Source organism: Klebsiella quasipneumoniae subsp. quasipneumoniae, from assembly GCF_020525925.1.
GTDB lineage: Bacteria > Pseudomonadota > Gammaproteobacteria > Enterobacterales > Enterobacteriaceae > Klebsiella > Klebsiella quasipneumoniae.
The window spans coordinates 4543284-4599780 of sequence record NZ_CP084876.1; the positions used below are offsets into that span (position 1 = coordinate 4543284).

The 56497-nt window shown below is 57.6% G+C and carries 57 protein-coding genes, 3 tRNA genes and 1 other annotated feature (2 of these 61 only partly in view); of the genes, 22 read left to right on the forward strand and 38 right to left on the reverse strand.

What is annotated here, in order from left to right; genetic code table 11:
* The 3 genes from LGM20_RS21825 to tal all read right to left on the reverse strand — a co-directional run.
* Positions 1–776 carry the 5' portion of an MFS transporter gene (locus LGM20_RS21825; protein WP_044525312.1) on the reverse strand. It extends 526 nt beyond the left edge of the window, so 776 of the gene's 1302 nt are visible here — the first part of the coding sequence; it begins with the start codon at positions 774–776; its stop codon lies beyond the left edge, outside the window.
* A gap of 119 nt (positions 777–895) precedes the next feature.
* Positions 896–1483, reverse strand: a complete 588-nt coding sequence (mog, locus tag LGM20_RS21830; RefSeq protein ID WP_004204229.1) for a molybdopterin adenylyltransferase — start codon at positions 1481–1483, stop codon at positions 896–898.
* A gap of 99 nt (positions 1484–1582) precedes the next feature.
* The gene (tal, locus tag LGM20_RS21835; RefSeq protein ID WP_004204228.1) at positions 1583–2536 is read right to left on the reverse strand and encodes a transaldolase; all 954 of its coding nucleotides are present in this window, start codon (positions 2534–2536) and stop codon (positions 1583–1585) included.
* Positions 2537–2738: 202 nt separating this feature from the next.
* Between tal and LGM20_RS21840 the strand changes: the two genes are divergently transcribed.
* A complete protein-coding gene (locus tag LGM20_RS21840; protein WP_044525311.1) occupies positions 2739–4169 on the forward strand; it encodes an alanine/glycine:cation symporter family protein in 1431 nt (476 codons plus the stop codon).
* A gap of 77 nt (positions 4170–4246) precedes the next feature.
* Positions 4247–5020: a peroxide stress protein YaaA gene (gene yaaA / locus LGM20_RS21845; RefSeq protein WP_032452393.1), complete on the forward strand. Its 774-nt coding sequence runs from the start codon at positions 4247–4249 to the stop codon at positions 5018–5020.
* Positions 5021–5069: 49 nt separating this feature from the next.
* Here the strand turns inward: yaaA and thrC are convergent, their stop codons facing one another.
* The 6 genes from thrC to yjjY form a co-directional block, all read right to left on the reverse strand.
* Complete coding sequence (gene thrC / locus LGM20_RS21850; RefSeq protein ID WP_002887863.1) at positions 5070–6350, reverse strand: threonine synthase; 1281 nt, start codon at positions 6348–6350, stop codon at positions 5070–5072.
* Positions 6351–6353: 3 nt separating this feature from the next.
* Positions 6354–7283, reverse strand: a complete 930-nt coding sequence (thrB, locus tag LGM20_RS21855; protein ID WP_002887853.1) for a homoserine kinase — start codon at positions 7281–7283, stop codon at positions 6354–6356.
* Between the two features lies 1 nt (position 7284).
* Positions 7285–9747 (reverse strand): bifunctional aspartate kinase/homoserine dehydrogenase I, encoded by a 2463-nt coding sequence (gene thrA, locus LGM20_RS21860; protein WP_044525310.1) that lies wholly within the window; start codon positions 9745–9747, stop codon positions 7285–7287.
* A gap of 25 nt (positions 9748–9772) precedes the next feature.
* Positions 9773–9890: a sequence feature (Thr leader region), on the reverse strand.
* Positions 9829–9897 carry a thr operon leader peptide gene (gene thrL, locus LGM20_RS21865; RefSeq protein ID WP_004222578.1) on the reverse strand — a complete coding sequence of 23 codons (69 nt, stop codon included), beginning with the start codon at positions 9895–9897 and terminating at the stop codon, positions 9829–9831. (Overlaps the previous feature by 62 nt.)
* Positions 9898–10108: 211 nt before the next feature.
* Positions 10109–10795, reverse strand: coding sequence for a tRNA/rRNA methyltransferase (locus LGM20_RS21870; protein ID WP_044525309.1), 687 nt, complete (start codon positions 10793–10795; stop codon positions 10109–10111).
* Between the two features lie 396 nt (positions 10796–11191).
* On the reverse strand, positions 11192–11332 hold the full coding sequence (gene yjjY / locus LGM20_RS21875) for a YjjY family protein (RefSeq protein ID WP_004146984.1): 141 nt from the start codon (positions 11330–11332) through the stop codon (positions 11192–11194).
* Between the two features lie 95 nt (positions 11333–11427).
* On the opposite strand from yjjY, the gene arcA reads away from it, so the two are divergent.
* Positions 11428–12144 carry a two-component system response regulator ArcA gene (gene arcA / locus LGM20_RS21880; protein ID WP_002887843.1) on the forward strand — a complete coding sequence of 239 codons (717 nt, stop codon included), beginning with the start codon at positions 11428–11430 and terminating at the stop codon, positions 12142–12144.
* Positions 12145–12207: 63 nt separating this feature from the next.
* On the opposite strand, the gene creD is transcribed toward arcA, so the two are convergent.
* From creD to creA, 4 genes are read right to left on the reverse strand one after another with little or no spacing between them, the layout of a single operon-like run.
* Positions 12208–13566, reverse strand: coding sequence for a cell envelope integrity protein CreD (gene creD / locus LGM20_RS21885; protein ID WP_044525308.1), 1359 nt, complete (start codon positions 13564–13566; stop codon positions 12208–12210).
* A 59-nt stretch (positions 13567–13625) separates the two neighbouring features.
* Positions 13626–15050: a two-component system sensor histidine kinase CreC gene (gene creC / locus LGM20_RS21890; RefSeq protein WP_044525307.1), complete on the reverse strand. Its 1425-nt coding sequence runs from the start codon at positions 15048–15050 to the stop codon at positions 13626–13628.
* Entirely contained in the window at positions 15050–15739 is a 690-nt protein-coding gene (gene creB, locus LGM20_RS21895) for a two-component system response regulator CreB (RefSeq protein WP_023291904.1), read from the reverse strand. Before creB ends, creC begins: the two co-directional genes overlap by 1 nt.
* A 12-nt stretch (positions 15740–15751) precedes the next feature.
* Positions 15752–16225, reverse strand: coding sequence for a protein CreA (creA, locus tag LGM20_RS21900; protein WP_044525306.1), 474 nt, complete (start codon positions 16223–16225; stop codon positions 15752–15754).
* 209 nt (positions 16226–16434) lie between these two features.
* Between creA and robA the strand changes: the two genes are divergently transcribed.
* Positions 16435–17304, forward strand: coding sequence for an MDR efflux pump AcrAB transcriptional activator RobA (gene robA, locus LGM20_RS21905; RefSeq protein WP_004204217.1), 870 nt, complete (start codon positions 16435–16437; stop codon positions 17302–17304).
* On the opposite strand, the gene gpmB is transcribed toward robA, so the two are convergent.
* A complete protein-coding gene (gene gpmB / locus LGM20_RS21910; RefSeq protein ID WP_004204216.1) occupies positions 17301–17948 on the reverse strand; it encodes a 2,3-diphosphoglycerate-dependent phosphoglycerate mutase GpmB in 648 nt (215 codons plus the stop codon). The two genes, robA and gpmB, sit on opposite strands and share 4 nt — an antisense overlap.
* Positions 17949–18061: 113 nt before the next feature.
* Between gpmB and yjjX the strand changes: the two genes are divergently transcribed.
* Positions 18062–18577, forward strand: a complete 516-nt coding sequence (yjjX, locus tag LGM20_RS21915; RefSeq protein ID WP_032452387.1) for an inosine/xanthosine triphosphatase — start codon at positions 18062–18064, stop codon at positions 18575–18577.
* Here yjjX and trpR read toward each other — a convergent pair.
* Both trpR and sltY read right to left on the reverse strand, forming a co-directional pair.
* The gene (gene trpR, locus LGM20_RS21920; RefSeq protein ID WP_004204213.1) at positions 18564–18893 is read right to left on the reverse strand and encodes a trp operon repressor; all 330 of its coding nucleotides are present in this window, start codon (positions 18891–18893) and stop codon (positions 18564–18566) included. The two genes, yjjX and trpR, sit on opposite strands and share 14 nt — an antisense overlap.
* An 88-nt stretch (positions 18894–18981) precedes the next feature.
* Positions 18982–20919 carry a murein transglycosylase gene (sltY, locus tag LGM20_RS21925; protein WP_044525328.1) on the reverse strand — a complete coding sequence of 646 codons (1938 nt, stop codon included), beginning with the start codon at positions 20917–20919 and terminating at the stop codon, positions 18982–18984.
* Positions 20920–21147: 228 nt separating this feature from the next.
* Here sltY and ettA point away from each other — a divergent pair, with 228 nt between their 5' ends.
* The gene (ettA, locus tag LGM20_RS21930) at positions 21148–22815 is read left to right on the forward strand and encodes an energy-dependent translational throttle protein EttA (RefSeq protein ID WP_023291900.1); all 1668 of its coding nucleotides are present in this window, start codon (positions 21148–21150) and stop codon (positions 22813–22815) included.
* 93 nt (positions 22816–22908) lie between these two features.
* On the opposite strand, the gene nadR is transcribed toward ettA, so the two are convergent.
* Genes nadR through serB form a run of 3 tightly spaced genes read right to left on the reverse strand, consistent with a single transcriptional unit; the run spans position 22909 to position 26526 of the window.
* A complete protein-coding gene (gene nadR / locus LGM20_RS21935; RefSeq protein ID WP_004886547.1) occupies positions 22909–24141 on the reverse strand; it encodes a multifunctional transcriptional regulator/nicotinamide-nucleotide adenylyltransferase/ribosylnicotinamide kinase NadR in 1233 nt (410 codons plus the stop codon).
* Between the two features lie 21 nt (positions 24142–24162).
* Positions 24163–25545 (reverse strand): DNA repair protein RadA, encoded by a 1383-nt coding sequence (gene radA, locus LGM20_RS21940; protein WP_023291899.1) that lies wholly within the window; start codon positions 25543–25545, stop codon positions 24163–24165.
* Positions 25546–25554: 9 nt separating this feature from the next.
* On the reverse strand, positions 25555–26526 hold the full coding sequence (serB, locus tag LGM20_RS21945) for a phosphoserine phosphatase (RefSeq protein WP_044525305.1): 972 nt from the start codon (positions 26524–26526) through the stop codon (positions 25555–25557).
* A 104-nt stretch (positions 26527–26630) separates the two neighbouring features.
* On the opposite strand from serB, the gene LGM20_RS21950 reads away from it, so the two are divergent.
* Together LGM20_RS21950 and lplA are read left to right on the forward strand one after the other, a co-directional pair.
* Positions 26631–27278, forward strand: a complete 648-nt coding sequence (locus LGM20_RS21950; RefSeq protein WP_023291897.1) for a YtjB family periplasmic protein — start codon at positions 26631–26633, stop codon at positions 27276–27278.
* Complete coding sequence (gene lplA, locus LGM20_RS21955; RefSeq protein WP_023291896.1) at positions 27278–28294, forward strand: lipoate--protein ligase LplA; 1017 nt, start codon at positions 27278–27280, stop codon at positions 28292–28294. Before LGM20_RS21950 ends, lplA begins: the two co-directional genes overlap by 1 nt.
* An 83-nt stretch (positions 28295–28377) precedes the next feature.
* Here lplA and deoD read toward each other — a convergent pair whose 3' ends face one another.
* From deoD to LGM20_RS22020, 13 genes are all read right to left on the reverse strand, one after another.
* Positions 28378–29097, reverse strand: coding sequence for a purine-nucleoside phosphorylase (gene deoD / locus LGM20_RS21960; protein ID WP_002887789.1), 720 nt, complete (start codon positions 29095–29097; stop codon positions 28378–28380).
* Positions 29098–29200: 103 nt separating this feature from the next.
* Positions 29201–30424: a phosphopentomutase gene (gene deoB / locus LGM20_RS21965; RefSeq protein WP_023291895.1), complete on the reverse strand. Its 1224-nt coding sequence runs from the start codon at positions 30422–30424 to the stop codon at positions 29201–29203.
* Between the two features lie 52 nt (positions 30425–30476).
* Complete coding sequence (deoA, locus tag LGM20_RS21970) at positions 30477–31799, reverse strand: thymidine phosphorylase (protein ID WP_032429093.1); 1323 nt, start codon at positions 31797–31799, stop codon at positions 30477–30479.
* Positions 31800–31908: 109 nt separating this feature from the next.
* On the reverse strand, positions 31909–32688 hold the full coding sequence (gene deoC, locus LGM20_RS21975) for a deoxyribose-phosphate aldolase (RefSeq protein WP_004886530.1): 780 nt from the start codon (positions 32686–32688) through the stop codon (positions 31909–31911).
* Between the two features lie 415 nt (positions 32689–33103).
* Positions 33104–34381 (reverse strand): NupC/NupG family nucleoside CNT transporter, encoded by a 1278-nt coding sequence (locus LGM20_RS21980; protein WP_023291892.1) that lies wholly within the window; start codon positions 34379–34381, stop codon positions 33104–33106.
* Between the two features lie 129 nt (positions 34382–34510).
* On the reverse strand, positions 34511–35305 hold the full coding sequence (locus LGM20_RS21985) for a metal-dependent hydrolase (protein ID WP_044525304.1): 795 nt from the start codon (positions 35303–35305) through the stop codon (positions 34511–34513).
* A complete protein-coding gene (locus LGM20_RS21990; RefSeq protein ID WP_023291890.1) occupies positions 35302–36375 on the reverse strand; it encodes a patatin-like phospholipase family protein in 1074 nt (357 codons plus the stop codon). Before LGM20_RS21990 ends, LGM20_RS21985 begins: the two co-directional genes overlap by 4 nt.
* A 153-nt stretch (positions 36376–36528) precedes the next feature.
* The gene (locus LGM20_RS21995; RefSeq protein ID WP_002887716.1) at positions 36529–36690 is read right to left on the reverse strand and encodes a DUF1328 domain-containing protein; all 162 of its coding nucleotides are present in this window, start codon (positions 36688–36690) and stop codon (positions 36529–36531) included.
* A gap of 129 nt (positions 36691–36819) precedes the next feature.
* On the reverse strand, positions 36820–37440 hold the full coding sequence (osmY, locus tag LGM20_RS22000; RefSeq protein ID WP_017901234.1) for a molecular chaperone OsmY: 621 nt from the start codon (positions 37438–37440) through the stop codon (positions 36820–36822).
* Positions 37441–37659: 219 nt separating this feature from the next.
* Positions 37660–39249 carry a peptide chain release factor 3 gene (prfC, locus tag LGM20_RS22005; protein WP_002887711.1) on the reverse strand — a complete coding sequence of 530 codons (1590 nt, stop codon included), beginning with the start codon at positions 39247–39249 and terminating at the stop codon, positions 37660–37662.
* Between the two features lie 90 nt (positions 39250–39339).
* Complete coding sequence (gene yjjG / locus LGM20_RS22010) at positions 39340–40017, reverse strand: pyrimidine 5'-nucleotidase (RefSeq protein WP_044525303.1); 678 nt, start codon at positions 40015–40017, stop codon at positions 39340–39342.
* A gap of 14 nt (positions 40018–40031) precedes the next feature.
* Positions 40032–40478: a ribosomal protein S18-alanine N-acetyltransferase gene (gene rimI / locus LGM20_RS22015; RefSeq protein ID WP_044525302.1), complete on the reverse strand. Its 447-nt coding sequence runs from the start codon at positions 40476–40478 to the stop codon at positions 40032–40034.
* The gene (locus LGM20_RS22020; protein ID WP_044525301.1) at positions 40447–40860 is read right to left on the reverse strand and encodes a DNA polymerase III subunit psi; all 414 of its coding nucleotides are present in this window, start codon (positions 40858–40860) and stop codon (positions 40447–40449) included. Before LGM20_RS22020 ends, rimI begins: the two co-directional genes overlap by 32 nt.
* A 102-nt stretch (positions 40861–40962) precedes the next feature.
* On the opposite strand from LGM20_RS22020, the gene rsmC reads away from it, so the two are divergent.
* The 4 genes from rsmC (at position 40963) to LGM20_RS22040 (ending at position 42481) form a co-directional block, all read left to right on the forward strand.
* Complete coding sequence (rsmC, locus tag LGM20_RS22025) at positions 40963–41991, forward strand: 16S rRNA (guanine(1207)-N(2))-methyltransferase RsmC (protein ID WP_023291885.1); 1029 nt, start codon at positions 40963–40965, stop codon at positions 41989–41991.
* Positions 41992–42162: 171 nt separating this feature from the next.
* Positions 42163–42249, forward strand: a tRNA-Leu gene (locus tag LGM20_RS22030).
* A 28-nt stretch (positions 42250–42277) separates the two neighbouring features.
* Positions 42278–42364, forward strand: a tRNA-Leu gene (locus LGM20_RS22035).
* A gap of 30 nt (positions 42365–42394) precedes the next feature.
* Positions 42395–42481: transfer RNA gene (locus tag LGM20_RS22040), tRNA-Leu, on the forward strand.
* Between the two features lie 21 nt (positions 42482–42502).
* Here LGM20_RS22040 and LGM20_RS22045 read toward each other — a convergent pair.
* A complete protein-coding gene (locus LGM20_RS22045; protein ID WP_023291884.1) occupies positions 42503–42742 on the reverse strand; it encodes a DUF1435 domain-containing protein in 240 nt (79 codons plus the stop codon).
* Between the two features lie 70 nt (positions 42743–42812).
* Here LGM20_RS22045 and LGM20_RS22050 point away from each other — a divergent pair, with 70 nt between their 5' ends.
* The 3 genes from LGM20_RS22050 (at position 42813) to fhuF (ending at position 44948) form a co-directional block, all read left to right on the forward strand.
* Positions 42813–42983 (forward strand): hypothetical protein, encoded by a 171-nt coding sequence (locus LGM20_RS22050; RefSeq protein ID WP_072096669.1) that lies wholly within the window; start codon positions 42813–42815, stop codon positions 42981–42983.
* 23 nt (positions 42984–43006) lie between these two features.
* Positions 43007–44053 (forward strand): GGDEF domain-containing protein, encoded by a 1047-nt coding sequence (locus LGM20_RS22055; protein WP_044525300.1) that lies wholly within the window; start codon positions 43007–43009, stop codon positions 44051–44053.
* A gap of 106 nt (positions 44054–44159) precedes the next feature.
* Entirely contained in the window at positions 44160–44948 is a 789-nt protein-coding gene (fhuF, locus tag LGM20_RS22060; RefSeq protein WP_023291882.1) for a siderophore-iron reductase FhuF, read from the forward strand.
* A gap of 50 nt (positions 44949–44998) precedes the next feature.
* Here the strand turns inward: fhuF and LGM20_RS22065 are convergent, their stop codons facing one another.
* Positions 44999–46342 carry a PTS cellobiose transporter subunit IIC gene (locus LGM20_RS22065; protein ID WP_002887650.1) on the reverse strand — a complete coding sequence of 448 codons (1344 nt, stop codon included), beginning with the start codon at positions 46340–46342 and terminating at the stop codon, positions 44999–45001.
* Positions 46343–46675: 333 nt separating this feature from the next.
* Here LGM20_RS22065 and LGM20_RS22070 point away from each other — a divergent pair, with 333 nt between their 5' ends.
* On the forward strand, positions 46676–47134 hold the full coding sequence (locus tag LGM20_RS22070; protein ID WP_023291881.1) for a YbaK/EbsC family protein: 459 nt from the start codon (positions 46676–46678) through the stop codon (positions 47132–47134).
* A gap of 5 nt (positions 47135–47139) precedes the next feature.
* Here the strand turns inward: LGM20_RS22070 and bglJ are convergent, their stop codons facing one another.
* The 4 genes from bglJ to pobA form a co-directional block, all read right to left on the reverse strand.
* Positions 47140–47814: a DNA-binding transcriptional activator BglJ gene (bglJ, locus tag LGM20_RS22075; protein ID WP_044525299.1), complete on the reverse strand. Its 675-nt coding sequence runs from the start codon at positions 47812–47814 to the stop codon at positions 47140–47142.
* Positions 47775–48497 carry a helix-turn-helix transcriptional regulator gene (locus tag LGM20_RS22080; RefSeq protein ID WP_044525327.1) on the reverse strand — a complete coding sequence of 241 codons (723 nt, stop codon included), beginning with the start codon at positions 48495–48497 and terminating at the stop codon, positions 47775–47777. The genes bglJ and LGM20_RS22080 overlap by 40 nt, the downstream gene beginning before the upstream one ends.
* A gap of 263 nt (positions 48498–48760) precedes the next feature.
* Entirely contained in the window at positions 48761–49642 is an 882-nt protein-coding gene (locus tag LGM20_RS22085) for a helix-turn-helix domain-containing protein (RefSeq protein WP_044525298.1), read from the reverse strand.
* A gap of 16 nt (positions 49643–49658) precedes the next feature.
* Positions 49659–50843 (reverse strand): 4-hydroxybenzoate 3-monooxygenase, encoded by a 1185-nt coding sequence (pobA, locus tag LGM20_RS22090; protein ID WP_023291877.1) that lies wholly within the window; start codon positions 50841–50843, stop codon positions 49659–49661.
* 280 nt (positions 50844–51123) lie between these two features.
* Here pobA and LGM20_RS22095 point away from each other — a divergent pair, with 280 nt between their 5' ends.
* The 6 genes from LGM20_RS22095 to opgB all read left to right on the forward strand — a co-directional run.
* Positions 51124–51900, forward strand: coding sequence for a threonine/serine exporter family protein (locus LGM20_RS22095; RefSeq protein WP_004886474.1), 777 nt, complete (start codon positions 51124–51126; stop codon positions 51898–51900).
* Complete coding sequence (locus tag LGM20_RS22100) at positions 51891–52364, forward strand: threonine/serine exporter (protein ID WP_004886472.1); 474 nt, start codon at positions 51891–51893, stop codon at positions 52362–52364. Before LGM20_RS22095 ends, LGM20_RS22100 begins: the two co-directional genes overlap by 10 nt.
* A gap of 102 nt (positions 52365–52466) precedes the next feature.
* On the forward strand, positions 52467–53006 hold the full coding sequence (gene dnaT / locus LGM20_RS22105; protein ID WP_032454787.1) for a primosomal protein DnaT: 540 nt from the start codon (positions 52467–52469) through the stop codon (positions 53004–53006).
* Between the two features lie 2 nt (positions 53007–53008).
* Positions 53009–53746, forward strand: a complete 738-nt coding sequence (gene dnaC, locus LGM20_RS22110) for a DNA replication protein DnaC (RefSeq protein ID WP_025999144.1) — start codon at positions 53009–53011, stop codon at positions 53744–53746.
* Between the two features lie 65 nt (positions 53747–53811).
* Positions 53812–54306 (forward strand): YjjA family protein, encoded by a 495-nt coding sequence (locus LGM20_RS22115; RefSeq protein ID WP_023291874.1) that lies wholly within the window; start codon positions 53812–53814, stop codon positions 54304–54306.
* 257 nt (positions 54307–54563) lie between these two features.
* Positions 54564–56497 carry the 5' portion of a phosphatidylglycerol--membrane-oligosaccharide glycerophosphotransferase gene (gene opgB / locus LGM20_RS22120; protein ID WP_023291873.1) on the forward strand. Its footprint extends 358 nt past the window's final position, so 1934 of the gene's 2292 nt are visible here — the first part of the coding sequence; its start codon is at positions 54564–54566; the stop codon falls past the right edge of the window.

Consider the following 56497-nt stretch of genomic DNA (forward strand, 5'->3'; position numbering starts at 1 on the left):
ACCACCACGCCTGCCGACAGCAGCCAGGTCAGCAGCATAGAGACCGCCACCGCCTTCTGGTGCTTGAGGACGACCGCTTTTACCGGCAGCTCCTGCGCCAGCGCTTTGCGCTGCTGCATCTCAAGAAAAATCGGCGTCTCCTGCAGCCAGCGGCGCAGATACATCGCCACCAGACCAAATACGCCTCCCAGCAGGAAGGGGATCCGCCAGCCGCCGTCGTGGATCCCCTGCGGCGTCAGGCTGGTGTTGATAAGCGTCGCTACCACCGATCCCAGCAGGATGCCTACGGTCAGGCCGGCCGTCAGCGTGCCGCAGGCGATACCAATGCGTTTTTCCGGAACATGCTCGGCGACAAACACCCAGGCGCCAGGCACCTCGCCGCCGATCGCCGCCCCCTGCAGAATACGCATCAACAGCAACAGCAGCGGCGCGACGATGCCCACCGAGCTGTAGGTCGGCAACAGACCAATCGCCAGGGTCGGCAGCGCCATCAGCAGGATGCTGAGGGTAAACATTCTCTTGCGGCCAACCAGATCGCCAAAATGGGCCATGATGATCCCCCCCAGCGGACGCGCCAGGTAACCGGCGGCGAAAATGCCAAAGGTCTGTACCTGGCGAAGCCATTCCGGAATATCCGCGGGGAAGAAGAGCTCGCCGACGACGGCGGCGAAGAAAACGAAGATGATAAAGTCATAAAACTCCAGCGCGCCGCCAAGGGCGGCCAGCGTCAGCGTTTTATAATCCTGGCGGTTGAGCGGTCGGTTTGCATATGACATAACGCGATTTCATCCTGAGGCGTGCAGCGTATTTTATAGTGTGTAAAGTAAACAGCACTATATCGTAAATAAAACGGCACACCATCAGCGATGCATGTTATGTCACAAATGCATCAAATTCAGGATAAAGTTTCGCGTCGGGCACTTTTGGGACGAAATGCTTCTACCACACGGCCATCGGTTTCCACATAAGGCCCCTCCAGCAACTGTACACAATAAGGTACACTTGCGAAAATACCGTGCACCAGCACGTTGCCGTCAGCATCTTTCACCCCTTCCAGGGTCTCCTGAATCGCTTTCGGTTGTCCGGGAAGATTGAGGATCAGCGCCTGCTTGCGGATCACCCCGACCTGCCGGGAAAGGATCGCCGTCGGCACAAAGTGTAGGCTAACCTGGCGCATTTGCTCGCCGAAGCCCGGCATCTCGCGATCGGCAATCGCCAGCGTGGCGTCGGGCGTCACATCGCGACGCGCCGGGCCGGTGCCGCCGGTGGTCAGCACCAGATGGCACCCCATCTCGTCAACCAGTTCGCACAGCGTTTGCTCAATAATGACCTGCTCATCCGGGATCAGGCGAGTCTGCAGTTCAAAAGGGGTGGTAAGGGCACGCGCCAGCCACTCTTCCAGTGCCGGGATGCCTTTGTCCTGATAGACGCCGCTGGAGGCGCGATCGGAAATGGAAACTAAGCCGATTCGTAAGGTATTCATGGTTATTCCGTTCAAACTGTGGCGTTAAACGAAATGATACACTGCTGCTGGCGGGACAGACAGTGTAATGTGGCCGACGGGCGTCGGCCACCTGCGGGATTACAGCAGTTCGCCGATCATTTTTTCCAGTTTTTCCTGGTCGATCGCAAACTTACGGATACCTTCCGCCAGTTTGTCTACCGCCATCGGATCCTGGTTATGCTGCCACAGGAACTCAGATTCGGTAATACGCTCCGGACGCGCTTTCACTTCACCGGTATATACCAGTTTACGCTCAACGGCGCCTTCGCTTTCGGACAGCTCTTTCAGCAGTGCCGGGGCGATGGTCAGGCGGTCACAGCCAGCCAGTTCCAGAATTTCGCCAACGTTACGGAAGCTGGCGCCCATCACCACGGTTTCATAACCGTGCTGCTTGTAGTACTCGTAGATTTCGCTGACGGAAACCACGCCCGGATCTTCTGCCGGCGCGTACTCTTTCTTATCGGTGTTGGCTTTGTACCAGTCGAGGATACGGCCAACGAACGGCGAAATCAGGAAGACGCCCGCTTCGGCGCAAGCGCGAGCCTGAGCGAAGGAGAACAGCAGCGTCAGGTTGCAGTTGATGCCCTCTTTTTCCAGCTGTTCAGCGGCGCGAATGCCCTGCCAGGTGGAAGCCAGCTTGATCAGAATACGATCGTTGCTGATGCCCGCGTCGTTATACAGCTTGATGATGCGCTTGGCTTTAGCGATAGACGCTTCGGTGTCGTAGGAGAGACGCGCATCCACTTCGGTGGAGATACGGCCCGGGATCAGTTTCAGAATTTCGAGACCGATGTTCACCGCCAGCTTGTCGGAAGCATCGAGGATCTGCTGCGCGCGATCGCTGCTCTGGCTACGAGCCCAGGCCACAGCGTCGTCAATCAGCTTACGGTACTCAGGGATCTGAGCCGCGCCGAGGATCAGGGAAGGGTTGGTGGTGGCATCCTGAGGCTGATACAGCTTCATTGCCGCAATATCTCCGGTGTCAGCGACGACAGTGGTGTACTGACGCAGAGAAGTTAATTTATCCGTCATGATATATTTCTCTTAAACAGCAGTTAAGGGGATGTAACCGGTCTGCCCAGATGATAACACGCTGCCGGGTCAGCGCAACCGCCGACGAGAGAAGAGCGCAGAGTGTGATAAACTATGCAGATTAATTTGCTGAAAGCGCAAGGATTGTCACTTAATTGGTAACGCTTACACTGGCGTGCCGGCATGGACAAGAGGATGTTTAATGCCTGATTTTCTCTCATTTATCAATGAAATACTCTGGGGCTCAGTGATGATTTATCTGCTACTGGGCGCCGGTATCTGGTTTAGCTGGCAAACCCGGGGTATTCAGTTCCGCTACGTGCGCAAATTTGGCCGCAGCCTGAAAAAAAGCCTGCACCCGCAGCCGGGCGGTTTAACCTCCTTTCAGGCGCTCTGTACCAGCCTTGCTGCGCGAGTCGGCAGCGGCAATCTTGCCGGCGTCACGCTGGCTATCGCCGCCGGCGGGCCCGGAGCCGTATTCTGGATGTGGGTCTCCGCCCTGCTCGGCATGGCCAGCAGCTTCGCCGAATGTTCCCTTGCCCAGCTGTATAAAGAGCGCGATAGCCGCGGGCAGTTTCGCGGCGGTCCGGCCTGGTATATGGCGCGCGGGCTCGGCATGCGCTGGATGGGCGTTCTGTTTTCGATCCTCCTGCTGCTGGCCTATGGCTTTATCTTCAATACCGTACAGGCCAACTCCGTGGCCCATGCCCTGCGCTATGCGTTCGATCTGCCGGCGGCAGTCAGCGGCGGCGTGCTGGCCGTTGTCGTTCTGCTGGCCATCCGCCGTGGTTTACGCGGCGTGGCGCGCCTGATGCAGTGGATCGTCCCCATCATGGCGCTGCTGTGGATCGCCACCAGCCTGCTTATCGGCCTGTGGCATATCACCGCCCTGCCGACGATTTTCGCCACCATCTTTCGCTGCGCCTTCGGCTGGCAGGAAGCCGCCGCCGGCGCGGTGGGCTACACCATCAGCCAGGCGCTGACCAGCGGCTTTCAGCGCGGCATGTTCTCCAATGAAGCCGGAATGGGCTCTTCGCCTAACGCCGCCGCAGCCGCCGCCTCCTGGCCGCCGCACCCGGCGGCGCAGGGTATCGTGCAGATGATTGGCGTGTTTATCGATACCATCGTCATCTGTACCGCCAGCGCGATTATCGTCATGCTGGCGCCTCACCCCGACAATGAGTATACGCTCAACGGCATCCAGGCCCTGCAGCACGCGATGAGCATGCTGGTCGGGGGCTGGGGGTCGGGTTTTATCGCTTTCATCGTGCTGCTGTTCGCCTTTAGCTCTATCGTCGCCAACTACCTGTACGCGGAAAATAATCTGGTCTTTCTGCGTCTGGATAAGCCGCGCTATATCTGGGCGCTGCGGATACTTACCGTCCTGATGGTGCTGCTGGGAACCCTCGTTAGCCTGCCGGTCGTCTGGCAGAGCGCGGATATCATTATGGCGCTGATGGCGATGACCAACCTGACGGCCATCCTGCTGCTCTCCCCGACGGTGCGGATTATCGCCAGTGATTATCTGCGTCAGCGCCAGCTGGGCATTCAGCCTACTTTCGATGCGTCGCGCTATCCTGAGATTCACCAACAGCTGGCCCCGGGCGCGTGGAATGAACTGCCGCGCGAATAGCGCGGCAATCGCAGCTATCGATCCCACCATGCACTTTTTTTGTTAAAATTCGTCGAAATTACCTGCAAGGACTGGATATGCTGATTCTGATTTCACCTGCTAAAACGCTCGATTATCAAAGCCCGCTGGCAACGACTCGCTATACCCAGCCCGAACTCCTCGAGTATTCTCAACAGCTTATCAGCATCGCCCGTCAGCTGACCGCGCCGCAAATCGGCAAGCTGATGAGCATCAGCGACAAGCTGGCGGATCTGAACGCCACCCGTTTCCACGACTGGCACCCTGACTTTACGCCGCAAAATGCCCGCCAGGCGATCCTCGCCTTTAAGGGCGATGTCTACACCGGCCTGCAGGCAGAGACGCTCACCGAGGACGACTTTGACTTCGCCCAGCGACACCTGCGCATGCTCTCTGGCCTGTATGGCGTGCTGCGTCCGCTGGATCTGATGCAGCCCTACCGCCTGGAGATGGGGATACGTCTGGAAAACCCCCGCGGCAAAGATCTGTACCAGTTCTGGGGCGAGACCATTACCGAGAAGCTGAATCAGGCGCTGCAGGCTCAGGGCGACGATATCGTCATCAACCTGGCCTCCGATGAATATTTTAAATCGGTGAAAACGCAAAAATTGCAGGGCCAGCTGATCAAGCCGGTATTCCTCGATGAGAAGAACGGCAAATTCAAAGTGATCAGCTTCTATGCCAAGAAGGCCCGTGGCCTGATGAGTCGCTATATTATTGAAAACCGCTTAACCCAGCCGGAACAGCTGAAATCCTTTAATAGCGAAGGCTATTTCTTTGATGCGGAGGCGTCGGAGAAAGGCGAACTGGTGTTTAAACGCCACGAGCAGTAAGTAAACGGTCCCCCTACGGCGTTCGACGCAACAGGGGGACGGTAAGGATTTAGCCCATCATCAGCTTACGCAGCGCGGCGAAATCCGCCGGCAGGTTGTGAGACAGCAGCGGCAGGTCGGCGCGGTCGGCCAGCTCTTTCGGCAGCGGCAGGGTCTCCTGCAGGATCTCCTCCACGCTCTCTTTGAACTTCGCCGGATGGGCGGTGCCGAGGAACAGACCGTACTCTCCCGGCTGCAGCTGATCGCGCAGCGCGCGCCAGGCAATCGCCGCGTGCGGTTCAGAGATGTAGCCGATGGCCTTCAGCTCGCGCATTGCCGCTTTGGTGGTCTCATCATCGACCGCGGCATAGCCCAGCTCGCTGAGACGCCAGATTTTACGGCGGAACAGCTCTTCGACACGCGGCCAGTTGTTCGGCTGGCTAACGTCCATGGCGTTGGACAGCGTCGCCTGGGTGGCTTTTGGCGCCCACTCGCCGCCCTGCAGATAGCGCGGAACGGTGTCGTTGGCATTGGTGGCGGCGATAAAGCGTTTGATCGGCAGACCCAGCGACTTCGCCAGCAGACCGGCGGTCAGATCGCCGAAGTTGCCGCTCGGCACGGAAATCACCAGCTGATTGCGGGCTTCCTGCGGCAGCTGCGCCGCCGCTTCGAAGTAGTAGCAGATCTGCGCCAGCAGGCGGCTGATGTTAATGGAGTTAGCCGAGTTGAGCCCCAGCGTCGCCTTCAGTTCTTCATCGTCAAACGCCTGCTTCACCAGCGCCTGGCAGGCGTCGAAGTCGCCGTCAATCGCCACGGTTTCAATGTTGCCGCCGAGAGTACAGAACAGCTTCTCCTGCAGCGGGCTGATCTTGCCGCGCGGGTAGAGGATCACTACCTTAACGTTCGGCAGTCCGTAGAAAGCATGCGCCACCGCCGCCCCGGTATCGCCAGAGGTCGCCGTGAGGATGGTGACCGGCTTATCGCCTGCGATATGGGTCAGCATCTGCGCCATAAAGCGGCCGCCGAAATCCTTGAAGGCCAGCGTGGGGCCATGGAACAGCTCCAGACAGCCGACATCCTCCTGAACCTTGCTCACCGGCGCCGGAAACGCAAACGCCGCGCGGACCCGCTGCTGCAGGACATCCTGCGGGATCTCATCGCCGATAAAGGCGGATAAAATTTTGGCGCTGCGGGTGACAAAATCCTGCGCCAGCATGTCGTCGATTTCAGTCAGGCTGAATTCCGGCAGATCGTGCGGAAAGAACAGGCCCTGATGCTTGCCAAGTCCCTGGGTAACGGCCTGCGCAAAGCTGACCTGCTCATTGTGATCTTTTAAGTTATACAGTTTCATTGGTTATCCCACTACGCGTGCGCCCGCCGTGTCCAGCCGGCAAATATGAACAAAGCCTTCCTGATTCTGCAGATAGTGCGCGCCAAGCCAGTCGGCGACGCGCTGTGCGGTGTCCGGCTTATCGCACAACGCGAACAGCGTTGGGCCAGAGCCGGAGATGCCGCAAGCCTGGGCGCCCATCTCCATGGCCGCCTGACGCGCTTCGCTAAAGCCCGGCAGCAGTTTGGTTCGGTACGGTTCGGCAATCACATCTTTCATCAATTTTGCCGCCAGCTGCGGCTGGCGGGTGTAGCAGGCGTGAATAAAGCCCGCGAGGTGGCGACCATGGGCGATACAATCCTGACGGCGGTACTGCGCCGGCAGAATCGCCCGCGCTTCGGCGGTGGATACTTTAATCCCCGGATAGGCCAGCACCCACAGCCACTCATCAAACCCGGGCACCTGCTGGCTGATAATCCCGTTCTCTTCGATCATCAACTGCATGCCGCCAAGATAGCACGGCGCCACGTTGTCGTAGTGAATGCTGCCGGAGATACGCCCTTCCATCTCCCCCATCAGCGCCAGCATGCGCGTCTCGTTCAGCGGCTTACCGCAAAACTCGTTCATCGCCACCAGCGCGGCGACCACCGAGCAGGCGCTGGAGCCCAGCCCGGAGCCAATCGGCATGTTTTTTTCCAGGGTCATCGCCACCGGCACCGTTTTACCGATCTCCCGGCAAAAGCTTTCCCAGCACTGGTAAACAATGTTCTCCTGCGGCGCCGTCGGCAGTTTGCTGGCGAAGCGTCCCAGATTCTGCAGGCTGAATTGCTCCGCCGCTTCGACAGTAACGTTGTCGCCAAGCAGCGTGCCATCGACCGGCGTGACCGCCGCGCCCAACACATCAAACCCGACGCTCATATTGGCACTGGAAGCCGGGGCATATACTTTGACCATCTTAAACTCCTAACTTCCAGGAAAGGGTGCGCAGCAGGTCGGCGAATACACCGGCCGCCGTGACGTCGTTCCCGGCACCATAGCCGCGCAGCACCAGCGGCAATGGCTGATAATAGTGGCTGTAAAAGGCCAGCGCGTTCTCGCCATTTTTGACTTTGAACAGCGGATCGTTGCCGTCAACGGCGGCAATTTTCACCCGGCAGGTACCATCCTCTTCGATGTTACCGACATAGCGCAAGACTTTACCTTCATCGCGCGCCTTAGCGATCCGCGAGGCGAACGCATCATCCAGCGACGGCAGACGGGCCATAAAGGTCTCAACATCACCGCTGGCGTCGAAGTCCGCCGGCAGCGCCGACTCGACGATAATGTCCGACAGCTCCAGTTCACGTCCAGTCTCACGGGCCAGAATCAGCAGCTTACGCGCGACATCCACCCCGGATAAATCGTCGCGCGGATCCGGCTCGGTATACCCCATCTCACGGGCCATCGCCGTCGCCGCCGAGAAACTCACGCCCTCATCCAGCTTGCCGAAGATAAACGACAGAGAGCCGGAGAGGATCCCGGAGAAATGGCGCAGTTCATCGCCGGCGTTGAGCAGGTTCTGCAGGTTCTCAATCACCGGCAGGCCAGCGCCAACGTTAGTGTCATAGAGGAACTTGCGGCGCGAGCTGCTCGCGGCGTGGCGCAGCTGATGATAATAATCCAGCGAAGAGGTATTGGCCTTTTTATTCGGCGTGACCACATGGAAACCTTCGCGCAGGAAGTCGGCGTACTGATCGGCGACCGCCTGGCTGGAGGTACAGTCGACGATCACCGGATTAAGCAGGTGGTACTCTTTTACCAGGCGGATCAGGCGGCCAAGATTAAAGGGTTCTTTCGCCTCCGCCAGCGCCTCACTCCAGTTTTCCAGATTCAGACCATGCACGCTGGTCAGCAGCGCCTGAGAGTTGGCCACGCCGCAAACGCGCAGATCGATATGTTTGCTCTTCAGCCAACTCTGCTGGCGTTTGATTTGCTCCAGCAGCGCGCCGCCGACGCCGCCGACGCCGATGACGAACACTTCGATCACCTGGTCGGTGTTGAACAGCATCTGATGGGTCACGCGCACGCCGGTGGTGGCGTCGTCATTGCTGACCACCACCGAAATGGAGCGCTCGGATGAACCCTGGGCAATCGCCACGATATTGATATTGGCGCGGGCCAGCGCGGCAAAAAACTTTGCCGAGATACCGCGCAGAGTGCGCATTCCGTCGCCCACCACCGAGATAATAGCCAGACGCTCCATAATGGCCAGCGGCTCCAGCAGCCCCTCTTTCAGCTCGAGATAAAACTCATCTTCCATCGCCCGTTTAGCACGCGCACAGTCGCTCTGCGGCACGCAGAAACTGATGCTGTACTCGGAAGAAGATTGGGTGATCAGCACGACCGAGATGCCGGCGCGGGACATGGTGGCGAAGACGCGGGCCGCCATGCCGACCATGCCTTTCATCCCCGGCCCGGAGACGTTGAACATCGCCATGTTGTTGAGGTTAGAGATGCCTTTGACCGGCAGATCGTCCTCGTCGCGGCTGGCGCCGATGAGCGTTCCCGGCGCCTGCGGGTTGCCGGTATTTTTAATCAGACATGGGATTTGGAACTGGGCGATAGGGGCGATGGTGCGCGGGTGCAGCACTTTCGCGCCAAAGTAGGAGAGCTCCATCGCCTCCTGATAAGACATCGATTTCAGCAGACGCGCATCCGGCACCTGGCGCGGGTCGCAAGTGTACACGCCGTCGACATCGGTCCAGATTTCGCAGCAGTCGGCGCGCAGGCAGGCGGCCAGCACCGCAGCCGAATAGTCGGAGCCGTTGCGCCCCAGCACCACCAGCTCGCCCTTCTCATTGCCGGCGGTAAACCCGGCCATCAGGATCATATGGTCTGCCGGGATCTGGCTGGCGGCGATGCGGCGGGTGGATTCGGCGATATCGACCGTGGATTCCAGATAGTGGCCCACCGCGAGCAGTTTTTCCACCGGGTTAATCACACTGACTTTATGACCACGGGCTTCCAGCAGACCCGCCATGATGGCGATGGAGAGCTTTTCGCCTCGGCAGATCAGCGCGGCATTGACGCTGTCCGGGCACTGACCCAGCAGGCTGATACCGTGCAGGACATGCTTAATCTGAGCAAACTCCTGCTCAACAAAGGCTTTCAGCTGGGCGAGCGGGAAAGCGGGCTGGGCGTCGGCAAGGCCCTGAAGAAGTTCGGTAAAAATGCGTTCAGCGTCGGCAATATTGGGGAGGGCATCCTGGCCGCCAATGGTCTTTTCAATCATCGCTACCAGATGGTTGGTGATCTTCGCCGGGGCAGACAGGACGGTCGCTACCTGCCCCTGCCTGGCATTACTCTCCAGAATATCGGCAACCCGCAGAAACCGTTCCGCATTTGCCACTGATGTACCGCCGAACTTCAACACTCGCATGGTTCTTACCCCTTGATCTCTTGTCAAAAAAAAAGCCCGCACTGTTCAGGTGCGGGCTTTTTTCTGTGTTTCCTGTACGCGTCAGCCCGCACCGTTACCTGTGGTAATGGTGGTGGTGATAATGGTGGTAATCATGCCGATGCGATTCATGGATGTTGTGTACTCTGTATTTTTATCTGTCTGTGTGTCCTGCCTATATTGGTTAAAGTATCTGCCCTCTTAAGTCAATGAATTTCTCAATTAACCTCATTTCAGCGAGCTTACGTATTGCGCCACCCCGACAAGGAAAAACATCCAGATCGGCGGAACACTCCCCGCAAAAACAGCATATACAACCATAATTAAAATATATGACAGAGCTTTATTCTGGCAGGTTTTTTTCAATATCATGCAGCAAACGATGCAACATTGCCGTGTCGCGCTGCTGCAGCAGCCCCATTCGTTGCGACAGCCAGTCGGCCAGTTTGGCATCATCCTCCACGCCCAGACGCGAAAGCAAGGCCAGGGCGCGCAGGCGCAACGCCTGCAGCTGATGATGGTCTGCCGCGGCGGCGGTGGGCGCCGGTTGTTGCATAAGCGATGCTAATTGATAGCAGTAGACCATCACCGACTGACCGAGGTTGAGCGAAGGATAATCCGCGGCCATCGGCACGCCGGTCAGCACATCGGCCAGGGCCAGCTCCTCATTGGTCAATCCGGCGTCTTCACGGCCAAATACCAGCGCGGTATGGGTCATCCAGTTCGCCTTCTCCTCCAGCAGCGGCAACAGCTGCTGCGGCGTGGCGTAATAGTGAAACCGCGCGCGACTGCGGGCGGTGGTGGCGACGGTAAAATCGACGTCGTGCAGCGCCTCGGCAAGGGTGGAATAGGTGGTGATGCCATCGAGGATGTCGCCTGAGCCGTGCGCCACCCAGCGTGCCGCCGGCGCCAGATGGGCTTCACTGTCCACGATCCGCAGATCGCGAAATCCCATGGTTTTCATCGCCCTGGCGGCGGCGCCGACGTTCTCGGCCCGGGCAGGACCGACTAAAATAATCGTTAAACGCATTGCGGTTTTTTTCTCTCTCTCAGGCGTTGTCGAGGCGCGGAGCCCCGCATTTTACGCGGTGAAAATTTACAAATTTGCAACAAAAATCACTAAAATTGCGTTATCTTACCCATAAAAAAATCTAAACTGTTCTCAGGAGGCCATGACAAGGAGTATGTTAACAGAACCCATTTATCCATATGATGGGCAATGAAATTTCACCTGACGCATCGTTCCAGACATTGGATTCACTGTATTTATTAATTTATCCACGCAACTAGTTGAGCCGGGTAAAGATTGTGACTATAAAGAGCATGGCGATGCAATGATTTCACAAGACTGTTAACGTGCTACAATTGAACTTGATATATGTCAACGAAGCGTAGTTTTATTGGGTGTTCGGCCTCTCTTAGCCTGTTATGTTGCTGTTAAAATGGTTAGGATGTCAGCCGTTTTTGACACCGTCGGGTCCAGAGGGAAAGTACCCACGACCAAGCTAATGATGTTGTTGACGTTGATGGAAAGTGCATCAAGAACGCAATTACGTACTTTAGTCATGTTACGCCGCGCATGTTAATTTGCGACATGCAGCAGGCAGGTCAGGGACTTTGGTACTTCCTGTTTCGATTTAGTTGGCAATTTAGGTAGCAAACATGCAGACCCCGCACATTCTTATCGTTGAAGACGAGTTGGTAACACGCAACACGTTAAAAAGTATTTTCGAAGCAGAAGGTTACGATGTATTCGAAGCGACCGATGGCGCGGAAATGCATCAGATCCTGTCTGAAAATGATATCAACCTGGTGATCATGGATATCAACCTGCCGGGTAAAAATGGTCTTCTGCTGGCGCGCGAGCTGCGCGAGCAGGCTGACGTCGCGCTGATGTTCTTAACCGGTCGCGACAACGAAGTGGATAAGATCCTTGGCCTCGAAATCGGCGCTGACGACTATATCACTAAACCGTTTAACCCGCGTGAACTGACTATCCGCGCGCGCAACCTGCTCTCCCGTACCATGAACCTCGGTACCGTGAGCGAAGAGCGTCGCAGCGTGGAAAGCTACAAGTTCAACGGCTGGGAACTCGATATCAACAGCCGTTCCCTGGTCAGCCCGAACGGCGAACAGTACAAGCTGCCGCGCAGTGAATTCCGCGCGATGCTGCACTTCTGCGAAAACCCGGGCAAAATTCAGTCTCGTGCCGAGCTGCTGAAGAAAATGACCGGTCGCGAGCTGAAGCCGCATGACCGTACCGTTGACGTGACCATTCGTCGGATTCGTAAACACTTCGAATCCACTCCGGATACCCCGGAAATCATCGCTACCATTCACGGTGAAGGTTACCGTTTCTGTGGCGATCTGCAGGAATAATGCGATTTATTCCGCAGCCATGATGTGAAAACGGCGCCCCGAGGGCGCCGTTTTTTTATGCCGTCACTCTTTCCAGAGGCGCAGTTTGTCGTCATCGGCAGACGGCGGCGGAGGCACACTGCCTTTCGGTAACGATAACGCATACCAGTCCACTCGCCGGGTCAAAAACATCAGGCTGCTTAGCGCCAGCACCAGCACCCCGGTACCCAACAGCAGCGCGCTGTCCTCGGAATGCAGCAGAAACCACATCACCCCGTCCAGCAGCAGCAGCGCCGCGACAAACAGCAGGCTGTTACGCCATCCCCTGAGCACCGCCTGGAGGTAGATCCCGTTCATCACCGCGCCGGACAGGCTGGCGGCCAGCCAGGCGGCGGTAAAGCCAATGTGCTCCGAAAGCGCCAGCAGCACCAGGTAAAACAGCACCAGCGATAGGCCCACCAGCAAATATTGCATCGGATGCAGGGGGCGATGGGTCAGGCTTTCGAAAGCGAAAAAGGCTATAAACGTCAACCCAATTAACAGGATGGCATATTTTGTCGCCCGGTCGGTTAGCTGATACTGGTCGGCAAGCGACATGACATCGGCACTGAACGCCGGCAGGCGCGACCACGGGATCTCCATATCATCCTTGAAATAGCTGCCCATATCGTTGGCGAACCAGCTGCTTTGCCAGTGGGCGCGATAGCCGGCAGCATTCACTTCGCGTTTCGTTGGCAGGAAGCTGCCGAGAAAGCCGGGATGCGGCCAGTTACTGGTCAGCTGCAGCTCGCTGTTGCGCCCGAGCGGCACCAGTGAAAATGCGCCCGTCCCGTTCAGATCGAGCGAAAAAGCGATCTCAAGCGGCTTGTTGTCCTCCGCCAGCGCTGGCATCGGCATATGGATGCCCGCCCCATCGCCGCTGATCCCCAGCCCAGGCTCCACGCTTAATACGCTGCCGTTAACCTCCGGAGCATGAATGGCGCCAATGCCGCGGGCATCGCCGACGCTCACCACCAGCCGCGGCTGGCCTAAGACAATATTCGTTTTTTTCAGCGCCGCCAGACGCAGCGGATCAAACGAAGCCTTAATCTGCAGGGCGTTATGCCAGACCTGTCCGCTGTAGATGCCCACCCTCCTCGACTCCACGGTCTGTTTGCCGGTGACCGCCAGCGACTCCGGCAGCCAGTAGTACTCCCAGCTCCGCTGATATTCGACCTCTTTTTGGTTCTCCCTGCGGGTCAGCGTCTCGGTTACCGGAATAGCGATCAGCGGCCCGGCGAGTTTTTGCGGGCCGCTGGTGCTCTGTTCAATGGCATCCACAACCTCACTGCGATAATCAGCCCGCTCATTGATGAGCTCCCTGACTATCATCAAAGGCAGAGATAACAGCACAATACAGCCTATTAACGTGGTGATTTTCCAGAATAACGGTGATTTCAACATAGCTTTCTCCCTATCGTGATGGCCTCACAATAGGGCGGTTGTGTGGGGGGAATTTGAAGCTATGTGAAGGGACGGTGAAGTCTCAGCGTGGCGACCACGCCGCCTTCGGGCCGATTGTGTAGACGGATATCGCCGTGATGCAGGCGCGCGACTTCACGAACGAAGGCCAGCCCAAGGCCGCTGCTCTTATGGCCGTCTTCACGCGGCAGCGAGTAGAACCGATCAAAGATCCGCGTCAGGGCATACTCCGGAATACCGCATCCGTTATCCGTTACGCTCAGTCGCACCTCTGCATTTCGTTTCTCTACTGCCAGGGCGATCTCGCCCCCCTGGGGGGTAAAATCAATCGCGTTGTCGAGCAGATTGCCCAGCGCCTGGGACAGCAGTTCGCCATCGCCATTGACCAGCATCCCACTCTCCTGCCAGCGCAGGGTGATGGCTTTCGCCGCCAGGGCGATGTCGCGCTCTTCCGCCAGCCGTTGGTATAGCGCATCTATCGACACCGGCTGCGGCTTTATCTCCAGCCGGCTTTCCAGTCGCGCCTGCTGGAGCAACCGCTCCACCAACAGCTGCATGCGAGTATTTTGCGCGAGGATATTCTCAGTAAACCGCGCCGCCACCGCAGGCGGCGGCTCTTCGCGCAGGATCTCCGCCGCACCGCGGATGGCCGCCAGCGGACTTTTCAGCTCGTGAGTCAGGTCATAGACATAGTTTTCGATGGCGTTTTTGCCTTCGAGCTTCACCCGCATGCTCTCCAGCGCCTGGGCCAGCTTACGCAGTTCGCTGCTGCCGACCTCCGGCAGCGGCAGCGGGCGGTCAGCGGTCACCGAGTCCGCATAGCGCACCAGCTTGCCGATAGAGAAATTGATCCACCAGACGACGCCGCAGCCAATCAACAGGGCAATGCCCAGCAGGGCGCCGCCGGCCCAGAGGATCCGCCGCTCGCTGCGCTGAATGACCGGCGTCATCGCCAGGTTGGGTTTACCGACGCTCAGCACGCCGATAATCCGCCCCTTATCCATCACCGGCGCGGCGATATACATCACCGAGCTGGCTTCATCATGCGGATCGCTGCGCGTACTGCGCGCGCCGTACTGGCCGCGCAGGGTGAGCCAGACGTCGTTCCAGCGTGAATAGTCCTGCCCTGTCGCCTCTCCGCTCGAGTCAAACACCACCTTACCCCGGGCATCGGTCAGATAGACGCGGTACTCATTCCGCACCTTTTTAATTCCGCCAATATTGGCGTTGAGCCGCTGCTGGTTGAGCTGGTGAAAGGCCTGCGCCAGCCTGCCCTGCTGCGGGTTTGCCGCCAGCAGGTCCTCACGCGCCAGCGCCGCCAGCAGGGTGGCGGTATCGTTGAGGGTCCCCTCCGTCGCCCGGCGCACGCCCGGCTTCACTTCCTGGACAAAGATCGACAGTACAAACCACGCGGCGATCGCGACGATAAGAAAATAGCCCAGCAGCAGGCGCATGCCGATGCGCATCAGCCGCGCCCCAGGCTGTAGCCCATCCCGCGATGGGTATTGATTGGCGCCACCTCAGGATTAACGACCCGCAGTTTAGCGCGCAGGGTTTTGATGTGGGTGTCGACGGTGCGGTCGAGGCTTTCCCAGGCATCGCTCCACACCAGCTCCATCAGTTGCTGGCGGGAGAAGACGCGACCGGGCGCGTGAAGCAGCGTTTTCAACAGCAGAAATTCATAGCGCGTCAGGTTCAGCGGCTGGCCGAACCAGCTTATCGACGCCGCCTGCTCGTCAAGCACAAACTCGCCGACGCGAACTACCGACGAAGGCGCGGCGAATTTTTGCAGCCGCCGCAGCACGCTGCGCACCCGCGCGCAGACTTCGCGCGGCGAAAACGGCTTGGCGATGTAATCGTCAGCGCCGATTTCCAGCCCCAGCAGCTTATCGACCTCGTCGCTCCGCGCCGTCAGAAACAGCACCGGCAGCGCCGGAAAGCGCGTCAGCAGGCGCCGACAGAGCTCGAAGCCGCTGATATCCGGCAAGCCGACGTCGAGGATGGCCACATCGGGCGCCTGATGCGCCGCCGCCTCCAGCGCGGGCAACCCGCGGTCAAAGACGGTGACCTGGAAGCCCTCCTGCTGGAGCATATAAACCAGGGTATCGGCGATACTCTGTTCATCCTCAACTAACCAAATCCGTGGCTGCTGCATGCGCGCTCCCGTTTATTTATTCCAGGGCATAATCGGCACGGCGCTGATGGCGTTCTTCGGCGAACCATCAACCACTTTATCCGAATAGGTCAGGTAGACCAGCGCATTGCGTTTCTCATCATAGAAGCGAACGACCTGTAGCTTTTTAAACACCAGCGAGGTGCGCTTCTGGAACACCACGTCGCCCTGGCTTTTGCCATTTTTGATTTTGTCCGTCAGCTCAATCGGCCCGACCTGCTGGCAGGAGATGGCCGCGTCGGAGGTATCTTCCGCCAGACCCAGCCCGCCTTTGATCCCGCCGGTCTTCGCCCGGCTGATATAGCAGGTCACGTTCTGCACATCCGGATCGTCAAAGGCTTCGACGACAATTTTGTGATCCGGCCCTAACCATTTGAAGACCGTATCCACGGAACCAATCTGCTCCGCCTGAGCGACCTGGCAGCCGGCCAGCAGCAGCAGACCCATCGCAAACTTCTTGTATTTCATATTGTTACCATTCTTAAAAAATATAGCTGAGTGATTATCACGCACTTTGCGGAAAAGGTTTATAGATCACAGCTTTACAAAATTCTCGTTCAGATCCACGGACCTACCGCATTTAAAAGCAAAAAAAACACTGAATGCTAAAACATCAAAAAATGCTATTATCCGCTACTTTAATATCAGGCACCTGTGTTTAAGGATGGGGACATTTTATGGATCAAGCAGGGATTATTCGCGATCTCCTTAGCTGGCTGGAAGGTCACCTGGATCAGCCGCTTTCTCTGGACAATGTGGCGGCGAAGGCGGGTTATTCCAAGTGGCATTTGCAGCGAATGTTTAAGGATGTCACCGGCCATGCCATCGGTGCCTATATTCGCGCGCGCCGGTTGTCGAAATCAGCTGTCGCATTACGCCTTACCGCCCGTCCAATCCTTGATATTGCGCTGCAGTACCGTTTCGACTCCCAGCAGACCTTCACCCGGGCGTTTAAGAAGCAGTTCTCGCTGACGCCGGCGCTCTACCGCCGCTCGCCGGACTGGAGCTCGTTCGGTATGCGTCCGCCGCTGCGTCTTGGCGAGTTTACCCTGCCGAAACATGAATTTGTCGCCCTGCCCACGACTCAACTGCTGGGGGTAACCCAGAGCTATACCTGTAAGCTGGAGGAAATCTCCGACTTCCGCAACCAGATGCGGGTCCAGTTCTGGCGCGATTTCCTCGGCAACTCGCCGTCGATCCCCCCGGTGCTCTATGGGCTGCATGAACCGCGTCCGAGCCTGGAGAAAGACGATGAACAGGAAGTGTTCTATACCACCGCGCTGACGCCGGAGATGGCTAACGGCCACCTGCAGAACGCCCATCCGGTGACGCTGGAGGGCGGCGAGTATGTCATGTTTACGTATGAAGGGCTGGGTACCGGCCTGCAGGAATTCATCCTGACGGTCTACGGCACCTGCATGCCGATGCTGAACCTGACGCGTCGCAAGGGGCTGGATATTGAACGCTTCTATCCTGAAGATGAAAGCCGGGATCAGGCCACGCCGATTCAGTTGCGCTGCGAATATCTGATCCCGATCCGCCGTTAACGCTGCAGCTCGTCCATCGCGGGGGCGTCAAGATGCGAGACGTCGCCCGCCGTTTCCACCACCCAGCCGGAAGCCAGCCACGGGCTCTGCTGATAATCGACGCGCGAGATAGAGCAGTTGCGCAGACGCAGACGACGCTCTGCGTACGCCGGCAGCCCTAAAATCGTGCTCACCAGGCAGCCCAGCGCGATACCATGACTCACCAGCAGTGGTCGACTACCGGCCGGTAATTCCAGACAGGCTGCCAGCGCCGCATGCATGCGTTCGCTAAGCTCCTGCATCGATTCGCCCTGAGGAATACGACCATCCGGCGTGCCGTTGACCAGCTGGCGGCGCCAGCCCTCTTCTTCTTCGCTGAGCGAGTCGATATGGCGCTTCTCCAGCACCCCCATATCCAGCTCGCGCAGGCGCGCATCGGCGATCACGCTGCAGCCGCAGGCTTCGGCGATAATCTCTGCTGTGCGGCGGGTTCGTCCCAGATCGCTGGTAATGATATGGGTGATCCCCAGCGTTCTGGCGCGCTCGCCAACCTGCCAGGCCTGGCGCTCACCGTGTGCGGTCAGCGGGCTGTCGGACTGACCCTGAATACGTCGCTCGGCGTTCCACTGCGTTTCACCGTGGCGAACAAGGTATACCTGTAACATGCTTTTTTTCCGTTCTGAACTCGTTATCGACCGCTTTCGGGCATTACCGCCTGCCCTGGGGGTGATTTAGAGTATACTGCGATGACGTTAGTTTATTCTGAGTTGTTTTGATTATGCACCATGTTGTCTCAGCGACCACTAATCCCGCCAAAATTCAGGCAATTCTGCAGGCTTTTGACGAGATTTTCGGCGAAGGATCCTGCCACATTGAGTCCGTATCCGTCGAGAGCGGCGTGCCGGAACAGCCCTTCGGCAGCGAGGAAACGCGCGCTGGCGCACGAAATCGCGTCGCTAATGCGCGCCTCGCCCAGCCCCATGCCGATTTCTGGGTCGCCATCGAAGCCGGAATTGACGATGGCAGTACCTTTAGCTGGGTGGTCATCGAAAGCGCCAGCCAGCGCGGAGAAGCGCGCTCAGCCACGCTGCCGTTGCCTGACGTTATTCTTGAGCAGGTTCGCGCTGGCGAAGCCCTCGGGCCGGTCATGTCGCAGTATACCGGCATCGATCAGATCGGTCGTAAAGAGGGGGCGATTGGGGTTTTCACCGGCGGCAAATTAACCCGCAGCAGCGTTTACCATCAGGCGGTCGTGCTGGCGTTAAGCCCGTTCCACAACGCTATTTATCGCTAGCCAGCAGCGTCTGCTCCAGCCACTGGCGCAGCTCAACCGGCGCCGACTTCAGGCTGTTCGACCCGCGGGTAATGGTCGCAATGCCGGCGCCGAGCTCATTTTTCAGCTCGCGCTGGCTCATCTCGCCGCGCAGCAGCTCTTCGATAATGCGCACCCGGGTTCCCAGCGCTTCGCGCTCATCAGGGGTTAGCATTAGCTGCAGCAGCGGCAAATGCAGATCCTGCGCATAGGCCTGCTGTAGCAGCGCCACAAAGCGCAGCCACTCCTGATGACGTTGTTCGGCAACGGCCGCGGAATAGGGAGATTGTTGGGTCATATCGCGCCACCATATTGAGACGGGCAGCTTACGCTGCCCGTCGAATGTACTCTTCAACGAGTACAAAGCATAACATACTTCCCGGCGATCAGTAACGCTGCCGCCACTCCGCATCGCTGAAGAGCTTATCCTGCTGTCCCATAAAGTAGCGGTAGTAGGCGTCATAGGAGAGGACATTCTTCACGTAGCCGCGGGTTTCCGAGAACGGAATACTCTCGACAAACGCCACGGCGTCGATCCGTCCGGCGCTGTTCCCCTGCCAGGTGCGTACCCGACCCGGCCCGGCGTTATAGGCCGCCGAGGCGTAGATGCGGTTATTGCCGAACTGCTGGTAAACGTACTGCAGATAGCTGGTGCCGATGTTGATGTTGGTTTCCGGATCCAATAGCTGCGACGGGCCGCTGTAGCCGGGAATGCGGAACATGCTGACGGTATGCGTCGCGGTGCCCGGCATAATCTGCATCAGCCCGCTGGCGCCGACCGGCGAGCGCACTTTCGGGTTCCAGGCGCTCTCCTGGCGGGCAATGGCCATCGCGTAGCTCTGCGGAATATCTTTACCGCTGATATAGCGGGCAAACAGATCGTTATAGGCCAGCGGGAAGCGCTCCTCCAGCTGATCCCACAGCTTGCCGGCGATCGTCGCCTGCACGCTCAGATCCCACCAGTGCTGATCGAAGGCATAGCGCGCCAGCTGCGCCTGCTGAGATTTCGTGCGGCTGGTGACCAGATTCGCCCATTCGGTGCGCGCGGTGTTATCCATATTCCAGTACATCAGCTCGCGTACCCGGGCCATCTCCGGACCGGAAGCCAGCGCCGGATCGAGCGTGCCAGTCGCTTTATCGATGCGGAAGGTATACTCCTCGCCGAGACGCTGTGCGGCGACCATCGGGTAGAAACCGCGCTGCTGCATCAACGACCGGAGGATCGCCTGCGCCTCCTCGTCCCTGCCGCGCTCCAGCAACAGATCCGCCTGCCAGTAGCGCCATTCGTCTTTCTCTTTCGCCTCCATCGGCAGGCGCGCCAGCCAGGTATTCAGGCCATGGCGATCGCCCGTCCCCAGCGCCATCCGCACCCGCCGCTCCACCAGCGGCGTGGACTGCGATCGCATAATCGCATCGTCGCGCCAGATGGCCTGCTCTTCGGTCACATCGTTCCCCATCAGGCGCCAGGCGACAATATCGCGTAGCTCCTGGGTCTGATCCTCATTGAGCTGCTGGGCCTGCACCAGCGAAGGGATCATCAAACGGGCATTTTCCACATCCTGACGGGCGACGCTGGCGAAGGCGACGGCGGCCATCTGGCGGGTAAAGTCCGTCGCCCCGGTGGTGCGGGCAAAGGTCAGGACGCTGTTAGGATCGTTAGCCAGAGCGACCACGGCGCTGGCGATGCTCTGGTAATTGGCGGGCATCTGCTGGGCCAGCGATTTCACCAGCCCGATATTGCCGGCCTTCATCGCCAGGCGGATCCGTTCGAGATAAGCCAGCGGATCCTGCTGGCCGGAGTCGCGCCAGGCGCTGAACAGCGGTTCACAGGCGCCGGGCTGGTTCTTGCCCGTCAGCCAGAGGTCTTTCGCTCCGCTCCAGGCCTCCTGCGACTGCCCCACGCTCAGTTTGGCGTAGTAGTAGTTGCACTGCGCCTCGGTGCTGGTCGGCTTATCGGGACTAAACGCCAGCAAGCCGCGCCAGTCGCTGCGCCGGGCCAGTTCATTCACGAAGCGCGAACGTAATGAACGCGCGGGGGGCAGCGTCGGGTTGGCGTCAATAAAGTTTTTCACCACCAGCGCCGGCTGGTTCATCAGATCGTCGGTAATCTGCCGGTACTGCAAATAGGGATACAGGGGATAGGTGCTTAACGTGGGCATCAGCTGGTCAACCACATCCATCTGCCGGTTATCCCACGCCTGCTTAATTTGTGCGTAGCGGCTGCGCTGTTCATCCAGTGAATCCGCATGCGCCAGCTGACTCAACGCCAACAGACCAACGCTGGCAGCCAAAAGATGCCACGCCATTTTTTTGGCTTTTTCCACAAGCTCTTCCTCTTTCAGGTGCATTTTCGCAGCATCGTGCCGCTTAAAAGCCCCTGCCGGTTCGGCAGGCGGCTTTACTTATGCTAATCAGACAACGCTAAACGCGCCATGTCCTGAACATTTTTTTACGCTTCTGTGAATCCTGTCGCCTCGCTGGGATTAGCGCGCGAAAAAGGCTACACTTCGGCTTTGAACTATCTATCAAAATAGAAAGAGGCGAAGTCCAACGTGGCTCAATTCGTTTATACCATGCATCGTGTCGGCAAAGTGGTTCCGCCGAAACGTCATATTTTGAAAAATATCTCCCTCAGCTTTTTCCCTGGCGCAAAAATCGGTGTGCTCGGTCTGAACGGCGCCGGTAAATCTACCCTGCTGCGCATCATGGCCGGTATCGACACCGAGATCGAAGGTGAAGCGCGTCCGCAGCCTGGCATTAAAATCGGCTACCTGCCGCAGGAGCCGCAGCTCAACCCGGAGCACACCGTGCGCGAGTCCGTTGAAGAAGCGGTCGCCGAAGTGGTTAACGCGCTGAAGGGCCTGGACGAAGTCTATGCCAAATACGCCGAGCCGGATGCAGACTTCGATAAGCTTGCCGCACAGCAAGGCAAGTTCGAAGAAATTATCCAGGCGCACGACGGCCACAATCTGAACGTGCAGCTGGAGCGCGCGGCCGACGCCCTGCGCCTGCCGGACTGGGATGCGAAAATCGCCAATCTTTCCGGTGGTGAACGCCGCCGCGTCGCGCTGTGCCGCCTGCTGCTGGAAAAACCAGACATGCTGCTGCTCGACGAACCGACCAACCACCTGGACGCCGAGTCCGTCGCCTGGCTGGAACGCTTCCTGCACGACTTCGAAGGCACCGTGGTGGCAATTACCCACGACCGTTACTTCCTCGATAACGTCGCCGGTTGGATCCTCGAACTTGACCGCGGCGAAGGTATTCCGTGGGAAGGCAACTACTCCTCCTGGCTGGAGCAGAAAGATCAGCGTCTGGCGCAGGAAGCCTCTCAGGAAGCCGCGCGTCGCAAATCCATCGAGAAAGAGCTCGAGTGGGTTCGCCAGGGCGCGAAAGGCCGTCAGTCCAAGGGCAAAGCCCGTCTGGCGCGCTTTGAAGAGCTCAACAACGTTGAATACCAGAAACGTAACGAGACCAACGAACTGTTCATTCCGCCAGGCGCGCGTCTGGGCGATAAAGTTCTGGAAGTCAGCAACTTGCGTAAATCCTACGGCGACCGCGTGCTGATCGACGATCTGAGCTTCTCGGTACCGAAGGGCGCTATCGTCGGCATCATCGGCCCGAACGGCGCGGGTAAATCAACGCTGTTCCGCATGATGTCCGGCCAGGAACAGCCAGATTCCGGCACCATCACCCTGGGCGAAACCGTTAAGCTGGCCTCCGTCGATCAGTTCCGCGACGCGATGGACAACAGCAAGACCGTGTGGGAAGAGGTCTCCGGTGGTCTGGATATCATGAAGATCGGCAACACCGAGATGCCGAGCCGCGCCTACGTGGGCCGCTTTAACTTCAAAGGCGTAGACCAGGGCAAACGCGTTGGCGAACTGTCCGGCGGTGAACGCGGTCGTCTGCACCTGGCGAAGCTGCTGCAGGTTGGCGGTAACGTACTGCTGCTCGATGAACCGACCAACGACCTGGATATCGAAACCCTGCGCGCGCTGGAAAACGCCCTGCTGGAGTTCCCGGGCTGCGCGATGGTTATCTCGCACGACCGTTGGTTCCTTGACCGTATCGCCACCCACATTCTGGATTACCAGGATGAAGGTAAGGTGGAGTTCTTTGAAGGTAACTTTACCGAGTACGAAGAGTACAAGAAACGCACCCTCGGCGCCGACGCGCTGGAGCCGAAGCGAATCAAGTACAAACGTATCTCAAAATAAAATGCAAAAAGGCAACGCAAGTTGCCTTTTTTAATGTTTGCTCCCTCTCCCACCGGGAGAGGGCCGGGGTGAGGGCATCAGCCCGCAGAGGATCTACCCCTGCTCCCCCATCAGCTGCTTCACCAGCTCGACGCAGCGCAGGAAGCGCGTATCGTAGTCCGACTCCTTAACATGGACGAACTCGATCTCATTCTCTTTCAGCAGCGACACCAGCAGCGACTGAAACTCTTTACGATCCACCGAACTCCCAAGGCTGCGTAACCCATCGGCCACCCACGGGGTATTGTTCTCCAGCAGGATCACCAGATCGAAGCGGTATTCATCAATCAGCGCCTGCACGAACGGGTGCTCTCGCCCCTCGTACTTCAGGCAGAACGCCTGAGTGCTGACGAAGTCGGTATCGATAAACGCCACCTTGTTGGCATATTTCACTGCGAAATCAATATACTGGGCATGCCCGAGGGCTATTTTATCGTAATCCGAATACTGGAGCGCCATCTCATCGCCGCCGAGATGCGAAAAGACATAATCCCGGCCATATTCCCAGGCGCTGGTGGTATTGAAGATATTGGCGAGCTTATTAACCAGCGTTGATTTCCCGCTCGACTCGCCGCCGAGGATCGCCACCGTCCGCACAAAGAACGGTTTCACTTCCGTCGGAATATATTCCCAGTAACGGAACGGGTTCTCGCGGATCTGGCCGCCGCTAATATTCATAAAGGTCCGCTTAGGATCGATAAGCACCGTCTCGATCCCCAGATGCTCAAGGTACTGCGGCGCATCGGCCTCTTCCGAGGTATAGATCCGGTTCGGCTCGATCCCTTTTTCGCTCATAAAAGCGCGGATACCATGACTCCACACATCCCAGCCGTGCGGATAGGGTTCCATCCCCTCTTCATTGAAGGCATGGATGCGAATATTCTTCTGATATTTAAAAGTTTGCAGCAGCCAGCGCAGGCGGTCAGGCACCGTCGGCTGCTGCGACATGGCGCTCTCTTCAAACAGCTCGCGGTCGCGAGTGTCGTCATAGCCCATGATGATATGCAGCTCATCGACCTGGCTACAGGCGCGTTGAATCAAATAGATGTGCCCGGTATGCAGCGGGTAAAATTTACCAAACACCACGCCGACGCTTTTCTGTCGGCGGGGAAACTCCAGCCCGAGGAAACGATGCAGCGCTTCTAGCTTCTGCGCGCTCGGGCTTTTGATTTTGGCATTCAACAGTTGGCTGAGATACCCCTTGGTCATCCCGCTGGCTTCCGCCACCTGCTGCAGGGTACAGCCTTTCTGCTTTATGGCGCTTTTTAAATAGTCAAATGACGACATCGCTAATCTCCTTTTAACTTATTATAAGTCGTCAAAAACGCTTAGCGCGTCTGAAAGCTTTTTCACACCAAAGATTTGCATGCCTTCCGGCACTTTTTTCGGCACATTGGCCGCCGGGACGATGGCGCGGCGGAAGCCATGCTTCGCCGCTTCGGAGATACGCTCCTGACCGCTCGGCACCGGGCGAATTTCGCCAGCCAACCCCACTTCGCCAAAGACCACCAGGTCCTGCGGCAGCGGGCGATCGCGCAAGCTGGAGACCATCGCCAGCAGCAGCGCCAGATCGGCGCTGGTTTCCGTGACCTTCACCCCACCGACCACGTTGACGAAAACGTCCTGATCGGCCATCTGCAGGCCGCCGTGGCGATGCAGCACCGCCAGCAGGATCGCCAGACGGTTCTGTTCCAGCCCCACCGCCACGCGGCGCGGGTTGGACATCATCGAGTGATCCACCAGCGCCTGGATCTCCACCAGCAGCGGGCGGGTCCCTTCCCAGACCACCATCACCGAGCTGCCGGAGGTGATTTCATCTCCCCGGCTGAGGAAGATAGCGGATGGGTTGCTCACTTCGCGCAGCCCCTGCTCGGTCATGGCGAAGACGCCCAGCTCGTTCACCGCGCCAAAGCGGTTTTTGTGGCTGCGCAGAGTGCGGAAGCGGGAGTCGGCATCGCCGTCCAGCAGCACCGAGCAGTCAATACAGTGCTCCAGCACCTTCGGGCCGGCCAGCGAACCGTCTTTGGTGACGTGGCCGACCATGACGATCGCCACGCCGCGTGTTTTGGCAAAGCGCGTCAGGTAGGCCGCCGTTTCACGTACCTGGGCGACGCTGCCCGGCGACGACTGAACGTCGGCCATATGCATCACCTGGATAGAGTCGATCACCATCAGCTGCGGTTTTTCTTCCTCGGCAATCTGACAGATCTGCTCAATGCTGGTTTCCGACAGCATGTTCAGGTTCGCCGTCGGCAGCCCAAGGCGATGGGCGCGCATCGCCACCTGCTGAAGGGACTCCTCCCCGGTGACGTACAGCGTTTTCATCCCTTCCGCCAGCTTGCACAACGTCTGCAGCAGCAGCGTCGATTTCCCCGCGCCGGGGTTACCGCCAATCAGGATGGCGCTGCCCGGCACCACGCCGCCGCCGAGTACGCGGTCGAACTCTTTAAAACCGGTGGAGAAACGCGGCAGCGCCTCCAGGCTGATGTCTGACAGCTTCTGCACCTTCGAGACGCCGGCGTGACCGGCGTAGCCTGACAAACGCTCGTTTCTCGCCACCTGCGGCGACGCGGCGATGCGCATCTCGGTGATGGTATTCCAGGCATGGCAGGCGCTGCACTGCCCCTGCCAGCGCGGGTAATCCGCACCACATTCATTACAGACAAATGCGCGTTTTGGAGCTTTCGCCACGTTTACCTCTTACTTTTGGTTCATGCTGCCCGAGAGAATACAGAATACCCCCATCAGGTCAGCGTGGCGGATAGTCACTTCCGCCTGTTCATTCACTTTAGGCTTAGCATGATACGCGATGCCAAGCCCGGCAGCCTTAATCATCGGCAGGTCGTTGGCGCCATCGCCGATGGCCACGGTCTGCGCCGTTGGGATCGCATACTTTTCCGCCAGCTTGCGCAGCGTATTGGCTTTGTATTTGGCATCGACGATATCGCCGAGCACGTTGCCGGTGAGCTTGCCGTCGCGGATCTCCAGTTCGTTGGCGAACACCGCGTCGAGATGCAGCTTATCGCGCAGATACTCGGCGAAGAAGGTGAAGCCGCCGGAGGCGATCGCCACCTTCCAGCCCAGCGTTTCCAGCTTGAGCACCAGCTGCGTCAGGCCCGGCATCAGCGGCAGCGCGTCGCGAACCTGCAGCAGAATGCTGGCATCAGCGTCTTTCAGCGTCGCCACGCGCTGGCGCAGGCTGGCGGTGAAGTCCAGCTCCCCGCGCATCGCCCGCTCGGTCACTTCAGATACCAGCTCGCCGGTGCCGGCCAGTTTCGCGATCTCATCGATGCATTCGATCTGGATCGCCGTGGAGTCCATATCCATCACCAGCAGTCCCGGGGTGCGCAGATGAGGGATTTTACCCAATGGCGCGACGTCCAGCCCCGCCTCATGCGCCAGCCGCGTCGCACGGGGGGTCAGCGAACCGGCCAGGCGGATCACCTGGTAATCCTCGACCACCCAGGAGGCGACGATCACTAACGCGGCGCCCAGCTCACGCTGCCAGTCCGTCAGACGGCGTTTATCCAGCCCACGCCCGTACAGCAGCCAGCCGCTGCGCCCGGCGTGATAATCCAGCGGCATGACCTCGTCACCGCTCAGGGAAAGCGGCAACCCAGGCCACAGGGAAACGTCTTCAGGCAGGTCGCACCAGGTCAAACTGTTAGGCATTACGGCTCCACATCTCTTCATTCAGGCGAGGAAAATAACGCATGAGGCTACCTTGTAACCAGCGCTTCTGGCAACATTAAGCTGCAAATTTTCAAAGGTGGAATATGGTTCGCGCAAAACTGAAATTCCGGCTGCATCGTGCGGTCATTGTCCTTATCTGTCTCGCCCTGCTCGTCGCGCTGATGCAGGGCGCCTCGTGGTTCAGTCAGAACAGTCAGAAACAACGCAATCCGCAGCTGGAAGAGCTGGCCCGCACGCTGGCGCAGCAGGTGGTGCTGAATCTCGCGCCGCTGATGCGCAGCGAGACGCCGGACGAAAAGCGCATCAATCAGCTGTTGACGCAGCTCACCCACAACAGCCGCGTACTGGACGCCGGGGTATATGACGACCAGGGCGACCTGGTGGCGCGCTCTGGCGAAAGCGTCGAGGTTCGCGACCGGCTGGCGCTGGATGGTAAGAAAGCCGGCGGCTACTTTAACCAGCAGATTGTCGAGCCGGTGCCGGGAAAAAACGGTCCGTTGGGCTACCTGCGTCTGACCCTCGATACCCATACGCTGGCGACCGAGGCGAAGCAGGTGGATAATACCACCAATATCTTACGCCTGATGCTGTTGCTGTCCCTGGCCATCGGCGTGGTACTGACCCGCACGCTGCTGCAGGGCAAACGCACCCGCTGGCAGCAATCGCCCTTCCTGCTCACCGCCAACAAGCCGGTTGAGGATGAAGACGATGAAAAGAAAGGAAATCTATAATGTCCACACTGCGCCTCCTGCTTTCTGACTCTTACGACCCGTGGTTCAACCTGGCGGTCGAGGAGTGCATTTTCCGCCAGATGCCCGCCACCCAGCGGGTGCTGTTCCTGTGGCGCAATGCCGATACCGTGGTCATCGGCCGCGCGCAGAACCCGTGGAAGGAGTGTAATACCCGCCGCATGGAGGAAGATCATGTGCGGCTGGCCCGTCGCAGCAGCGGCGGCGGCGCGGTGTTCCACGACCTCGGCAATACCTGCTTTACCTTTATGGCAGGCAAACCGGAGTACGACAAAACCGTCTCCACCGCTATTGTGCTGGCGGCGCTCAATTCACTGGGCGTAACCGCCGACGCCTCCGGGCGCAACGATCTGGTGGTCAAAACCGACAGCGGCGACCGCAAAGTCTCCGGCTCCGCCTATCGTGAAACCATGGACCGCGGTTTTCACCACGGCACCCTGCTGCTCAACGCCGATCTAAGCCGTCTCGCCAACTACCTCAACCCGGACCAGAAAAAGCTGCAGGCTAAAGGCATTACCTCGGTGCGCGGGCGGGTGGCGAACCTGGTTGAGCTGCTGCCGGGCATTACCCATCAGCAAGTTTGCGAGGCGATCCAGGAGGCGTTCTTCAGCCATTACGGCGAACGGGTAGACGCCGAGGTGATCTCCCCGGACAACACGCCGGACCTGCCGAACTTTGCCGGCACTTTCGCACGCCAGAGCAGCTGGGAGTGGAACTTCGGCCAGGCGCCTGCCTTTTCCCACCTGCTGGACGAGCGTTTCCCCTGGGGCGGCGTCGAGCTGCATTTTGACGTTGAGAAGGGCCATATCACCCGCGCGCAGGCCTTTACCGATAGCCTGAATCCGGCGCCGCTGGAGGCGCTGGCGGAACGCTTAATCGGCTGTCAGTATCGGGCTGAGGTTTTGCAGCAGCAGTGTGAGGCGCTGATGGAGGACTTCCCGGAGCAGGAAGCGGAACTCAAAGCGCTGTCGGTGTGGATTGCCGGCGCGGTACGTTAAAAAAAGCCCGCTGGCGTAGCGCTTAGCGGGCCTGGAAAACCGCAGGCCGGGTCAGGCGAAGCCGCCGCCCGGCACAACAGCTTTTACTCTTTATCGCCCAGCAGCACGGATTCCAGCGCGATTTTAATCATGTCGTTGAACGTGGTCTGACGCTCCGCGGCAGTGGTCTGCTCGTGGGTACGAATATGGTCAGACACGGTGCAGATGGTCAGCGCTTTCGCCCCGAATTCCGCCGCCACGCCGTAGATACCCGCCGCTTCCATTTCCACGCCCAGGATGCCGTATTTTTCCATCACGTCGAACATGGACGGGTCCGGGGTATAGAACAGGTCTGCAGAGAAGATGTTGCCGACGCGCGCGTCAACGCCCAGCGCTTTCGCCGCGTCTACCGCGTTACGCACCATGCCGAAATCGGCAATCGCCGCGAAGTCGTGGTCTTTAAAACGCAGACGGTTCACTTTGGAGTCGGTGCAGGCGCCCATACCGATCACCACGTCGCGCAGTTTGACGTCTTCGCGCACCGCGCCGCAGGAGCCGACGCGGATGATTTTCTTGACGCCGAAATCGGTGATCAGCTCTTTGGTGTAGATAGAGCAGGACGGAATACCCATCCCGTGGCCCATGACGGAGATTTTGCGGCCTTTATAGGTGCCGGTGAAGCCCAGCATGCCGCGCACGTTGTTCACTTCACGCACGTCTTCGAGAAAGGTTTCTGCAATGTGCTTGGCGCGCAGCGGGTCGCCCGGCATCAAGACTACGTCAGCGAAATCGCCCATTTCTGCGTTAATGTGAGGAGTTGCCATCTTCAGTTCCTTTTACATTGTTGTTTTTGCCGGGCGGCGGCTACGCCTGACCCGGCCGACAAAACCGTAGGCCCGGATCGCTGAGCGCCACCGGGCAATTGCATCACAGCATGTTTTTACCGTACGCCATTGGCGAGGTACCAAAGTATGTCGCCAGCGTCTGGCCGATGTCCGCGAAAGTTTCGCGGTGGCCTAACGATCCTGGTTTCACTTTCGGGCCGTACACCAGCACCGGAATATGCTCGCGGGTGTGGTCGGTACCGGTCCAGGTCGGGTCGCAGCCGTGGTCGGCGGTGAGGATCAGGATGTCGTCTTCCCCTACCAGCTCCATCAGCTCCGGCAGACGGCGGTCGAACAGTTCCAGACCCGCCGCGTAGCCGGCGACATCGCGACGGTGGCCCCAGGAGGAGTCAAAGTCGACGAAGTTGGTGAAGACGATAGTCTCGTCGCCGGCTTCCTTCATCTCTTTGATGGTCGCGTCGAACAGCGCGTCCAGACCGGTGGCTTTCACTTTTTTGGTGATGCCGCAGTTTGCGTAGATGTCCGCTATCTTACCGACAGACACCACGTGGCCGTTCTTCTCGTCAACCAGCTTCTGCAGCACGGTCGGCGCCGGCGGTTCGACCGCCAGATCGTGACGGTTGCCGGTACGCTGGAAGTTACCGGCTTTATCGCCGATAAACGGACGAGCGATGACGCGGCCAATGTTGTAGCCGCCTTCGGTCAGCTCTTCACGGGCGATTTCGCACAGCTCATACAACTTGTCGAGGCCAAAGGTCTCTTCGTGACAGGCGATCTGGAACACGGAGTCAGCGGAGGTATAGAAAATCGGTTTCCCGGTTTTCATATGCTCTTCGCCGAGCTGATCGAGGATCACCGTCCCGGAAGAGTGGCAGTTGCCGAGGTAGCCCGGCAGGTTGGCGCGTTTCACCAGCTTATCCAGCAGCTCCTGCGGGAAGCTGTTTTCATGATCGCTGAAGTAGCCCCAGTCAAACAGCACCGGCACGCCGGCGATTTCCCAGTGGCCGGACGGCGTATCTTTACCAGAAGAGAGTTCATGCGCCCAGGCCCAGGCGCCAATCACTTCGGCATTGCCATCCATTCCGGCGGCAATTTTACCGGTAGAGCCTTCATGCGCTTTCACCAACCCCAGACGGGTCAGGTTCGGTAAATTCAGCGGGCCTTTGCGGCCGTGGTCAGCCTCGCCTTTGGCGCAGGCTTCCGCAATGTGGCCCAGGGTATCGGCGCCGACGTCGCCAAAGCGGTCTGCGTCTTCCGTTGCGCCAATCCCAAAGGAGTCCAGCACCATGATAAATGCACGTTTCATCTTGTTCTCCATACATCTTGCGCTGCAAAAAAGCGATCAGATCAGTATATCGCTATTCGGTGATACGGCGATAGACTGTCGGTGTAATTTCCGGAGCTTTATCGTCCAGTTTAATGGCCGCTTTGACCGCTTTCGCGGCCTCCTGCCAGCTGTTCTCGTCTTTGGCATGGATCACAGCCAGCGGACGCTGTCCGTCCACGCGGTCACCCAGACGCGCCATCTCGGTAAAGCCAACGCTATAGTCAATGGTGTCTGATGCCTGACGGCGGCCGCCGCCCATAGAAACCACTGCCATACCCAGCGCGCGTGTATCCATCGCGCTGACAAAACCTTCGGTATCAGCATAGACTGCTTTGCTCAGCATCGCCGTCGGCAGATAATGATCATAATTCTCGACAAAGTCGCTCGGTCCTTTCTGCGCCGCGACCATACGGCCAAAGACTTCCGCCGCTTTACCGTTATCCAGTACCGCCTGCAGCTTCGCGCGCGCGTCGGCATCGTCCGCCGCCAGCTTGCCGGAAATCAGCATCTCTACACACAGCGCCATCGTCACGTCGAACAGACGCGGGTTGCGGTATTCGCCGGTCAGGAACTGGACCGCTTCGCGAACTTCAACGGCGTTCCCGGCGCTGGAGGCCAGCACCTGGTTCATATCGGTCAGCAGCGCGGTGGTGCGCACGCCGGCGCCGTTGGCGACCCCGACGATCGCTTCCGCCAGCGCGGCGGAAAGTTCATAAGTCGGCATAAACGCGCCGCTGCCGACTTTGACGTCCATCACCAGCGCATCCAGCCCTTCCGCCAGCTTCTTGGCAAGGATCGAGGCGGTGATCAGCGGGATGGAGTCCACCGTCGCGGTAATATCGCGGGTGGCATAGAAACGTTTGTCCGCCGGAGCGAGGGAGCTGGTCTGCCCGATAATCGCCACGCCGACATCTTTAATAATCTCGCGGAAGCGGTTGTCGTCCGGGAAGATATCGAAGCCCGGGATCGCTTCCAGTTTATCCAGGGTACCGCCGGTATGGCCGAGTCCGCGGCCGGAAATCATCGGCACATACCCGCCGCAGGCGGCCACCATCGGTCCCAGCATCAGCGAAGTGACATCCCCGACGCCGCCGGTGGAGTGTTTATCGACGATCGGGCCGTTAAGGTTGAGGCTTTTCCAGTCCAGAACGGTACCGGAATCCCGCATCGCCATGGTCAGCGAAACGCGCTCCGGCATAGACATATCGTGGAAGAAGATGGTCATCGCCAGCGCGGCGATCTGCCCTTCTGAGATAGTATTGTCGCGGATGCCGTTGATGAAAAAGCGGATCTCTTCATCGCTTAATGCCTGACCATCACGTTTTTTACGAATAATTTCTTGTGCGAGAAACACGGTAACCCCCATGAGGAATCGGGTGAATGGTGGCGGGTGGCGCTAAGCTTACCCGCCCTACGATCCTGTAGGCCGGATAAGCGAAGCGTCATCCGGCAATGTCTGACAATCAGTAGCTGCTGGCGCTCTTGCCGTCGCCGTGACCCAGAGCTTTCAACAGGCTGGCCAGCAGGCTGGAGGCACCAAAGCGGTAGTGACGGGCATCGGCCCAGTCGGCGCCAAACAGCTCATCGGCGATCGCCAGGAACTGCTGCGCATCTTCCGCGCTGCGCACGCCGCCCGCCGGTTTGAAGCCAACGGTTTTCTCAACGCCCATATCGCGGATGACTTCCATCATGATGCGCGCGCTTTCCGGCGTGGCATTCACCGGCACTTTACCGGTCGAGGTTTTGATGAAATCGGCCCCGGCTTTGATAGAGATTTCAGACGCTTTACGGATCAGCGCTTCTTCTTTCAGCTCACCGGTTTCGATGATCACTTTCAGCAGCACGTTGGCCGCCGCGCAGGCCTCTTTACAGGCTTTCACCAGCTCGAAGCCGACCTGCTCGTTACCGGCAATCAGCGCGCGGTACGGGAACACCACGTCCACTTCATCGGCGCCGTAAGCGATCGCCGCGCGGGTTTCCGCCAGCGCAATGTCGATATCGTCATTACCGTGCGGGAAGTTGGTGACCGTAGCGATGCGGATATCCGGCGTTCCCTGCTCGTTCAGCGTTTTACGGGCAATCGGGATGAAGCGCGGATAGATGCAGACCGCCGCGGTGTTACCCACCGGGGTTTTCGCCTGATGACACAGGGCAATCACCTTCTCATTGGTGTCGTCGTCGTTCAGGGTGGTCAGGTCCATCAGTTTTAACGCGCGCAGGCTGCTTGCTTTTAAATCAGTCATTTCATACTCCGCCGGCGCAGTGCCGGTTCAATAGTTTGTTCACCTTGCGAGTCTGTTACTATTGTAACATTCACTCGCCGCTACACTTCGACATTCATCACAGTTAATGAAAACTACTTACTAATTTGCATTACTGTAATGTGACTTTAATCACAAAATATCAGCGCATACCGCGGCAATTATCCTCACGCCCCTCTTAAGCATAATCGAAACTCCGCACCCAATGAGGATGTGATAATTCTAACACACAATGACAGAGACTCTCGACACCGTGGCGCACATTTTGCCCACCCAGCCGGTGATACAATTATTATATTTTGAAATATAAGCTATTTTTCTGAAAGTCAGAAATGATGGAATTTTCACAAACTCAATAAAACCAGCGACGCGGCGGCCGCTGGTTGAGGGAACTGGCTTAGAGGGCGAGGAAAACCCCGGCGATGGTGGCGCTCATCAGGTTAGACAGCGTCCCCGCCGCCACCGCACGCAGCCCAAGCTGGGCGATATCCTGACGCCGGTTGGGCGCCATCCCCCCGAGGCCGCCGATCAGGATGGCGATCGATGACAGGTTAGCGAATCCGCACAGCGCGAAAGAGATAATGGCTTTAGTGTGATCTGAAATAACCTGCAGCCCGGCCGCCGCCACCTCGGCGTCCGCCTTCAGATACTCGCCAAAGTTCATATAGGCCACGAACTCGTTAATGATCAGCTTCTGGCCGATAAACGACCCCGCTACCGTCGCTTCGTGCCACGGCACGCCGATCACCCACGCCAGCGGTGAGAAGACCCAGCCGAGGATCATCTGCAGCGACAGCTCCGGATGGTTAAACCAGCCGCCGACGCCGGACAGAATGCCGTTCAGCAGGGCGATCAGCGCGATAAACGCCAGCAGCATCGCGCCGACGTTGAGCGCCAGCTGCATACCAGACGCGGCGCCGGAGGCGGCGGCGTCCAGCACGTTGGCCGGTTTATCCGCGTCAGCGCTCTGGCGGTCATGAGCCGGGTTATCGTCCGGCGTTTCCGTTTCCGGTACGATAATTTTGGCAAACAGCAATCCACCCGGCGCCGCCATAAACGACGCGGCAATCAGGTACTCCAGCGGAACGCCCATCTGCGCATAGCCCGCCAGCACGGAACCTGCCACCGAGGCCAGGCCGCCGCACATGACCGCAAACAGCTCCGAGCGGGTCATAGTGGCGATATAAGGACGCACCACCAGCGGCGCTTCGGTCTGACCAACGAAGATGTTCGCCGTGGCCGACAGCGATTCGGTACGCGAGGTCTTCAGTACCGCCCGCAGCGCGCCGCCGAGAATGCGAATGACCAGCTGCATAATGCCCAGGTAGTAAAGCACGGCAATCAGCGACGAGAAGAAGACGATCACCGGCAGCACGCGCAGGGCAAAGACAAAGCCGCCGCCGCCAAACACCTCGAACATTTTATCGGAGACCAGCCCGCCGAAGATGAAACCGATCCCTTCATTGCCATAGGCAATTACGCGGGCGACGCCGTTCGACATCGCTAACAGCGCCGAGCGCCCGGCCGGTACATACAATATCAACGCGCCGATACCCACCTGGATTATCCAGGCGCCGAGCACAGTACGCAGGTTAATGGCTTTTCGATTATTGGAGAGCAGCACAGCAATGGCCAAAAGCGCCACCATGCCGATAAGTCCCATGAGGATTTGCATACAGATTCCCTGTGTTTTGATAGTCCAGCACTAACGGCGTGATTATATCGGCATGAAACTATCCTGCCTGCCAAGCATCACACATTTTACGCAAATCAATGATATGGATGAACAATTATGAGAATTCGATCACCATACAGTGGCTGAGGGCAGGGAAAACAAGGCAAGCGTGTTGCGCATTATCCCTTCGGCTATGGCTGCCGGCGGCTCCGACCGGAGTTCGCACAGGGCGTCAAATACCCGCGCAGCTTGCTCCGGGCGATTGGGCTGGCCCTGGAAGCCATTGAGCGGCATATCCGGGGCATCGGTCTCCAGCAGCAGGGCTGAAAGCGGCAGACGCGCCATCACCTCGCGGGTTTTGCTGGCGCGGGGATAGGTAATGGTGCCGCCAACGCCGATCTTATAGCCAAGCTGCACGAAACGCTCGGCCTGCTGCAGGCTGCCGGCGAAGCCATGTACCACCCCGGTACGCGGCAGGGCATGTTTTTTCAGCAGCATCGCCAGCTTATCGTGGGTGCGTCGGGAGTGGAGGATCACCGGCAGATCGTAACGCTTCGCCAGACACAGCTGCGCTTCCAGCAGCGCCTGCTGACGATCGAACTGCGGCTCGTCGCGATAGAGATCGAGACCAATCTCCCCCACCGCCACCAGTTTTGGCGGGCGCTGCGCCAGCGACGCCTCCAGTTGCGCCAGCCCCTCATCGGTGTGCTGCTCGATGACAATCGGATGCAGGCCCAGCGCGGCATACAGCGCCTCGTGCTGCGCCGCCAGCGCCAGCACGCGGCTAAAACGCTCAGCGGAGATGGCCGGAACGATAATTCGCCCGACGCCGGCCTGCGCCGCACGCGCCAGGCTGGCGACCTCATCTTCCGCGAAGGGGGGAAAATCGAAATGGCAGTGGGTATCGATAAAACGGTGCGTCACGCCAGATCCTCATGATTAAAGCTTGCGTCATTGGCCTGCGGCGCAGCGATGATGGTCGCCTGCGGCGCTTCATTGGCCACCGGCACCGGCGGCACCACCACCGGCGCAGGCCGGGCGATACGCGGCGCGTGGCGCAACAGCGGCGGCCGGTCGGCCAGCAGTTTACCCACGGTGGCCAGGAAATAACGGCCGCACTGGCGTCCGGTTTTGTAGTCCTCCAGCAGCGCCGGCAGTCGGCTGCCAAGCGCCATGCTGCGCAGCGGCCGCTGGGGATAGATTTCGAAGATCCGCAGTTTGCCGGGCGGTTTTTCGATGAACTGCTGGATGGCGCGATAGGTGGTTTCGTGATGATGCACCAGATTGACCAGCGGCTGCAGGCTGCTCTCCCCCAGCCAGCGCTCCATCCGCTTAAACCACTCCGGGGTGTAAAACATCTGCGAAGGGACAGTGCGGATCACCACGATGGTCTGAGCGCCGCGGCGGGCCGCCTCCTGTACCGGGATCGCATCGCTGACGCCGCCGTCAAGGTAGCTAACGCCGTCAAGCAACACGCCGCTGCGGTAAAACCCGGGGATGGCGCTGGAGGCGCGGATCAGATCCAGCCAGGTTTGCGGCGTCGGTGAAAAATAGCTGGCGGAGTAATCGTCGCCGCGACAGGCGCACATCCACAGCTCTTTGCCCAACGCGAACTGCGTTTCGGCATAGTTCATGGCCAGCGGCATCTGCTGCGAGGTGGCCTCCACCAGCCAGTCGAGATCGATAAGGTTGCCGCCGCGCACAAAGCGCATCGGATCGAAAAACTGGCGTGAGGTGGTGTAGCGTGTGATGACTTTGCGGGCATAGCCTTGCTGATTACACATGTAAGCGGAGAGGTTTTGCGCCCCCGCGGAGGTCCCCAGCATCAGGTCAAAGGGGTTAAATCCGGCGCGCATGAATTCGTCCAGAACCCCGGCGGTGAAAATCCCTCGCTGTCCCCCGCCTTCACACACCAGCGCCAGCTTGCCTGGTCGGAAGGGTTTAACCGCCAGCGGGGCGATATTGCCCAGCGTAACGGGAATGCGTTGCCCCACCCTGCTTTCCTGTTCGATTAGTCTTCTCCTGACAAGGTAACGCAATTTGCCCATCGCTTAAACCGCGAAAGCCAGTCCGCAGGACTGGCTTTGTGTAAGACGACGTGTCAGTAAAAACGCTCAGGCTTCAGCATCGCCCGGATTGTTGTCCCTCTACGGACGTCTGCGTCCTGTAAACAGGCTCACCAGGAACAGGATAATCCCGACGACAAAGACGATTTTCGCGGCGCCAGCGGCAGTACCCGCCAGACCACCAAAGCCCAGGGCCGCAGCAATTAATGCAATGACCAGAAAAATAATTCCCCATCGAAACATACTTTTCTCCTTACCATAATGGACGGTGAACAGCGGTTTGCGCACCCTTTCTGGAAAGCTCATCGCTCAGTGGGTGCTGCTATTCGTTCGGCAACCTTGGCCAGACAACACTTTTGTTAATAACTCGATTTACTTCACGCTAAGATCGTTGCGGACGCTTTTCACACCGGAAACCGCTTTCGCAATCTCTGCGGCGCGCTCAGCCTGCGCCGCGGAAGCCACCGTACCGGTCAGATGCACTGCGCCGGCGTTAGTTTCGACTTTCACATTGCGCGAAGGGACAATGTCATCCGCCAGCAGCTTAGCCTTCACTTCGCTGGTAATAGCGGTGTCCCCGGCATAGCCTTTCAGCGTCGCCGTCTCACTCGACGATTTGTGCTGCACCGTCAGCTTGTCGTTGACCTGAGAGACGCCTTCGACCGCTTTTGCCACGCTCAGCGCCTGACTTTTCTGTTCAGCACTGGTGACGTCGCCGCTGAGGGTGACCACTTTGTTTTCCGTTTTCACCGAAATATCGCCGGAGTTAATATCTTTATGGTCGATCAGCGCCGCCTTTACCCGTGCGGTAATAGTGCTGTCGTCCATAAAATCGCCGACTTTATTAATCGAATTGTCTACCGCCTCTCCCGCATTGCTGGCAGCTGACTTCGCACTGTCTACCGTTGTTTTTTCCGTCTCTGCCGAGGCGTTCAACGCGGCTAAGCCTAAGAAGAGCGCCAGCAACATATTGGCATTCTTTAGTCTGGTCATCGTGATGTCCTCGTTTTTTCACCAGCGCTGGCGTCTTATCGCAGTGAATTACGCCAGCATTTTTAAAAACACGAATTAAATATAGTAGACAGGCGAAGGGGTTGCGGAGGATATGGATAAAAAACAGACGAATTAGCGGCGTTTTAAGAACTTTCCAGAAGGAGGGAAGCGCGGGCGGAAGAAGAAAAAAGCGCGGCCTGCGCCGCGCTTCGTCAGGGATTAGTGCTCGCGCGTTTTGCGGAACACCACGTCAGGATAACGCTCCTGCGTCAGGTTCAGGTTGACCATCGTCGGGGCGATGTAGGTCAGGTTATCGCCGCCATCCAGCGCCAGCTGAACTTCGTTTTTACGTTTGAACTCTTCGAATTTCTTCACGTCAGTGGATTCAACCCAGCGCGCGGTGGCCACGTTGACCGATTCGTAAATCGCTTCCACGTTGTATTCGCTTTTCAGGCGCGCCACGACGACGTCAAACTGCAGCACACCCACGGCGCCGACGATCAGATCGTTATTGGCGATCGGACGGAAGACCTGCACCGCGCCCTCTTCAGAGAGCTGAACCAGCCCTTTCAGCAGCTGTTTCTGCTTCAGCGGATCCTTCAGGCGAATACGACGGAACAGTTCCGGTGCGAAGTTCGGAATACCGGTGAACTTCATCATCTCGCCCTGGGTGAAGGTATCGCCAATCTGAATGGTGCCGTGGTTATGCAGGCCGATGATATCCCCAGGATAGGCTTCTTCAACGTGCGAACGGTCGCCGGCCATAAAGGTCAGCGCGTCGGAGATCACCACGTCTTTACCGATGCGCACCTGACGCAGCTTCATGCCTTTCTCATATTTACCTGACACCACGCGCATGAAAGCCACGCGGTCGCGGTGTTTCGGGTCCATATTGGCCTGAATTTTAAACACGAAGCCGGTGAACTTCTCTTCCGTCGCGGTGACTTCACGGGTGTCGGTGTTACGCGGCATCGGCGCCGGCGCCCACTCCACCAGGCCATCCAGCATATGGTCAACGCCGAAGTTACCTAACGCGGTCCCGAAGAACACCGGGGTGATTTCCCCGGCCAGGAACAGATCTTTATCGAACTCGTTCGACGCGCCCTGCACCAGCTCCAGCTCGTCGCGCAGCTGCTGCGCCAGATCTTCCCCCACCGCCGCGTCGAGATCCGGGTTGTTGAGCCCCTTCACGATGCGCACTTCCTGGATGGTATGGCCTTTACCGGTCTGATACAGGTAGGTTTCATCTTTGTAGAGATGATAGACGCCCTTGAACAGCTTACCGCAGCCGATAGGCCAGGTAATCGGCGCGCAGCCGATTTTCAGCTCGTTCTCCACTTCATCCAGCAGCTCCATCGGATCGCGGATATCACGGTCGAGTTTGTTCATAAAGGTGAGGATCGGCGTATCGCGCAGACGGGTGACTTCCATCAGCTTACGGGTCCGATCTTCGACGCCTTTTGCCGCGTCAATCACCATCAGGCAGCAGTCCACCGCCGTCAGGGTACGGTAGGTATCTTCCGAGAAGTCTTCGTGCCCCGGGGTATCCAGCAGGTTCACCAGACAGTCATGATAGGGGAACTGCATCACCGAGGTGGTGATCGAGATACCACGCTGCTTTTCCATTTCCATCCAGTCGGATTTCGCGTGCTGGCTGGAGCCACGACCTTTTACGGTACCGGCGGTCTGAATCGCCTGTCCGAACAGCAGCACCTTTTCGGTGATGGTGGTCTTACCGGCATCCGGGTGAGAAATAATGGCAAAAGTGCGGCGTTTGGCCACCTCTTGCAGATAAGGAGACAACGTCATAATTAATCTTCTAAGTAAACGCGGCCATGAGCCACGCATGTGGAATACGAAAAATTGCGGCTATTTTACCCATCAACGGGGGGGAGGCAATCAGTGTTTACACAGGAGCTGCTCCAGTTCGCTTAACGAGGTCACCGTCCAGTCCGGCTCGAGGTCCGCCGGCAGCTCGCGCTGATGCGCATTGAGCCAGCAGGTCGCCAGTCCGGCATTCACGCCGCCACGAATATCCGACTCGGCGGTATCGCCGACCATTAGCACCCGCGAGCGCGGTGGGTTACCCGCCTGCGCCAGCGCGTAATCGAAAATGCGCACGTCCGGTTTGGCGACGCCCACTTCTTCAGAAATAATCAGCAAATCAAAGTGATCGCGTAAACCGGTCCGCTCAAGACGAGTCTGCTGCAGCGAGGTAAAGCCGTTGGTGATGATGCCCATCTTGACCTTGCCCTGCAGCGCGTTGAGCAGAGAGACCGCGCCCGGCAGCGGCGCACAGATTTCCGCCATCGCATTCATAAACGCGTCGTTGAGCTCCCCCGGCGGCACATTCAAACGTTCCGCCCAGCTGTCAAAGCGCTGGTGCTGCAGCTGCAGCGAGGTGATGGCGCCGTTCTGGTAATCCACCCATAGCGGCTTATTCACGGCCTGATAGTCCTGAAAATCTTCGGCGGTAAAGGTCACGCTGTAGTCGAGAAACATCCGCTGCAAGCCGCTGAAAGAATCAAACGTAAACAGCGTTTCATCGGCATCAAAGAAAATCCAGTCCCATTTCATCGTATCACCTTGTCTTACATACTGATTGGCAGAGCCATAATAATGGCGTCTTCGCGCCCGTCGGCCGTCGGGTAGTAGTTGCGGCGAATCGTCGCCTCATTGAAGCCTAAGCTTTCATACAGCGCGATAGCGGCAACGTTGGAGGCGCGCACCTCCAGCCATAGCGTGACGACGCCGAGCCTTTCGACTTCATCAATGACGTGTTCCAGCAGCGCTCGCCCCAGGCCACGGCGCTGGTAAGCGGGATCGACCGCGATATTGAACAACGTCGCCTCATCCAGCACCACTTGCGTAATGGCGAACGCCGCCATTTCGCCATCCACCGACAGCTGATAGTTGCGATAGCGTTCCCCCTGGTTACTGGCCAGGGTCTGTTCGCTCCACGGGAAAGCGTGGGCGCGGGTTTCGATTTGCCAGGCTCGGGTTAAATCAGCTGTGCTGAGGATAGAAATCGTGTTCATGTGCGCAGATTTGTTGCCAGAGCGCCCTGCGAGCCGGCGCGCTGGTCTGGAGTTCATCAAAAGCGGGGGTGGACACCTGGGCGCCCGCCAGCGGCAGCGACGCCTCTGTGCCCAACCGCCAGCTGTTGCAGCGGCTGTCCTGCGGCAGCATCGCCACCCGCTCCGGGGTCAGCTGCAGGACCTGATCTGGCGTCACGGCCAGCGCGCGCAATACGTCGCCAATCAGCGGCTCTGTCAGCGACGGCGGGGTTTCCGCCACCATCACCAGACGAATATGTTCAGGAAGCGAGATAGCGATTTCGCCCTGCAACGCCCCCGGTCGGCGCAGCGACCACTGGGTAATGCCCAGCTGCTGTAGTTGCCAGTCTCGTCGGGATGTCATAGCGAAACACTCCTGTTAAACAAGCGCGCAATATAGCAAATCCGTCGTATCTGCGCCAACAAACTACTATAATCGGCGCCAGTCTTAATGAAGGAGTGTTTCATGTCCGCTTTTACCCCGGCAAGTGAAGTCTTGCTGCGCCACAGTGATGATTTCGAGTCCGCCCGCGTTCTGTTTGCCGGTGACCTGCAGGATGACCTGCCTGCGCGTCTGGATACCGCGGCCAGCCGCGCCCACACCCAACAGTTCCACCACTGGCAGGTCCTCAACCGCCAGATGGGAGACACCGTCCGTTTTAGCTTAGTGGCTGAGGCCGCTGACGTCGCCGAATGCGACACCCTGATCTACTACTGGCCAAAGAATAAACCAGAGGCACAGTTCCAGCTGATGAACCTGCTCTCTCTGCTGCCGGTGGGAAGCGACATTTTCGTCGTCGGTGAAAACCGCAGCGGCGTCCGCAGCGCGGAGCAGATGCTGGCTGAATACGCGCCATTAAACAAAGTGGATAGCGCCCGCCGCTGTGGCCTCTATCATGGCCGACTGGAAAAGCAGCCCGCCTTCGACGCCGATGCCTTCTGGGGCGAATACACACTGGATAATCTGACGATTAAAACCCTGCCAGGCGTCTTTAGCCGCGACGGGCTGGACGTCGGCAGCCAGCTGCTGCTCTCCACCCTCGAGCCGCATACCAAAGGGAAAGTGCTGGACGTCGGCTGCGGCGCAGGCGTGCTGGCCGCCGCGCTGGCCAGCCATTCGCCGAAAGTGCGCCTGACCCTGTGCGACGTCAGCGCCCCTGCGGTCGAAGCCAGCCGCGCGACGCTTGCCGCCAACGGCCTGGCTGGCGATGTGTTTGCCAGCAACGTCTTCTCCGAGGTCAATGGTCGCTTCGACATGATCATCTCCAACCCGCCATTCCATGACGGGCTGCAGACCAGCCTCGAAGCCGCCCAGGCGCTGATCCGCGGCGCGGTTCGCCATCTGAACAGCGGCGGCGAGCTGCGCATTGTCGCCAACGCCTTCCTGCCGTATCCGCAGGTGCTGGATGAGACGTTCGGCTTCCATGAGGTGATCGCCCAGACCGGACGTTTTAAGGTCTATCGCACCATCATGACCCGTCAGGCGAAAAAATAGTCGCCTTCTCACGCCGGCGGCCCGTTTCTGGTACCGCTGGCGCTTCCTGCGGGCAAATCCGCCCATTTTTGCAGCAATCGATACAACCTGCATAATTAACTATTGACGTGTCGCCGAAAACCACTAGAATGCGCCTCCGTGGTAACGATACTTTCATAGTGTCGATGGTATGCGAAGGTGGCGGAATTGGTAGACGCGCTAGCTTCAGGTGTTAGTGTCCTTACGGACGTGGGGGTTCAAGTCCCCCCCCTCGCACCATAATCCACGAAGATATTGCTCGCACTGGGCGAAGGTGGCGGAATTGGTAGACGCGCTAGCTTCAGGTGTTAGTGTCCTTACGGACGTGGGGGTTCAAGTCCCCCCCCTCGCACCAACGAGGCAATATCTAAAGAAAGAATACTGTGCGAAGGTGGCGGAATTGGTAGACGCGCTAGCTTCAGGTGTTAGTGTCCTTACGGACGTGGGGGTTCAAGTCCCCCCCCTCGCACCAATATTCTTCCCTCTCCCGGCATTATCCCCTCAGTTTGATATCCACAAGCATCAGCATTATTCCACCAACCAGTGCAACGCACGATGGCAGCAGAATAAAATGGCGCAGTTGACGATGCCATATCATCGCCGCGGACATCAGCATGCCCACCGCGACCAGCGTCCGCCATACGTCAGCCGACACCCCGGCATACCCGAGAGCGACAATCAGCGCGCCGGGAACGATGACTCCCCAACCGCTTCCTAATGCTCGCTGCAGCATGGTTTCACCTCTCACAACGATAATGATAACCAATATCATATGATAACTTTTATCATTTGTCATTTGCGATGTGCTCTGCGCCTTATTCTTTACGTTCGCGGTAATGACATACATTCATGAAGGTGATAAATTAAGCGGATTATCGATATATATTAAATATTTTTCTTATTTTGCAAATAACCTTTTTTTGCACATTGTTATCAGACTCTTCATTTTTGGCTTTCATCATTTTGAAATTTAACGACTAATAATGATTCTTCCGATATGACTGCACAAACCTGGCGAGCACACTACGCACAAAAATATCAATATTCCTTACGGCTTTTTTTACTGCTTAATTTCATTTCATCCTCTCTGTCGCTGGTCACCCCCCTATTTACGGTAGTTCGTTTTACGCTGCCTTGCGCCCTGATCGTGGCCTGCAGCGGGTTGCTGCTGCTCTGGCACTGGAAATGGCCGCAATCGAAAATAAATATTCCCGCTATCTCGTTGTTATTTGGCATGCTATGGGCATGGCACGTAGTGACAAAGGCGATGCTATTGACACCGCCGCATTTTAACTATCTGGTGATCGCCCTATTAAGCATTCTGTTTATCGGCACCATCGCTTTTTCCAATAATATCACTGCCTTTACCCTCCACTCTTTACCGACTTTCCTTGCCTGCCTGATAATGGCGGAGGGGGAACAATGGTTGCGCATGACTTACTGTTTTATGCTGCCTATTGCCGGTATTACCCTGCAAAATATTATCCAGAAGCGCAGCGATGCCTTCACACAAGGATTAATGGATAAACTCATGCAGGAACGCAACACCCTCAACGATCTCAGTATGCTGGATCCTCTGACCGGTTTGTATAACCGCCGCGGACTGCAGAATCGCCTCGATACCCTGCTGGCGCTGGACGGCGACAACCACTTCGTGCTGCTCCTCGATATCGATCATTTCAAAGCCTATAACGATCACTATGGTCATATGATGGGCGACCAGGCGCTCATTCGCGTCTCTGCTGCCATTCGCAACGCCGTACGCTCGCGCGATATTGTCGCCCGCTTTGGCGGAGAGGAGTTTATGGTGCTGCTGACCAACAGCAGCGAAGAAACGGCATGGCAGGCTGCCGAACGTATTCGGCAGCGGGTCTATGACCTGAAAATCCCGCATATGTTTAATGAAAGCGTCGCCACCAACGTGACCATCAGTATTGGCCTGACGCCGCTCATTGATGACAATATTGAGCAAGCGCTGGCGCGCGCCGACGGCGCACTCTATGACGCTAAGAATAAAGGCCGCAACATTATTCTGGCCAGTTAACCTGCGCGCGCCGCGGCATCGTGGCGCCGACAAAATTCTTGCCATGCCGCCTGCAAACAACTAATATCAGGAATCATTATCATTTAGATTTGTATCTGGAAATCGAATGGCCTGGCGTTCCCTTCCTCTCAGCGATGAACTTATCTGGCGGGCCCCTTTGCCGACGGCTGAGCGCGCCCTGGCGGAGAGTATTCGGGAAAAAATCGCCACCCTTCGCCCCCATCTGCTCGATTTCCTGCGCCTGGATGAATCCGCTCCAGGGCACGCTTTGACGCTTGCCGAGTGGTCGCGACCCACCGCCTTACGCTCTCTGCTGGCCACTTATTCCGATCATATCTATCGTCATCAGCCAACGCTGACACGGGAAGCGAAACCTCTGCTCTCGCTCTGGGCGCAATGGTACATCGGTCTGCTGGTGCCGCCGCTGATGCTGGCATTGCTCAATGAACCACAGGGTCTCAGCCTGGCGCCGGAACATTTCCACGTCGAATTTCACGAAAGCGGCAGGGCGGCCTGTTTCTGGATTGATGTCCATAGCGATGCCGGTATTGAGAGACTGTCACCGCTGTCGCGAATGGATGCCCTGGTGACGCGCACCCTGCAGCCGGTTATTGAGGCGCTGGAAGCCACGGGCGAGATCAATGGCAAACTTATCTGGAGCAATACTGGCTATCTGATTAACTGGTATCTTGGGGAAATGCGCGCGCTGTTGGGGGATGAGCAGCTTGCCGCCCTGCGCCAGCACTGTTTCTTCGAAAAACAACTCGCCGATGGTCAGGATAACCCACTATGGCGAACGGTTGTGCTGCGTGAAGGACAGTTAGTCCGACGCACCTGCTGCCAGCGCTATCGCCTGCCGGACGTCCAACAGTGCGGCGACTGCACGTTAAAATAACGCCCTGTCTACAATAAGCAACGGGCGGCCTGTGGCCGCCCGGTCACTATTTATGCGGTCTGCTGACTCTCCTGCTCCGCCCGTTCAGCCTCTTCCGCTTCCTGAGCAAGCAGCTGCTTCTCATACACCTTAAAGAACGGGAAGTAGATAATCGCCGACACGCAGGCCAGAACGATGACCAGAATCGCCGCCCGGAAATCCCAGCCCAGCGCCCAGGCACCGCCAATCGGCGCCGGCGCCGTCCACGGTACCACGGAGATGACGCGGCCAATCAGATCCAGCTTCATTGCCGCCCAGGCCAACACCGCATTCACCATCGGCGCCAGCAGGAACGGAATAAAGAACACCGGGTTCATGACGATAGGCGTCCCAAAGATGACCGGCTCGTTAATGTTAAACAGGCTTGGCACCACGCTTAAACGCCCAATGGAGCGCAAATGCGCTGAGCGGCTGCGCAGATAGCAGAACACCAGCCCCATGGTGGCACCGGAACCTCCGACCACGATAAAAAAGGTCCAGAACGCCTCCATAAAAATATGCGGCAGAGGCGCGCCCTGGGCCAGCGCCTGCTGGTTCATACCGAGGTTGGTCAGCCAGAACATCTGCAGCATCCCGGAAACAATCGCCGCACCGTGGATCCCGGCAAACCACAGCAGGTGGCCGATGAGGACCGCCAGCAGGATCGCCGGCAGGGAATCGGCTGCCGAAACCAGCGGTTTGAAAATTGCCATAATGGCCTGCGGGATCAGCATGTCAAAATGGTGCTGAATAAACAGGCTCAGCGGATAGAGCGTCAGCACAACCACCAGCACCGGGATCAACAGATCAAAGGAATTTTTGATCATCGGTGGGACCTGATCCGGTAGACGGATACCGATATTATGCGCCTTGAGAAAACGCATCATCTCCACACAGTAGATCGCCACCAGAATGGCGGTAAAGATCCCTGTTCCGCCAAGGCTGTCCACCGGCAGCGTGCCATTCGTCTTCGGCGCGGCAATCAGTAAAAAGGCCATGATCGACAGCATCGCGCACATAAAGGGATCGAGCTGATTGGATTTCTCGTAGTGCTTACCGAGGTTGTAAGAGATTGCCGCGCAGATGTAGATCGACATGATCCCCATCGTCATATCAAAGGGGGTCAGAATGCGCCCCTCAAACTCTTTTGCCAGATCCAGCCAGGCGCGGGCAAAACCCCAGGTGGTGTCCGGGGAGAAAGGAGGATAAGCAAACACCAGCAGGAACGATCCGACGATCATAAACGGCATCGCGGAGATAAAACCGTCACGGATAGCCATGACGTGACGCTGCGATGAGATCCGCCCTGCTATGGGGCTTATGTAATTTTCTACAAAGCGAAATATCAAATTAAACGCAGCATGGTTAGCAGACATAGTAGCCCTCCTGACAGGCTATTGATACTGGCCCAACAACGATTACCCTGCCGTTACGATGACCGCTTATTGATGCAGCAGGCCGCGGGTGGATTACCGGCTATACTGCCCATAACACAACGATTCATACACGGCTCTTTTGTTATAAATAAAAGGAGAAGTGACTGTTCCAGTATTCATCTCAATGCAGATAACCGCAACCGGTTACTGTAACCGGTTACGGTGAATGTGAAGGAGATCGACAAAATAGAAAGAATCTGGATTGTCCGCGCTGATATTTACACTCCGCCAGGCTTGTGACAGATTTAACCAGCCTTAAATCAGGAGAATCCAATGAGTCTGCAGTCTGTACGGCAGTTTTTTGCCGAACACGCCCCCGATATCGAAATTATTGAGTTAAACCAGAGTACCGCCACTGTGGCGCTTGCCGCTGCCGCGCACAACGTTGAGCCGGGACAAATAGCCAAAACGCTGTCGCTCAAGATCAAAGATAAGATTGTACTGATCGTCGCCAGGGGCGATGCGCGGCTGGATAATAAAAAGCTGAAAGAGACCTTTGGCGCAAAAGCGCGTATGTTGAGCAGCGACGAGGTGGTAACCTGGACCGGCCATCCGGTTGGCGGCGTGTGCCCGTTTGGTCTGGAAAATCCGCTGGCCGTCTTCTGTGACGTCTCGCTCAGGCACTATCAGGAAGTGCTACCCGCAGCGGGAGCTATTCACAGCGCCGTTCGCATTGAACCAGAACGAATGGCGCAGCTCACCGATGCAACATGGGTAGACGTATGCATATAGCCGCGTTATGCCACCTGTTTAACGGCGCTGGTCGGGCCGCTTATCGGTAAATGCAGCAAAATATCCGCCGCGTTTAATAAACCAATGTCAGAGCGAACCCCGAGCTTGGTCATGGCGTTGAATTTATGCGCGCGGATGGTTTTAATGTTCCGGTTCAGCTGCACCGCAATTTCCGCAAGCGAATATCCCCACGACATATACCGAAGAATGGCGTGCTCCGTCGGGCTTAGCGGATCGTTGCATGCCTCTCTGCCGCAAAAGTGCTCTTTGCCGGCGAGGGAATGATTATCCAGCAGCTGTAACAAATGCTCCTGCAATCCGCGTCGCGGCGCGGATTTATTTAATATACCCTGCAGGCAGGCCGGCATTAAATGGCCGATCAGACGCATTTCGCTTTCATTATTAGCCAGAATAATCGTTTGTACTTCCGGTCGGATCCTCGCCATTTCGTGAAGAAAAAGCAGGCTCTCGGCTCTGGACGAACGACTCCCCGAAAGTGAAAAGATGATTGCTGACCATGGGAACGACGTTTCCACCGCCCTGAGCGAATTGATATTTTTAAAAAAATGAATGCGGTATTGGCTGCTCTCTTCACGGCTAAAGGTATAGCGCCAGGCCATTTCCGTCATCACACATTTTTCTACGATGGCGACATGACGGGTTGTGCTATTTTTTTCCATTCCATTTGTTCCCCGTAAGCTGAATTGATATTCAGCTCTTGCATTCCCTGCGCACTGTTGATCCAGGCATACATTTCAGCGTTGCTGCGTAGCGATAAACGACGCATTGCGCTATTTTTCTGCGCGCTAATCGTCTTATTACTCTTTTTCAACAGCGCGGCGATCTGGTTAATTCCCCATCCCTTCGCCAGAAGGCGCAGAACTTTCCGCTCTGACAGGGTCAGCATCGCCGCTGAGTGGTAGCTAGCGAAATCGCTGTCCACATCCCCAGTAAACAACGTACGGCTAATCTGCTCAGCCGCACGGCTACCGGCGCAAATCACCTCAATCAGCCGGTCAACCGGCTCGTTCTCGGAGATCAGCGAGCTTTCGGGACGAATTAAAAGCTCAACGGCTAATGGATAGAGGCTGTCGCTGACCATAAAAACCCAGTGAATATCTCGATACTGGGTCATGAGGGAGTAATAACGCTCGCAGACGGCCCGGGGCTGCGCAATCTCGCCGGAGATATCCGCAACGACCAGCACCGCTCGCCGCAGTTGTAAAAGGGTGAGCTCATCATGAGTGCGACAAAAACTGAGTTCGTAATCCGGGAGGTTCTCATTGAAGATCACCTTTAACCCTGACTGCATGACGGGGATTTTACTAATAACGACGCCAAACTTACCTTGTCCTGGTAACATAACACCTCCGCTTCCTGTCGAAGTTTCTTCGCTTGCCCGCAAACGATCGGCGAGTGACTCGATCGCCATACCATTTACTGGATGAATATTAAAAGCATATTCATGGCCCGCGTACACGATATACTGCATGACCGAACCGTGGTCATATCAAGTAAATATTATTCCTGTGTATACTTGCGATGAATATTAGCACAGACGCCCTGCGCTAATAAATTAGAAAAGATAAAACCATTATTTAGCAAAAATAATTTCAGGCATGAACATTATGAAGCATTCTCTTTAATTGTTTCTCTAAATGCTTTAGGCGACATACCGCTATAGCGGCGGAAAAAGCGAGAAAAATAGGCGGCGTCGCTAAATCCCAAATAATCAGAGAGTTGCGTTATCGTCATGCGGGTGTATTGCAGATTACGCCGCGCCTCAAGCATCAGTCGCTGATGCAATACCCCAAGGGCGCTACAGCCATAGAACTCGCGACATAAATAGTTTAAATGCGTGACCGACAGCCCAATCAACTTCGCATACTCCGCCAGCGGGAGGTGCTGTCGGTAGTGGCTCTCAATAAGCCGGGAAAAATGACGCATCATACTGCGCTTTCGCTCCGCTTTATCTTCCGCGGGCGGTGCGGGGCGGCACTGCCGGTTCAACCAGGCCAGCAGCGTCCCCAGCAGCGAATAAAGCATCATTTCCCGGGCATCATGATCGGCACAGTACTCCTCGCGAAGCGCTGAAAACAGCGTATGCATACGCCCCCGGGAACGCCCCACCGGCAGACACTGCGCAACGCTAAGCACATCCAGCGGTCGGCCGAACTGATTTTCAAAGCGGCTCAGCAGCGGTAGCGCCAGGGAGAGCACAAATCCGTGCGTTCCGGGTGAGAAATGAAAGCCATGAATGCAGAGGGCGGGCACCACCTGGATGCAGGACTCCGTCATCACCGAGGTGGTGCCTTCAATTTCGATCTCCGCCCGACCTTTATGCAAATAGAGGAGCTGGACCATTTCGGCGTGCTGGTGGACGCGAATATGCCACTGATACAGGCTGCTGCGCTGCAAAATCGACTCGCAGTGCAGCAGATCCGGCGTCGGCCAGCCGCGCTCCTCGCCATACAGCTTAAATACCGGAACAGTTTGGACGGGCGGCATAGTAACTCCTGTTCAGTCAGACGACACGCTCCATGGGCAGGCCCACGTAGTTTTCCGCGATAGTGGTCAGCCCGGCGCGCGAGCCCAGATAGTAGCGGCGATCGGCCGCCTGCATTTTGGCGTCGAACTCGCTCTGCTGCGGAAAATCGTGCAGCAGGCGGGTCATGAACCAGCTAAAGCGTTCCCCTTTCCAGACCCGATCCAGCGCCAGTCGCGAATAGGTCGCCAGCAGATCGCTCCGGCCGTGATGGTAGTATTCACGCAGGATCCGCCACAGATAGTTCACGTCCGATGCCGCCAGGTTCAACCCTTTAGCGCCGGTCGGCGGTACGATATGCGCGGCATCCCCCACCAGGAACAATCGCCCATATTGCATTGGCTCCACGACGAAGCTGCGCAAGGGAGCGATGCTTTTCTCAAGTGAGTGACCAGTCACTAACTTTGATGACAGATCCTCCGGCAATCGGCATTTCAACTCCTGCCAGAAGCGTTCGTCCGACCAGTCCTCCACCTTATCGCTCAGCGGAACCTGCAGATAGTAGCGGCTGCGAGTAAGTGAGCGCTGACTACATAAAACAAATCCCCGCTGATGATGCGCATAGATCAGCTCCGGATTGACCGGCGGCGTATCCGCCAGCAGGCCTAACCAGCCGAACGGCCAGACGCTCTCGTAAGTCTTGAGGATGTCAGCGGGAATACTTTGCCGCGACACGCCATGGAACCCGTCGCAACCGGCGATAAAGTCACACTCCAGGCGGCAGAATTCACCTTCGCTAAGATAGGTGATCGTCGGCCGGTCACTTTTTGCGTCATGGATAGTCACTTCGCTGACGCCGTACACGATCGGCGCGTCGCTGGCGGCCCGGGCAGCCATCAGATCGCGGGTCACTTCAGTCTGGCCGTAAACCATCACGCTCTTGCCGTCGGTCAGCTCGCTCAGTGAGACGGGCACCCGCTGGCCGTCAAAGAGAAACTCCACCCCATGATGCACCAGGCCTTCGACATCCATCCGCTGCGCCACGCCCGCTTCACGGAGCAGATCGACGGTACCGCTTTCCAGAATTCCCGCACGGATGCGCCCCAGCACATACTGCGGCGTTTGACGCTCAAGAATGACCGTGTGGATCCCGGCGTTGTGCAGTAGCTGCCCCAGCAGCAGCCCGGAAGGGCCAGCGCCAATAATCGCGACCTGTGTTTTCATAGGATTGTCTCACTTTTGCAGGGTTAATTATTTGTATAATTTTTGTTTAATAAAAGTGCTTTCCTGCATTTTTGATAAGTCAGACGGGAAAAAGAAGGGATGAATGGCGACAAAAATTGCACTTTTCACCAAACTGGCAAAAGTGTGGGACGCTTCAAATTCCGCCACCCCGGCGGACGGGAGATTTTTGCACATTATTTGATCCCACCCCCCTCAGCCGCCCCGGCGCTTCAGGTTAAAGTATCGACAGATACCAGGCGTCGCGGACAGCAGAGGAAATATGCAGGTTGATCGGGCACAGCAGCGGGCAATCACACGATTATGCATCCAGTGTGGTCTTTTTTTGTTACAGCACGGCGCCGAAAGCGCGCTGGTGGAAGAGCTTTCAACCCGTCTCGGGCTGGCGCTGGGGATGGACAGCGTCGAAAGCGCCATCTCCTCCAACGCTATCGTCCTGACCACCATTAAGGATGGCGAATGTCTTACCTCAACGCGTAAGAATGTCGACCGCGGCATTAATATGCATGTGGTGACGGAAGTGCAGCATATCGTGATCCTCGCCGAGCATAAGCTGCTGGACTATCGCGACGTCGAGAAGCGCTTCGCGCAGATTAGGCCCCTGCGCTATCCCCGCTGGTTGCTGGTGATCATGGTGGGCCTCTCCTGCGCTTGTTTCTGTAAACTGAATAACGGCGGCTGGGATGGAGCGCTGGTCAGCTTCTGCGCCAGCACGGTGGCCATGTACATTCGCCAGGTGCTGACCCACCGTTCTATGCATCCGCAGATCAACTTCTGCATCACCGCCTTTGTGGCCACCACGATCTCCGGGCTGCTGCTGCGCCTCCCGACCTTTGCCAGCACCCCGACCATTGCCATGGCCGCCAGCGTCCTGCTGCTGGTCCCGGGCTTTCCGCTGATCAATGCCGTCGCCGATATGTTTAAAGGGCATATAAATACTGGCCTCGCCCGCTGGGCGATCGCCAGCCTGTTAACCCTTGCCACCTGCATTGGCGTAGTGATGGCAATGACCGTATGGGGGCTGCGGGGATGGGCATAATTTCGTTTATTTTCGCGCTGGCGGAAGACATGCTGCTGGCGGCGATCCCTGCCGTCGGGTTTGCGATGGTCTTTAATGTCCCGCAGCGCGCCCTGCGCTGGTGCGCGCTGCTGGGAGCCATCGGCCATGGTTCGCGCATGGTCATGATGAGCGCTGGTTTTAACATTGAATGGGCCACATTTCTCGCCGCCCTGCTGGTGGGCTGCATCGGCATCCAGTGGTCGCGCTGGTATCTGGCGCATCCGAAGATTTTTACCGTCGCCGCCGTGATCCCGATGTTTCCCGGTATTTCCGCTTACACCGCGATGATCTCCGCGGTAAAAATCAGCCATTTTGGCTATTCTGAAGAGATGATGATTTTGCTGCTGAGCAATTTTTTAAAGGCCTCTTCGATCGTGGGCGCCCTCTCCATTGGCCTGTCGATACCCGGTCTGTGGCTGTATCGTAAGCGCCCTCGCGTCTAACCCCGGCGTCGCGGTAGAGCCGCGACGCTCCTTCCGCGACGGGCTCTGTGCTACTATGTGCAGATCACCCCACTCTTTGCAGTTCAGAGTTGAGATAGAGTTATGTCTTCGCGAATTTTAACCTCCCATTTTAGCGGCCTGGAAGAGTTCCTCCAGCAGCACGCGGCGCTGCTGGCGAAATCGACTGACGGCACCGTCGCCGTTTTTGCCAACAACGCCCCGGCGTTCTATGCGCTGACCCCAGCCCGGCTGGCGCAGCTGCTGGAGCTGGAAGCCAGGCTGGCGCGCCCCGGCAGCGACATCGCGCTTGACCCGCAGTTTTTCGACGAGCCCGCCGCGGCGCCGGTTGCGGTGCCGATGGGCAAATTTGCCATGTATGCGGCCTGGCAGCCGGACGCAGACTTTCAGCGTCTGGCCGCGCTGTGGGGCATCGCGCTGAGCCAGCCGGTCACCCCGGAAGAGCTGGCCGCTTTCGTCGCTTACTGGCAGGCGGAAGGTAAAGTGTTTCACCACGTGCAGTGGCAGCAGAAACTGGCTCGCAGCGTGCAAATCAGCCGCGCCAGCAACGGCGGGCAGCCGAAGCGCGATGTGAACAGCGTTAGCGAACCCGACAGTCATATTCCGCGAGGTTTCCGAGGATGAGCATGAAAAACGTTGGCGATCTGATGAAGCGCCTGCAGAAAATGATGCCGGCTCATATCGAACCGGCGTTTAAAACCGGCGAAGAGCTGCTGGCCTGGCAAAAAGAGCAAGGCAAGCTGCGTTCCGAAGCGCTGGAGCGGGAGAACCGCGCGATGAAAATGCAGCGCACCTTTAACCGCTCGGGGATCCGCCCCCTTCATCAGAACTGCTCCTTTGATAACTATCGCGTCGAGTGCGAGGGGCAGATGAACGCCCTCGCCCGCGCGCGTCAGTACGTGGAGGAGTTCGATGGCAATATCGCCAGCTTTATCTTCTCCGGCAAACCGGGCACCGGCAAAAACCACCTCGCGGCGGCTATCTGCAACGAACTGCTGCTGCGCGGGAAGTCGGTCTTAATCATCACCGTGGCCGATATTATGTCGGCGATGAAAGATACCTTCGGCAACCGGGAGACGAGCGAAGAGCAGTTACTGAGCGACCTCAGCAAGGTCGATCTTCTGGTCATTGATGAAATTGGTATGCAGACAGAGTCTCGCTATGAAAAGGTCATTATCAATCAGATCGTTGACCGCCGATCTTCATCCAAACGGCCCACCGGTATGCTGACCAACAGTAATATGGAAGAGATGAATAAGCTGCTCGGCGAACGGGTGATGGACCGTATGCGCCTGGGCAACAGCCTGTGGGTTATCTTCAACTGGGAAAGTTACCGGCACCGCGTCACCGGCAAGGAGTATTAAGAGATTTCCGGACGACGACGGCGTTATACTAAAGCGATTCTTCAGTCACGCTTATGAGTCCGTCTATGAAATCGTTAAAAAATGGCTTGCTTGCCGCGCTTACCCTCAGCGCATTTACCCTCTCCGGCGCCCACGCCGCCTCCTGGCAGGATTCTCTCAACAGCGCCGCCAGCCAGCTCAGCGGCAGCAGCACCCAGGCCAGCGGCGGCGGAATGTCCATCTCCTCTCTGACCAGCCTGCTCAACGGCAGCAGCCAGTCGCTGACCGCCAGCAGCATGAATAACGCCGCCGGGATCATGTCATATTGCGCCAAACAGAAGCTCGCCTCGGCGACCAGCGCTGATAACGTCAAAAACCAGGTGCTGGATAAGCTGGGGCTCAGCACGCCGGAAAAACAAAAACAGGACACCAGCTATCTTGATGGCCTACAGGGGCTGCTCAACAGCAATAATGGCCAGCAGCTTGACCTGAATACCCTCGGCAACAGTTCGCTGGCGAAACAGGTGAAAACCAAAGCCTGCGATCTGGTCTTAAAACAGGGCGTTAACTTTCTCTCCTGACGCAGAGGGCCAATGCCGCGTTTGTCGCCTTCGCGACGGCAGCGCGGCCTGAAACGGCTTTTTTCGCCTTTTTCTCCTTGCGCTTCCCCGCCCCGCCCGTTGCGACGCCGATCAAAAAAGGCAACTTCTAAACCAATTCTGAATAACTGCACACTTTCATGACGCTAGAATTGCAGCAAGATGGCGCTGCAATTACAGTGTGGCTTGAAAAGTAATCTGTTCTGCCAGCCGATAACTGGCGTTAATGAGGATGAGCTGTGTCAGAGTTGTTATCCATCGCCTTATTTTTAGCTTCGGTGGTGCTTTATGCCTGGAAAGCGGGTCGTAACACCTGGTGGTTTGCCGCCACGCTCACGGTGTTAGGTCTGTTCGTGGTGCTGAATATCACCCTCTACGCCAGCGACTACTTTACCGGCGACGGCATCAACGACGCGGTACTCTACACTCTGACCAACAGCCTGACCGGCGCCGGGATCGGCAAATACATTCTGCCGGGCGTCGGCGTGGCCGTCGCGCTGGTTGCCGTCTTTGGCGCCCTGGGATGGGTGCTGCGCCGCCGTCGGCATCATCCTCATCACGTCGGCTACAGCCTGGCGGCGCTGCTGCTGGCGCTGGCTTCGGTCGACGCCAGCCCGGCCTTCCATCAAATCAGCGAGCTGGTGAAATCGCAGTCGCGGGAAGGAGATCCGGACTTTGCCGCGTACTACAAAGAACCGTCGAAGCGTATCGACAATCCGCAGCTGAATCTGGTCTATATCTATGGCGAAAGCCTTGAGCGCACCTATTTTGATAACGATGCTTTCCCCAACCTCACCCCTGAGCTTGGCAGAATAAAAGATGAGGGCATTGATTTCAGCAATACTATGCAGCTGCCGGGGACCGATTACACCATCGCCGGCATGGTCGCATCACAGTGTGGCATTCCGCTGTTTGCCCCGTTTGAAGGCAACGCTTCGGCCTCGGTCTCCAGCTTCTTTCCGCAGAATATCTGCCTTGGCGATATCCTGAAAAACTCCGGTTACGAAAACTATTTTGTGCAGGGAGCTAACCTGCGCTTTGCCGGCAAAGACGTGTTTCTCAAATCCCACGGCTTCGATCACCTGTTCGGGGCGGAAGAGCTCAAAACCACGGTAGCCGATCCAACCTACCGCAACGACTGGGGCTTCTATGACGACACGGTACTCGACGAGACGTGGAAAAAATTCGAAGAACTGTCGCAGTCCGGAAAACGCTTTTCACTGTTCGCCCTGACGGTGGACACTCACCATCCCGACGGCTTTATCTCGCGTACCTGCGAGCGTAAACGCTATGACGTGGACGGCAAGAAAAATCTCTCCTTCAGCGCCGTTAGTTGCAGCCAGGAACATATCGCCGCGCTGATCGAGAAGATCAAAGCCTCTCCCTATTTCAAAAACACGGTCATCGTGGTCTCTTCCGATCACCTGGCCATGAAGAACAGCGCCTGGGATTACCTCAACAAGCACGATCGCAGCAATTTGTTCTTTGTCCTGCGCGGCGATCGGCCGCAGCAGGAGACCCTGGCGGTGAAACGCAACACCATGGATAACGGCGCGACGGTGCTGGATATTCTCGGTGGCGATAACTATATCGGCCTCGGGCGCAGCAGTCTCTCTGGCCAGTCGCTCTCCGGTATTTTCATGAATATGAAAGAGAAGGTCCTGGCCTGGAAACCCGACGTGATCCGCCTGTGGAACTTCCCGAAAGAGATGAAAAATTTCACCATCGACTCGCAGAAGAACATGATCGCCTTTTCCGGCAGCCATTTCCGTCTGCCGCTGCTGCTCCGGGTGTCGAACCAGCGCGTTGAACCGCTGCCGGAGAGCGAATACTCGGCGCCGCTGCGCTTCCAACTGGCCGATTTCGCGCCGCGGGATAATTTCGTGTGGGTCGATCGCTGCTATAAAATGGGCCAGCTGTGGTCTCCTGAGCTGGCGCTCTCCACCGACTGGTGCGTCTCGCAGGGACAGCTGGGGGGTGAGCAGAAGGTCCAGCACGTTGATAAGCCACAGTGGCAAGGTAAGACCGCCTTCAGGGACACCCTTATCGATATGGAGCGCTATAAGGGCAACGTCGATACGCTGAAAGTTGTCGACAACGATATTCGCTATAAGGCCGACAGCTTCGTGTTTAACGTTGCCGGCGCGCCGGAAGAGGTGAAACAGTTTAGCGG

Bases quoted from the DNA above. Each gene is read 5' to 3' on its own strand.
- LGM20_RS22070 (WP_023291881.1), top strand. From the start codon at position 46,676: ATGAGTCTGCAGTCTGTACGGCAGTTTTTTGCCGAACACGCCCCCGAT.
- yjjY (WP_004146984.1), bottom strand. From the start codon at position 11,332: ATGACTAAAGTACGTAATTGCGTTCTTGATGCACTTTCCATCAACGTC.
- LGM20_RS21995 (WP_002887716.1), bottom strand. From the start codon at position 36,690: ATGTTTCGATGGGGAATTATTTTTCTGGTCATTGCATTAATTGCTGCG.
- arcA (WP_002887843.1), top strand. From the start codon at position 11,428: ATGCAGACCCCGCACATTCTTATCGTTGAAGACGAGTTGGTAACACGC.
- deoD (WP_002887789.1), bottom strand. From the start codon at position 29,097: ATGGCAACTCCTCACATTAACGCAGAAATGGGCGATTTCGCTGACGTA.
- creC (WP_044525307.1), bottom strand. From the start codon at position 15,050: ATGCGCATCGGCATGCGCCTGCTGCTGGGCTATTTTCTTATCGTCGCG.
- deoB (WP_023291895.1), bottom strand. From the start codon at position 30,424: ATGAAACGTGCATTTATCATGGTGCTGGACTCCTTTGGGATTGGCGCA.
- nadR (WP_004886547.1), bottom strand. From the start codon at position 24,141: ATGTCGTCATTTGACTATTTAAAAAGCGCCATAAAGCAGAAAGGCTGT.
- deoC (WP_004886530.1), bottom strand. From the start codon at position 32,688: ATGACTGATTTAAAAGCAAGCAGCCTGCGCGCGTTAAAACTGATGGAC.
- dnaC (WP_025999144.1), top strand. From the start codon at position 53,009: ATGAAAAACGTTGGCGATCTGATGAAGCGCCTGCAGAAAATGATGCCG.
- trpR (WP_004204213.1), bottom strand. From the start codon at position 18,893: ATGACCCAACAATCTCCCTATTCCGCGGCCGTTGCCGAACAACGTCAT.
- LGM20_RS22055 (WP_044525300.1), top strand. From the start codon at position 43,007: ATGACTGCACAAACCTGGCGAGCACACTACGCACAAAAATATCAATAT.
- LGM20_RS21840 (WP_044525311.1), top strand. From the start codon at position 2,739: ATGCCTGATTTTCTCTCATTTATCAATGAAATACTCTGGGGCTCAGTG.
- osmY (WP_017901234.1), bottom strand. From the start codon at position 37,440: ATGACCAGACTAAAGAATGCCAATATGTTGCTGGCGCTCTTCTTAGGC.
- thrA (WP_044525310.1), bottom strand. From the start codon at position 9,747: ATGCGAGTGTTGAAGTTCGGCGGTACATCAGTGGCAAATGCGGAACGG.
- LGM20_RS21950 (WP_023291897.1), top strand. From the start codon at position 26,631: ATGGTTCGCGCAAAACTGAAATTCCGGCTGCATCGTGCGGTCATTGTC.
- yjjX (WP_032452387.1), top strand. From the start codon at position 18,062: ATGCACCATGTTGTCTCAGCGACCACTAATCCCGCCAAAATTCAGGCA.
- robA (WP_004204217.1), top strand. From the start codon at position 16,435: ATGGATCAAGCAGGGATTATTCGCGATCTCCTTAGCTGGCTGGAAGGT.
- creD (WP_044525308.1), bottom strand. From the start codon at position 13,566: ATGTTGAAATCACCGTTATTCTGGAAAATCACCACGTTAATAGGCTGT.
- fhuF (WP_023291882.1), top strand. From the start codon at position 44,160: ATGGCCTGGCGTTCCCTTCCTCTCAGCGATGAACTTATCTGGCGGGCC.
- LGM20_RS22095 (WP_004886474.1), top strand. From the start codon at position 51,124: ATGCAGGTTGATCGGGCACAGCAGCGGGCAATCACACGATTATGCATC.
- creB (WP_023291904.1), bottom strand. From the start codon at position 15,739: ATGCAGCAGCCACGGATTTGGTTAGTTGAGGATGAACAGAGTATCGCC.
- LGM20_RS21980 (WP_023291892.1), bottom strand. From the start codon at position 34,381: ATGCAAATCCTCATGGGACTTATCGGCATGGTGGCGCTTTTGGCCATT.
- gpmB (WP_004204216.1), bottom strand. From the start codon at position 17,948: ATGTTACAGGTATACCTTGTTCGCCACGGTGAAACGCAGTGGAACGCC.
- LGM20_RS22045 (WP_023291884.1), bottom strand. From the start codon at position 42,742: ATGCTGCAGCGAGCATTAGGAAGCGGTTGGGGAGTCATCGTTCCCGGC.
- yjjG (WP_044525303.1), bottom strand. From the start codon at position 40,017: ATGAAATGGGACTGGATTTTCTTTGATGCCGATGAAACGCTGTTTACG.
- LGM20_RS22065 (WP_002887650.1), bottom strand. From the start codon at position 46,342: ATGTCTGCTAACCATGCTGCGTTTAATTTGATATTTCGCTTTGTAGAA.
- dnaT (WP_032454787.1), top strand. From the start codon at position 52,467: ATGTCTTCGCGAATTTTAACCTCCCATTTTAGCGGCCTGGAAGAGTTC.
- LGM20_RS22020 (WP_044525301.1), bottom strand. From the start codon at position 40,860: ATGACATCCCGACGAGACTGGCAACTACAGCAGCTGGGCATTACCCAG.
- LGM20_RS22100 (WP_004886472.1), top strand. From the start codon at position 51,891: ATGGGCATAATTTCGTTTATTTTCGCGCTGGCGGAAGACATGCTGCTG.
- LGM20_RS21870 (WP_044525309.1), bottom strand. From the start codon at position 10,795: ATGCGTTTAACGATTATTTTAGTCGGTCCTGCCCGGGCCGAGAACGTC.
- yaaA (WP_032452393.1), top strand. From the start codon at position 4,247: ATGCTGATTCTGATTTCACCTGCTAAAACGCTCGATTATCAAAGCCCG.
- serB (WP_044525305.1), bottom strand. From the start codon at position 26,526: ATGCCTAACAGTTTGACCTGGTGCGACCTGCCTGAAGACGTTTCCCTG.
- lplA (WP_023291896.1), top strand. From the start codon at position 27,278: ATGTCCACACTGCGCCTCCTGCTTTCTGACTCTTACGACCCGTGGTTC.
- pobA (WP_023291877.1), bottom strand. From the start codon at position 50,843: ATGAAAACACAGGTCGCGATTATTGGCGCTGGCCCTTCCGGGCTGCTG.
- thrB (WP_002887853.1), bottom strand. From the start codon at position 7,283: ATGGTCAAAGTATATGCCCCGGCTTCCAGTGCCAATATGAGCGTCGGG.
- rimI (WP_044525302.1), bottom strand. From the start codon at position 40,478: ATGAACACGATTTCTATCCTCAGCACAGCTGATTTAACCCGAGCCTGG.
- LGM20_RS22085 (WP_044525298.1), bottom strand. From the start codon at position 49,642: ATGCCGCCCGTCCAAACTGTTCCGGTATTTAAGCTGTATGGCGAGGAG.
- thrC (WP_002887863.1), bottom strand. From the start codon at position 6,350: ATGAAACTGTATAACTTAAAAGATCACAATGAGCAGGTCAGCTTTGCG.
- LGM20_RS22115 (WP_023291874.1), top strand. From the start codon at position 53,812: ATGAAATCGTTAAAAAATGGCTTGCTTGCCGCGCTTACCCTCAGCGCA.
- LGM20_RS22080 (WP_044525327.1), bottom strand. From the start codon at position 48,497: ATGTTACCAGGACAAGGTAAGTTTGGCGTCGTTATTAGTAAAATCCCC.
- bglJ (WP_044525299.1), bottom strand. From the start codon at position 47,814: ATGGAAAAAAATAGCACAACCCGTCATGTCGCCATCGTAGAAAAATGT.
- rsmC (WP_023291885.1), top strand. From the start codon at position 40,963: ATGTCCGCTTTTACCCCGGCAAGTGAAGTCTTGCTGCGCCACAGTGAT.
- tal (WP_004204228.1), bottom strand. From the start codon at position 2,536: ATGACGGATAAATTAACTTCTCTGCGTCAGTACACCACTGTCGTCGCT.
- creA (WP_044525306.1), bottom strand. From the start codon at position 16,225: ATGAAATACAAGAAGTTTGCGATGGGTCTGCTGCTGCTGGCCGGCTGC.
- prfC (WP_002887711.1), bottom strand. From the start codon at position 39,249: ATGACGTTGTCTCCTTATCTGCAAGAGGTGGCCAAACGCCGCACTTTT.
- mog (WP_004204229.1), bottom strand. From the start codon at position 1,483: ATGAATACCTTACGAATCGGCTTAGTTTCCATTTCCGATCGCGCCTCC.